This window comes from Mesorhizobium escarrei (genome assembly GCF_935825525.1).
GTDB lineage: Bacteria > Pseudomonadota > Alphaproteobacteria > Rhizobiales > Rhizobiaceae > Mesorhizobium > Mesorhizobium escarrei.
This window is the reverse complement of the sequence record NZ_CAKXZT010000115.1, coordinates 1-42,640: the sequence shown is the minus strand read 5'-3', so window position 1 is coordinate 42,640 and position 42,640 is coordinate 1. Positions and strand designations below refer to the sequence as shown.

Sequence of the window (42,640 nt, the reverse complement as noted above, 5' to 3'; positions counted from 1 at the left end):
TTGCTCCCTTAGTCCCCTACTCCCCTACTCCCCTACTCCCCTACTCCCCTACTCCCTACTGCCCTACTCCCTTCCGTAGGGGAACGTCTCCGGCGTCACGCCGTTGTTCGGGCGTTATGGAAATACGTGGGTTCCTGTTGTTCTGGTCCATCTTGGCCGCCGTTGTCGCGGCGCTCAGCCTTGGACCATCTTTCGCCCATGTCCTGGAATCCCCTCCTCGGCTGACGAAATGGTCGCCTTCTCTCTGGCGCGAGGCCACTGTCTTCAACGCCCAGTTCCAGCTGTTTGGCGTCATTGGCGCGCCACTGGACCTGGCCGCGATCGGCTGTCCGGGACTGCTCGCTTGGATGCTGCGCAATGACCGTCCGGCGTTCTGGTACGCGTTGGCCGCTGCCATGATCTATGCGGTGTCTCTCGCGATGTGGTTTTCTCTCGTCAAGGCGGCAAACGATATTCTGGCCACCTGGGTGCCTGGACCGATTCCGGAGAACTTCGAAGCGATCCGGCTGCGCTGGGAAACCGGGCATATGATCGTCGCCGGCTTCAAGTCCGTCGGTTTCGTATCTCTGGTTGTCGCCCTGCTTTTCATCAAGCGCGGCTGACCGTTCGAAAATGTCCAGCGCCCGCGTTTGTTGCGCCGGTGAATGTGCTGTGGCAGAAGCGGGCCACGTCGCCCCGGAGATGCCCTTCTTGAAACCTTTTCGCGACAAACGCCGCGACAGCCGCTCGCATCAGCTCGCAAAGGGCGGGGCGGAACTGCGCGGAACCGGTGCATCAGGCAATCGCACCGAGCCGAAAGCCGCGCCGCGCGTCCTTTCCCGCCGCGACGGCGCCCTGCCCGCCGAACACCTGCCGCTGATCCTCGAAGTGGCGCCCAACGCCGACTACGCGTTGCTCGACAGCGGTGCCGGACAGAAGCTCGAGCAGTACGGCCCCTATCGTATCGTTCGGCCCGAAGGCCAGGCGATCTGGCAAAAAGCGTTGCCGGCCAAAGACTGGGACCGCGCCGACGCCATTTTCACCGGCGACACCGACGAGGAAGGCATCGGCCGCTGGCGTTTCCCCAAGACGCCGCTCGGCGAAACCTGGCCGATGAAGCATGACGGCATCGATTATCTCGGCCGCTTCACCTCGTTTCGCCATGTCGGCGTGTTCCCCGAGCAGGCGTCGCACTGGGATCACATGGCCGGGCTGATCGCGGCGGCGAAGCGGCCGGTCAAAGTGCTGAATCTGTTCGGCTATACCGGCCTTGCCTCGCTGGTGGCGGCGCGCGCCGGCGCCGAGGTCACCCATGTCGATGCGTCCAAGAAGGCGATCGGCTGGGCCAGGGAGAACCAGGAGATGGCGGGCCTGTCACAAAAGCCGATCCGTTGGATCGTCGACGATGCCCTAAAATTCGCCGAGCGCGAGGAGCGCCGTGGCAGCCGCTACGACATCGTCCTGTTCGATCCGCCCGCCTATGGCCGTGGCCCCAGGGGCGAGGTCTGGCAATTGTTCGAGGATCTGCCTGATCTGACCGACCTCTGCCGCTCGATCCTGACGCCGAAGCCGCTCGCTGTCGTGCTGACCGCCTATTCGATCCGCGCTTCCTTCTTCGCCATGCATGCCTTGATGCGCGACACTTTTGCCGGCATGGGCGGCACGGTCGAATCCGGCGAACTGATTATCCGCGAGAAATCCGCCGGCCGGGCGCTGTCCACCTCGCTGTTCTCTCGCTGGGTGGCCTGAATGAGCGAGCGGCACGCCGGCGCGCCAGGGCAGGTGAAGGAAGTCACCAGCCTTGCCAATCCGTTGATCAAGGACATCAAGGCTCTCTCGCTGAAGAAATACCGCGACCAGCAGAACGCATTCATGGCCGAGGGGCTGAAGCTGGTCATCGACGCGCTCGACCTCGGCTGGTCGATCCGGACGCTGGTCTTCTCCAAAGCCGGACGCGGCAATGCGGCGGTCGAAAAGGTCGCGGCGCGCACAGTTGCCGCCGGCGGCACCGTGCTCGAAGTTTCGGAAAAAGTGCTCGTCGCCATCACCCGCCGCGACAACCCGCAAATGGTGGTCGGCGTCTTTTCGCAAAAGTTCCTGCCGCTGAAGGACATCCGCGCTCAAGACGGCGATGTCTGGGTGGCGCTCGACCGCGTGCGCGACCCCGGCAATCTCGGTACCGTCATCCGCACCGTCGATGCCGTTGGCGCCAAGGGCATCATCCTGGTCGGCGAGACCACCGATCCTTTTTCCGTCGAGACCGTGCGCGCCACGATGGGCTCGATCTTCGCCGTGCCGGTCGTCAAGGCGACGCCGGAGGCCTTCCTTGCGTGGCGAAAAAGCTTTCCTGGCCTCGTTGCCGGCACACATCTGAAGGGTGCGGTCGATTACCGTTCGGTCGACTTTTCCAAAGGCCCGGTGCTGCTGATGATGGGCAACGAACAGCAGGGCCTGCCCGAAAGCCTGGCCGAAAGCTGCGACAGATTGCTGCGGATTCCACAGTCCGGTCGGGCCGATTCGCTCAATCTCGCGGTGGCCACCGGCATCATGCTGTTCGAGATCCGGCGCGGCGCGCTGAAAGTTGCCCCGGAGGGCGCCTGACCGTGACATCCCGAATGGTGAAATCCGCAACGGCAAAATCCTGGTTGCCCTACGTCGTGCTGGTCGCCGCCGCGGTTACGCTCGACCAGTGGGTGAAATATCTGGTCGAGACCGGCCTCCCTTTTCAGGAAAAGGTCGATCTTGTCCCGTTCCTGGCATTGTATCGCACTTACAACACCGGCATTGCCTTCTCGATGTTTTCGTCCTTCGGCGACACCGGCCTGGTGGTCATCGCCGCTTTCGTCGTCGCTTTCGTGCTCTATCTCGCGGCCCGCACTCCGCCCGGCCACGTGCTTACCCGCATTGGCTTTGCGCTGATCGTCGGCGGCGCGCTCGGCAATCTGTTCGACCGCGTTACCTATGGTCACGTGATCGACTACATCCTGTTTCACACCCCAATATGGTCCTTCGCCATCTTCAACCTCGCCGACGCCTTCATCGCGGTCGGCGCGGTGGTGGTCGTCCTCGATGAGCTCATTGGTTGGCGGCGCGAGGCCAAGCCCTCAAGCGATTGACCCTGGGCGATTGCCCTGGCGATTGACCTGGCCTTCTGCCGCCATACAGTGACCCATTCAAGAAGCCCGAGGAGACGACATGCCCGAAACCTTCAAAGCCATCCTCGTTTCGCGCGACCCCGAGAAGAAGCAGTCGGTCGCGATCACCGACCTCACCGAAGCCGACCTGATGGAAGGCGATGTCACCGTCGCCGTCGAGGCGACGACGGTGAACTACAAGGACGGCCTCGCCATATCCGGCAAGGCGCCGGTGATCCGCCGCTGGCCGCTGGTGCCGGGCATTGATTTCGCCGGCACCGTCATCTCGTCTTCCCATGCCGACTGGCGCACGGGGGACAAGGTCATTTTGAACGGCTGGGGCGTCGGCGAGACGCATTTTGGCGCCTATGCCGAGCGCGCCCGTGTCAAGGGCGACTGGCTGGTGGCGCTGCCCCAGGGCATGAGCCCGCATGATGCGATGGCGGTCGGCACGGCAGGTTACACCGCCATGCTTTGCGTCATCGCGCTGGAACGGCACGGCATCGTGCCGGATCGCGGCCCCGTCGTGGTGACGGGCGCGGCCGGCGGCGTCGGCTCGGTCGCGGTTTCGATCCTGTCCAGCCTCGGCTATCACGTCATCGCCTCGACCGGCCGCAGCGCTGAAAGTCCATACCTGACCGACCTGGGTGCTTCAGAAGTGATTTCGCGCGACGAGCTTGCCCAGCCGGCAAAGCCGCTCGCCAAGGAACGCTGGGCCGGCGGCATCGACGCGGTCGGCAGTCACACGCTGGCCAACGTCCTTTCGATGACCTCCTATGGCGGCGCGGTCGCCGCCTGCGGCCTGGCCGGCGGCATGGATCTGCCGGCGAGCGTCGCCCCGTTCATCCTGCGCGGCGTTTGTCTGCTCGGCATCGATTCGGTGATGGCGCCAAAAGCGGTCCGCATGGAGGCGTGGCGCCGCATCGGCACGGACCTCGACCTCCAGAAGCTCGCCAGCCTGTCCAGGACCATTGGCTTCGATGGCATCATCGACGCCGCGCACGACATCGTCGAGGGCAAGATCCGCGGTCGCGTGGTGGTGGACATGTGAGCTCTTCCTTCTCGCATGTCGCGCAAAGCATGCCGTCGGGCCTGATCCAGGGCCTGACCCGAGGGGCGTGCAGCGGTTTTGCGATGACGACATGCGTAAAAACAACAACCGGAAGCGCGTCGCATGAGGCCGGCCAAACGCGACGCGCATTAGGAGCGGAGAGGCAAAAACCACGCGGACCGCTAAAATTCGAACAATCCGCCGCAGTTTTCCATAATCTCTGTCTGGCAAGGGTTTCCGCATGGTCACGGAATCCGGCATCAGAGAAACGGAGAGCGCCGAAAGCGTCGACGGGATCGGCCCGGAGGCGCCAAGCCGGCAGCATGTCGCGGCGCCGCCGCTGGCGCCTGAATTGCCCGCCGCCAATCGCGAAGGCCTGCCGTTCCTGATGCTCGTCGCCATCGTCGTGCTGGCAGGCCTGTCGCATCTGACCGGCGCGCCGATCTTCATCACCGTCGGCCTTTTGGCGACTGGCATGGCAGGCCTCGCCGTGCATCTGCGTGCCAGGCGCACGCAGCGTCGCACGGTTGCGCTCCTTGGCGAGACCGCAGCGCGCAGCCGCGCCGAGGTTGAGAGCCTGGCCGACCGCGTGTGGGAGATGCAGGAGAGCGAGGAACGCTTTCGCGGGCTGATCGACGCGCTTGGCGATCTCGTCGTCCATCGCGACCGTGACGGCCACATCGTCTATGCCAACAAGGTTTTCGCCGAGCTTGTCGGAGCCGACCAGCGCGACCTTGCCGGCAGGGCCCTGGCCGAACTCGGCATCGACGTCGGCATCGTTCCCGATGCCGCTTTTTCCGACCATGAATGCCTCAGCTCCACCGACGTCGCCATTAGCACACCGAGCGGCCCGCGCTGGTTCTCATGGATCGAACTGTCCGTGCGCGACAAGGAGAGCGGTGCTGTCTCGCATCGCGCCATCGCCCGCGACATTACCGCCCGCAAGCACGCAGAAACGTCGCTGATCACCGCCCGCGAGCGAGCCGAATATGCAAGCCAGGCCAAATCGCGCTTCCTCGCCACCGTCAGCCACGAGATCCGCACGCCGATGAACGGCATCATGGGCATGGCTAAGCTTCTGGCGGACACCGGGCTCTCGCCGCAACAACGGACCTATGTCGGCGCCATCTCGACCTCGGCCAGCGCGCTGCTGGCGCTGATCGAGGACCTGCTCGACTATTCCAAGATCGAGGCCGGCCGCTTCGATCCCGAACCGCAGCCAATGTCGGTGCGCGAGATCGCCGACAACATCGTAGAACTCCTGGCGGCGCGCGCCTTCGCCAAGAATATCGGCCTTGGCTGCCATGTCGAACCCGACGTGCCGCAGATGATATCAGCCGATCCTGGAAGAGTCAGGCAGGTGCTGCTAAACCTCATCGGCAACGCCATCAAGTTCACCGACAGCGGCGGCGTGTTGGTGAGCATCGCTCGTGTCCGCACCGAAACCACCGACCGCATATGCTTCACCGTCACCGACACCGGTCCCGGCCTGCACGAGGACGACATGGAGCGCATCTTCGAGGAATTCGAACAGGCTGACGGCACCTCGACCCGAGCGCATGGCGGCGCCGGGCTCGGCCTTGCCATCTCCAGGCGCCTGGTGATCGCCATGGGCGGCACAATCTCGGTGTCGAGCCGGCTTGGCCAGGGTTCGGAATTCGTCTTCGAAATCCCGGCAATATCGGCCACCGAGCCGCCGCAGAGCCGTCAGAATGCGCTGTCAGGGCGGCGCGCCGTGATCCTGTCGAAGAACGCCATCGAGGCCGACGCCATCGCCCGCACCATCCGCGCCAATGGTGGCAAGGTCGATCTGGCCGCGACCGCCGCCCAGGCAGCGTCCCTCGCCGAAGGCTGTGACGTACTTTTGGTCGATGCGGCCATGGAGGAAGGCGACGGCAGGTTGCTCAAGCGCCTTCGCCAGGGCGGCTTTGCCGATTGCGAGGCGATCACACTGATCGCGCCGACCGACCGCGGCATGCTGGGCGACTTCCGCGCCAGCGGCTACGCCACCTTTCTGGCAAGGCCGGTGCGTGGCGAAACGTTGCTTCGCGTGCTTTTGACCAGCAGCGTGCCTGCCCTCACCCCGCCGCAGCCGGAAAAGCGCGGCGCACCATCCGCCCGCGCCACTGGCAGCCGGCGGCGGGGCCTGTCCGTGCTGATCGCCGAGGATAACGACATCAACGCCATGCTTGCCCGTGCCACGCTGCTGAAGGCCGGGCATCGCGTGAAACTGGTCGGCAACGGCAAGGCCGCCGTCGAGGCCATCACCGGCACCGATCACAAGTACCGCTTCGACGTGGTGCTGATGGACCTGCACATGCCTGTCATGGATGGGCTGGACGCGATCGCCGCCATCCGCCGGCACGAGGAGGAAACCGCCGTGCCGCCGGTTCCGATCATGGTCCTATCGGCCGACAGCCAGGAAAAGACCCGCCACGCAGTGCTCGCCCATGGCGCCAGCGGCTTCGTCACCAAGCCGCTCGACCCCGACGCGCTTGTCCATGCGGTTGAGGGCCACATGGCCGCTTGACCCGCCTTCTGTCCTTCCCTGGCTTACCTGCAGAACATAGCCGGTTGAAGAGTTGCCCAGCCGACGAAGTATTGCCCGCAGCGCCTTATCACGGTACTGTCACAATCCTGTTGCACCTACACCGTATCCCCGTGCCAAGAGGGATGGCTCGAAGGAGAATCACTCGTGCATACAGTTATGCCGGAATGTGACGCTCGGCCGAACGCCAGCGGTGCTTTGCTCACCGGGCGCAACGTCGATGCCGTCATAAAAGGCGAAGCGCTCGGCCGTATCGGCAACCTCGAAGTGCGACTCGCGCGCAACGAGGCCGAGATCGCCGCCGCGCAGGAAGTGCGCTACCGGGTGTTCTATGACGAGCTCGGCGCCAGGAAAACCCTGTTTCAGGTGCAGGACCGCCGCGACGCCGACCATTTTGATCCGCTCTGTGATCATCTGCTCGTCTTCGACACCTCGCTGTCCGGTCCCGAGCATCGCCGCATTGTCGGCACCTACCGCCTGTTGCGGCAGGAAATCGCGGCAGCAGCCGGCGGCTTCTATTCCGAGGGCGAGTTTGAGCTGACCAATCTTATCGCCCGCCACCCCGGCCAGCGTTTCCTCGAGCTCGGCCGTTCCTGTGTCTTGCCGCAATACCGCTCGAAGCGCACCATCGAGGCGCTCTGGCAAGGTATTTGGGCCTATATCAACCATTATGGGATCGGCGTGATGACCGGTTGCGCCTCGTTCCCCGGCACCGTGCCGGCGGCGCACGCCGAAGCGCTAACCTATCTCGCCCATCACTGCCGGACGAATTCGGCCTGGGACGTGCGCGCGGTCGCCGGGCGCTACTGCTGCATGGATTTGATGCCAATCGAGGCGGTCAACGCCAAGGCCGCGATCGCGGCGATGCCGCCGCTGGTCAAGGGCTATCTGCGCGTCGGCGCGCGCATCGGCGACGGCTGCGTCATCGACCGCGAATTCTCGACGGTCGACGTGTTCGTGGTGATGCCGGTCAAGGAGATCGGCGCCCGCTATGTCAATTATTATGGCGGGGAAGCCCAGCGCTTCGCGGCCTGAGTAGGGCAGTAGGGGAGTAGGGGAAGAGAAGGCAACGGCCGGAGTAGGCAATTGCTCCTGCTCCACTTGCGTAGCGTTATTCCCTACTCCCGTACTGCCCTATTCCCCTACTCCCCTAACTTACGCATCCTTCTCAGCTTGCTCATTCACCGGCCCTGGCTCGACCGGCGCTTCACCAGCCACATGCTTGGGACCGCCCTTGGCAACGCCGACCATGGCCGGCCGCAGCACCCGCTCGCCTATCGAAAAGCCTGGCTGCACGACCTGGACCACCGTGTTGGCCGGCACCTCCGGATTGGGCACCTCGAACATCGCCTGGTGGAAATTCGGGTCGAATTTCTCGCCTTCCGGCTCGAGCTTCTTCACTCCGTGCCGCTCGAGCGCCGATAGCATGGCACGCTCGGTGAGTTCGACGCCCTCGATCAGCGCCTTGAAACCGGCATCGCCCGACGCCTTGGCCTCATCCGGGATCGCGTCCAGCGCCCGGCGCAGATTGTCGGATACCGACAGCATGTCACGGGCAAAATTGGCGACCGCATAAGCACGCGCATCGTGGACGTCACGGGCGGTACGGCGGCGCAGATTCTCCATCTCGGCTGCGACGCGAAGCGCGCGATCCTTCAACTCATCGTTTTCCTTCAGCAGACGCACAAGCGCTTCATAGTCGCCGTCGGTGCTGCCTTGCGTGTGGTCGGTGGCAGCCCCGGTCGTCTCGGCTTCATCGGGCGCGCGTTCGTCTTTTGCCTGGTCGCTCATCGCCATTTCCCGTCATTTCGAATGATGTGGATTTTGTGCCCGATATCGAGGTTTGGCGGCCAAAAATCAAGGGGCAAGCGATACTGAAGAGGCCGCCAGGGCTCTGACGGCGCATCATGAACACCTTTCGATATTAATTCAAATTTTACTGTAATCGTCGGCTTTGGTTGCCAAGATGCTGCGAAGCGGGAACCATTCGTCTGCTGGAAGAGTTTCGAAGCCGACATAGGATTTTGAAATGACAACCCGCAACAATGGCGACCGTGGCAAGAAGGGCGCGCGCAACGATGCCGAAAGACGTGAACGGCTCGCGGCCGGCCTCAGGCGCCAGTTCGGCACCGAGGCTACGATCCGCTTTCTGCGTGCGTTGCCGGCGTTCCGGACTGAGAATGACATTCCCGACCGTTTCAAGGAATTGCTCGACCGCCTGGACGGCATCGAAGGCAGCGTAGCCGCCAATCGCCGCCGGCGGTAGTCGAATACATTCGCCTGAGTTGCGTGCCGGCCCAGAAGCCAAGCATGCCATTCCACATTGCAGCACCTTACGCTTGCGCGTCGCGCGTCAATTACGCGCAGTAACTTTGCGTGATGCCTGCCTTGCGGCGACGGAATGGTCCGTCTATGCTTCCTGATGAACATGATTTCCCCCGAAGCTGTGGCGAACAGCAAGCGTGCCTGGTTGAAAATCCTGGCGCGCTACAAGAAACCTGACAGGCGGCGCAGCGCCGTCGAACTTGCCATCACTCTCATCCCCTTTGCCACCCTGTGGGCACTGTCCTCGGCTGCCTATGCCTATGGCCATTGGTGGGGTCTGATCCTGATCCTTCCAGCCGCCGGCTTTCTGGTGCGGATCTTCATGATCCAGCACGATTGCGGCCACGGTTCCTTCTTCGCCAACCGCACCGCCGACGACTGGATCGGCCGCGGCCTGGGCATCCTAACGTTGACGCCTTACGATTGCTGGCGACGTGCCCACGCAACCCATCACGCCAGCGCCGGCAATCTCGATGAACGCGGCACGGGCGACATCAAGACGCTGACTGTCGCGGAATATCGGCAAATGTCCTGGCGGGGCCGCCTTGCCTATCGCCTCTACCGCCATCCGCTCGTCATGTTCGGCCTCGGCCCCATTTGGCTTTTCATTTTTGAGCAGAGACTGCCGGTCGGCATGATGCGAGGTGGCCTCACGCCCTGGGTGTCGTCGATGGCCACCAACGCGGCCATCGCGGTCGCCGCCGCCGCCCTCGTCTGGTTCGTCGGTCTCGAAGCTTTCCTGGTCGTCCATTTGCCCATCGTCGTTCTGGCCGGTTCCGCCGGCATCTGGCTGTTCTATGTCCAGCACCAGTTCGAAGAGACAGAGTGGGCAAAGGACTCCGAATGGGAGTTCCAGCATGCGGCCCTGCACGGCTCGTCCTATTACGACCTGCCGCCGGTACTGAACTGGTTCACCGGCAATATCGGCGTCCATCACGTGCACCACCTCTCCGCCAAGGTGCCGTGCTATCGTCTGCAGGAGGTCCTGAGGGACTATCCGGAACTGCGCGAAATTGGCCGCGTCACGCTTCTCGACAGCCTGCGCTGCGTCAAGCTGGCGCTGTGGGATGAGAGCCGCAGCAAGCTGGTGTCGTTTCGCGAAGCGCGGATGACCGCGTAAAGCGCGTCCCCCAAAAGGACGCGCGGCGCTGTAAAGCCGCCGCACCACAGGTGCGGCGGCTTTCCAAGATCTAGCTCAAGCCGCCTTGCGTTCGTCGCGCATCAGGATCTCGCCGTGGCGGATCTCGGTGCCGAGCACTTTCAGGCATTCGCGCATGAAGGCGGCCAGCCCCGGCCAGCCCTTGGCCGAGACCAGATTGCCGTCGACATGGGCGCCGCTCGGCGCGACATCGATGTAGGTGCCGCCGGCGAGCGTGACTTCCGGCTCGCAATACTGCAGCGCCGCGACCTCCCTGCCACGCAGCACGCCGTCGACCGCCATCAGGATCTGGGCGCCGTGGCAGATGGTGAAGATCGGCTTGCCGGTCTCGTGGAAATGCCGCACCAGCGCCTGCACGCGTTTGTCGATGCGGATATATTCCGGGCCGCGCCCGCCTGCCGCATAGACGGCGTCGTATTCGGCCGGATTCACCTCGGCAAAGGTCTTGTTGAGGATGTAGTCGTGGCCGAGCTTTTCCGTATAAGTCTGGTGACCCTCGAAGTCGTGCAGCGACGTCTTCAGGATATCGCCCGCCTTCTTGTCGGGGCACACGACATGGACCGTGTGACCAACCGCATGCATGGCCTGTTCAAAGACGAAAATCTCGTATTCCTCGCTGAACTCGCCAACGAGCATCAATATCTTCTTACCAGCCATTCCCGGTTCCTCCCTTGGTGGCGTCATTTATTTCGGATCGCGAAATAATGGGGCCTATCCTAAGGTGCGGAAGCCGAAAATAAAAGACAGAATCTGCAATGTGGTCCGACCAGATGTGCCCCCCAAACGGAGGCGATCAGCTGGCGCGCACCCGCCGCCACGAATATTTGGGACCTTTGGCCTCCGGCTTCACGGTCGGCTGATAGGAGAGCGGCAGGCCGCCGGTGCGGCCTTCCTCGAGCCGTTTCAGCAACACTGGATTTGACACTTCGAACTCGTCGAAGCCGAGGCGCAGCATGTGCGGAAGCTGGTCGACCAGAACCTGTCCGGTGGCGCGGATCGCGCCCTCGAAACGGTAGCGGCTGCGCAGCAGTTCGCCCTTGGAGAAGGAGCGGCCGTCACTGAAAGCCGGGAAGGCCAGCGCGACCAGCGACATCTGGTCGAGCAGGTCCGCGATCTTTTCGAGCTGATCGCCGGGCTGAAGCAGGACGCCGAGGCGCTCCTTCGCCGACCGGCGCACCGCCGGATCGAGGTCGAGAAACGCCTGCAACGGCAGGATGAAGCGGCCATTGCCGGACAGTGCGTCGGCGCTCTCGGCATGGCTCCACTCGTCCTCGCTAAAACCTGTCGGGGTCCAGAGGCGGGTGGCGTTTTTCACTATCGATTCACTCATCGAGAAATTCCCAAGTCCACAAAATTCTAAAGTTCAAAACACTCGAGGGTGTGTTGAGATTCAGGTCAGGCCGAGCTGAGAATGGTGGCTTCCGAGAACCGGAGCGGAGCGTACTTTGGGTACGTGAGCACCGGAAGCGCAGGAAGCCGCCATTCGCAGGCCGGCCTCACCTGAATATCGACATACCCTAAAGCGATGCGTCGGTCAGCGACTTCTCCAGCCCCGACAAATGGATGCCGCACTCGGTCTTGGCGTGCCCCACCCAGCGGCCGCTGCGTGCATCCTCGCCCGGCTGCACCGGCTGCGTGCACGGGAAGCAGCCTATCGAGAGATAGCCATAGGCGACCAGCGGATTCTCACGCAGCGCATGCGCGCGCATATAGTTGGCCTGGTCTGATGTCGTCCAATGCGCCAGCGGATTGATGCGAATGCGCGAGCCGACCGCCTCGAACACCGGAAGCGATGCCCGCGTCGTCGCCTGAAAACGCTTGCGGCCGGTGAACCAGGCGCGGAACGGCTCGACGCCGCGCGCCAGCGGCTCGACCTTGCGGACGTCGCAGCAGGCGTCGGTGTCGGTTTCGTTCAGATTACCGGTCGGATCGATCCGTTCGAGCGCCGCTTCTTCGGGCGTGATCACCCTTATATCGGTCAGCCCGAAATCGGCAACGAGCGCGTCGCGATAGCCGAGCGTTTCCTCGAAGTGCTTGCCGGTGTCGAGGAAGATGACCGGCAGCGTCCGGTCGATCTTGGCGATCATGTGCAGCAGCACTGCCGAATCCGCCCCGAACGACGAAACCGCGGCGATTTCACCGTGAAACAATTCCCGGGCCGACCGCTCGATGATCTCCAGCGGCTTCAGATGACCATAGAGCGCATCGAGCCCCGCCGCCTCGGCGGCGATGCCGGCCTCGACGTCGACGATGCGATCAAGCGGTCTTGGCTTCGCCAGCATAGAGCGCCTCCTTGAACGGCGCGGGACCGACACGGCGGTAGGCGTCGATGAATTTTTCGTTTCTGTCGAGCCGGAGGCCGAGATAGGTCTCGACGATCTGCTCGATGGCGTCGGTGATCTCTGCCGAGCTGAAGCCGCGGCCGATGATCTCACCGACCGAGGTGTTCTCGTCGGCCGAGCCGCCGAGCGTGACCTGGTAGAGTTCGGCGCCCTTCTTCTCGACGCCGAGGATGCCGATATGGCCGACATGGTGATGGCCGCAGGCATTGATGCAGCCGGAAATCTTCAGCTTCAATTCGCCGATCTCGCGCTGCCGTTCAAGCGAAGCGAAGCGAAGCGAGATTTCCTGCGCCACCGGAATCGAACGCGCCGTGGCCAGCGCGCAATAGTCGAGGCCGGGGCACGAGATGATGTCTGATATCAGGTTGGAATTGGCCGTCGCCAGCCCGATGTCGACCAGCGCGTCATAGACCGCCTTGAGGTCGGCACGCGCGACATGCGGCAGGATCAGGTTCTGCTCATGGCTGACGCGCAGCTCATCGAAAGCATATTTTTCGGCAAGGTCGGCGACCGCTTCCATCTGGCTGTCGGAGGCGTCGCCCGGCGCTTCGCCGATGCCCTTGAGCGAGATGGTCACGGCGGCATAATCGGGGTGGCGGTGGGTCACCACGTTCTGGTCGAGCCATTCCGAAAAGCTCTTGGAATCGAGGCGGGCGAGCTTGACCGCCTCGTCGCCTTCCGGCCGGTCGGCCAGCGCCGGCGGCGCGAAATAGGCATCGATGGCGCGGATGTCGGCTTCCGGCAGTTTTAGATCCGCATCCTTCAGCTCCTGCCATTCGGCCTCGATCTGGCGGGTGATCTCCTCGACGCCGGTCTCGTGGACGAGGATCTTGATGCGCGCCTTGTATTTGTTGTCGCGGCGGCCGTAGAGGTTGTAAACGCGCAGGATCGCCGTGCAATAGGACAGAAGGTCGGCCTCGGGCAGGAAGTCGCGGATCTTCTTGGCGATCATCGGCGTACGGCCCTGGCCGCCGCCGACATAGACGGCGAAACCGAGTTCGCCAGCAGCGTTCTTCTTCAAATGCAGGCCGATATCATGCGTCTGGATGGCGGCGCGGTCGCGCTCGGCGCCGGTCACCGCGATCTTGAATTTTCTCGGCAGGAACGAGAACTCGGGATGCACCGACGACCATTGGCGCAGGATTTCCGCATAAGGACGCGGATCGGCCACCTCGTCGGCGGCGGCGCCGGCAAAGTGGTCGGCGGTGACGTTGCGGATGCAGTTGCCGCTGGTCTGGATGGCGTGCATCTCGACGCTCGCCAGATCGGCCAGGATCGCCGGAATATCCGACAGCGCCGGCCAGTTGAACTGGATGTTCTGGCGCGTCGTGAAATGGCCGTAGCCCTTGTCGTATTTGCGGGCGATGTGGCCGAGCATACGCAGCTGCTTGCTGTTGAGCGTGCCGTAAGGTACCGCGATGCGCAGCATGTAGGCGTGCAACTGCAGGTAGACGCCGTTCATCAGCCTCAGCGGCCGGAATTGATCCTCGGTGATCTCGCCGGCAAGCCGCCGCGCGACCTGATCGCTGAACTCGGCGACGCGGGCCTGGACGAAATTGTGATCGAACTCATCGTAACGGTACATGTCTGGTCTTTCCGGGCGCGTCCGCCCGTTGTCTTCGATGTGGTCGTTTACGCCGCCCGGGCGGCTACCGGGCGGGCCTGCTTGCCCAGGCCGTTGCGGTTGGTCGGGCCGGCGGCGCGGATCCTTTCGCGCAGCCGGACCGGCTCGACGACACCATTGGCGACGGTCACGTCGATCAGATTGACGTCGACCACTTCATTGTTGGCAGAGGCCGTGGCGCCGATCGCCTCCAGCCGGTCTTCAGCCGCCTTGTCATAGGCGACATCGGCATTGTCGACGGTCTCGGCCCAGCCGCCATTGGCGTACCAGACGGCTTCGCCGTCGGCGAGGCGGTTTGCAGTCAGAACTTTCATCGTTCAACTCCTTCGGCGGCTGTTTGGGCCGCGCCTTCATACCTGTGTGCCGCCAGCGGCTCGGAACGTTCAAAATTGGCGCCGGCGACCGCATCGCCGATGATCGTCATCACCGGGCCGGTAAGGTCGGCGCGGACCTCCAGCGACGGCAGGTCGGCGAGCGTGCCGTGGAAACGGCGGCGGTCGGCAAGGCTGGCATTCTCGACCACGGCGACCGCCGTATCCGGCGACAGGCCAGCCTCGATCAGCCGGCCGGCAACCTCGGCCGCGACCGAGCGGCCCATATAGACGGCGACCGTGGCGCCGGAAATGGCGAGCTTGGCCCAGTCGGGCAGCGAATTTCCCTTGAGGTCGTGGCCGGTGGTGAACACCATCGACGACGACACGCCGCGCAGCGTCAACGGCAACTCGAAATCGGCGGCGGCGGCAAAGGCCGCGGTGACGCCCGGCACCACCTCATAGGCGATGCCGGCATCACGCAGTGCTGCCATTTCCTCGCCCGCCCGCCCGAACACCAGCGGATCGCCGGATTTCAGCCGCACGACGCGCTTGCCGTCGCGCCCGAGCTCGATCAGCAGCGCGTTGATTTCGGCCTGGCTCTTGGTGTGGCAGCCCTTGCGTTTGCCCACTGGCAGACGCTCGGCGTCGCGGCGGCCCATGGCGACGATCGCCTCCGGCACCAGCGCATCATGGACGATGACATCGGCTTCCATCAGCAGGCGGTGGGCGCGCAATGTCAGCAGGTCTTCGGCGCCCGGGCCAGCTCCTACCAAGGCAACATGGCCCGATGCCGGCGCATTCGAAAGCAACAGGTCGACGGCGGCATCATGCGCCTGCGAAAGCTGGCCGACTTCCATGGCGCGAGCCGGCGCGCCGCCGAAAAAGCCGCTCCAGAAGCGGCGGCGGGCATTGCCTTTCGGCAGCAATCTCTCGGCGGTGCCGCGCAACGAGGCGGCAAGCGAAGCAAGCGGCCCGAGCGACGGCGACAGCATGCGGTCGATGCGGCTGCGCAGCATCTGGGCGAGCACCGGGCCGGCCCCTTCCGTGCCGATGGCAATGGCGACCGGAGCGCGGTTGACCAGCGCCGGGGTGAAGAAATCGCACAGCTCCGGCCGGTCGACGGCATTGACCGGAATGCCCAGCCGACGCGCATCCTCGGCAACGCGGCGGTCAAGCGCCTCGTTGCCGCTGGCAGCAAACACCATCACCGCGCCTTCGAGATGCGCGGCCTCGTAGGCGGCAACGATGTGGACGGCGCCATTCGCGGCGATGAAGGCCAGCAACTCGTGCTCCGGGGCATCGGCTATGATGCGCAAGACGGCGCTCGACTGGCCGATCAGCCGCGCCTTGGCCAGAGCCTCCTCGCCGCCGCCGACGATGGCCACGGTTTCGCCCGCGACCCGCATGAAGACGGGGAAGGCGTTGAGCTTGGCGGGGGACTGCGGCATAGCGAGCGGAATCCTGAATACACTGGCAGTTCTACGCGCGAGCGCGAACAAGCAGAAGGAACGCACTCGCGCATCGCTTCGTGCGAAGCAATCGCTTTTCCGCAAGCACCAGAGGTAGGAGAAAAAAATTCCACGCCCACGAGTGGAGCGGATCCAAGCCGCTGTTGCGCCCTGATCTGCGGCCGTTCTAGCGACAAGCGAAGTATATTACAAAACACTTTTTTCTAAATTCTACCAATCTGGTAGATTAAAGCCGACATGCGCTGAACACCGTCATCCCCGTTGGTTGGCTCGCTCGCCGTGCTTGTCGCCACCGGAACATTCCTGCCTCGGCGCGCGTTTGCCTCTGCGAATCCGAGCCTGGCTGTTCAGCTACGGCAATGGCTCCAGAGACGGGCCTGGAAAACCATGAAAAACAGAAAAAGGAGCGCTCCGGTGAATAACCTCAAGCTGAAACGCGGACTGTGGGTCGTGGTGGCCGACGGCGAGAAGGCACTGTTCCTTGAGAACCGTGGCGACACCCAATATCCCGACCTTCAGGTCGTGCAGGAGATGGAACAGGCAAATCCGGCGACGCGAGAGCAAGGTTCGGACCGCCCCGGCCGCTACAGCGACGGCCCGTCCGTCCACCGCAGCGCAGTCGAGGACACTGACTGGCATCGCCTCGGCAAGGAGCGTTTCGCCGACGAAGTTGCCGAGCGCCTGTACAAGCTCGCGCATCGCGGCGCCTTCAAGGAGATGGTGCTGATCGCACCGCCGCAGGTACTGGGTGACATGCGTCGAAAACTGCACAAGGAAGTTGCCGAGAAAATCACAGTGGAAATTCCCAAGACGCTGACCAACCACACCATCGTCGACATCGAAAACCTGCTGCAGGCCGCCTGATCGGGCATCAGGCCAATGCCGAGGGGGTCGCCAGCGTTGCGGTCAAGCCCCTTCTCCCGTCGCTCACGGGGAGAAGGTCCCGGCAGGGGAATGAGGGCAGCGTCAACGATCGATCGAAAGCTCACACGTGCTGGCCGCCATTGATGTGAATTTCCGAGCCCGTCACATAGGACGCCTGCTGCGAGCACAGGAAGAAGATGATGTCGGCGACTTCCGCCGTGGTGCCCAGCCGCCGCAGCGGGATCGTCTCGACGATCTTTTCCGTGCCCGGCGACAGGATCGCGGTGTCGATCTCGCCAGGTGCGATGGCGTTGACGCGGATGCCGTGCGGGCCGAAATCATGTGCCATTTCGCGCGTCAGCGAGCCGAGCGCCGCCTTCGACGTCGCATAGGCGGTGCCGGCGAAGGGATGCACGCGAGTGCCGGCGATCGAGGTGACGTTGACGATCGAGCCCTTGGCCGACTCCAATTCCCTGAACAATCCCCGCGCCAGCATGATCGGCGCGAAGAAATTGACCTGGAACACGTCGCGCCAGACATGCATCGGCGTGTCGATCGAATTCATGCGGCTGTTGCCGTCCTTGAGCTTCGGCGAGATACCGGCATTGTTGACCAGCGCATGGAGCTGGCCGCCATGCGCCTCCAGCCGATGGCGGATCTCCGAGATTGCGATGCCGACATCCTCCTGGTCGGCGAGATCGACCTTGATATGGTCCTCCGGACCGGCCGGCCACGGGCAGTCGTCGGCAAAGGCCTGGCGCGAGCAGGTGATGACGCGCCAGCCTTCGCGCGAAAAGCGCTTGACCGTGGCATGGCCGATGCCGCGGCTGGCGCCGGTCAGTACGATGGTCTTTCTGGTGTCGGTCTCGGCCATTCACGATCTCTCTTTAAACCCGCAGATGTAGCGGAACACGGCAGCGATGACGAGGGGGTCAGCCGCCGGTGAGAATGTCGAGGATCGAGGTCTGCCGCTTCTTGACCGGGCCGCCGACATCGGCAGGCGGCACCGGGCGCTTGATCGATGCAGTGGTGCTGTCACCGCCCGGCATGCCGAAGCCTCCGCCATCGACAGTTTCGGCGGGACGCACGGCGCGAGGCGGCGACGCTTTTTGGGCGGACGGCGCCGAGTGGCCAACCGAAGCGGACGGCACCGGTTGCGCCGTGTTGGGCGGTAATTCGTCCTGCACGATCGTATCGGCAGGCGTCGACCTCCATGTTCCAGGCAGCGGCCGCACCGGCACGCCTTCGTGCGCGGCGACCATGAACTCATGCCAGGCCTGGGCCGGCAGCGCGCCGCCGGTGACCTTCTTCATCGGACCGCCATCGTCATTGCCGAACCAGACTCCGGTGGTGAGATTGGCGGTATAGCCGATGAACCAGGCGTCGCGCGAATTCTGGCTGGTGCCGGTCTTGCCGGCGGCCGGCCAGGCAAAGGCCGCCTTTCTGGCAGTGCCGATTTCAACCGTGCCGGTCATCATCGAGTTCATCATGCCGACGATCTCGGGCTTGACGACGCGCGGGGCGCCGCCGCCATTGTTGTCGTAGAGCACCTTGCCGCCGGCTGTCGTCACGCGACGGATGAAATGGATTTCTGGCCGGTAACCGCCATTGGCGAAGGGGACATAGGCCGACGTCAGTTCCAGCGGTGTCACTTCAGAGGTGCCGAGCGCGATCGAGGTATTGGCGGTGAGATCGGACTGGACACCCATGCGATGCGCCGCCTCGACGACCGCGTCAGGCCCGACTTCCATGGTCAGCTGGGCGGCCACCGAATTCAGCGATTTCGCCAGCGCCGTCGCCAGCGTCACCTTGCCGAAATACTTGCCGCCGTAATTGGTTGGCGTCCATTTGCCAATTTTGATTGGCGCGTCATTGCGTACGCTGTCGGGCGTGCGGCCGGCTTCCAGCGCCGCCATGTAGACAAAGGGCTTGAACGCCGAGCCCGGCTGGCGGCGCGCCTCCGAGGCGCGGTCGAACTGGCTGGTCGAATAATCATAGCCGCCGACCATGGCGCGTACCGCGCCGGAATTATCGATCGACACCAGCACGCCCTGGCTGGCATTGAGCTTTTTGCCGCTGCCGTCGATCAGCCGGCGGATCGATTGTTCGGCGAGCTTCTGCAGCGTCAGGTCGACGGTGGTGTCGACGATGATGTCGCCGCGCACGTCGCCGATCAGGTCGGGAAGTTCTTCCACGATGGCGTCGGCGACATAGTTTTCCGAGCCCGTCCAGTAGGATGCCACCCGCGACGCCGGCGCGCTCATCGCCGTGGTCAGTTCCTTGGCGCTGATTTTGCCTTCGTCGCGCATGGCGGCGAGAACAAGCTGCGAGCGCCGCTCGGCGGCCTGCGGGTCACGCGCCGGAGACAGTCGCGACGGCGCTTTCAACAGGCCGGCGAGCAGAGCGGCTTCGGGCAGCGTGACGTCGCGCGCGCTCTTGCCGAAATAGCGGCGCGACGCCGCTTCGACACCATAGGCGCCGGAGCCGAAATAGACCCGGTTGAGATACATTTCGAGGATCTGGTCCTTGGTGTGCTTGTGCTCGAGCCACAGCGCCAGAAGCACTTCCTGCACCTTGCGTTCCAGCGTGCGGTCGGGCGTCAGGAACAGGTTTTTCGCCAATTGCTGGGTCAGTGTCGAGCCGCCCTGCGAAAAACGCCCGCCGACAACGTTGGCCACCATGGCTCTGGACAGACCGATCGGGTCGATGCCCAAATGCGAATAGAAGCGGCGATCTTCGATGGCGATGACGGCCTCGGGAATATAGGTCGACATTTCATGCAGGCCGACGGCTTCGCCGCCGCTCATGCCGCGATTGGCGAGCAGTTTTCCGTCGACCGAGACGATCCTGATATTGGGAGCGCGGTCGGGGATGGCCCAGGTGGTGGCCGCCGGCATTTTCGCGCCGTAATAGACGACGATGCCGGCGGCGGCGATGCCGCCCCAGATGGCCAGCACGAAGCACCAGTAGGCCAACCGGCCGAGCACGCCGAACAGGCCGTGCCGGCTTTTGCCGCGCCCGCGACGCGACGATTTTGTCCTGGCCGATTGGCGTTTTGCAGAGGTTTTGCGGTTGCTCGGCACGACGCGATCCTCCTCGCTCACCGAAAAACCGGCCGAGGATTTCGCCCGTGGCGGTCCCTCGAAGCTCGGTTCGATGCGGCTGTCTCTGCGGTTCGCCATGCGCTGTGCTGTCTGTCCCGATGCCTGTCGCATCGGCCCGAAAATCGGAATCGATTTTCGGAAAAGCCGATGCGAAGCTTCAAAGTCTTAGAGCGTGCGTCCGAACGGACGCACGTCGCTCCATGGCGTTCGGGGTGAAGAGTAGATGCGGCGATTTAAGGGCGGGTTAAATGGTTCAAAGTTAATTCAAGGCGTTACGGCACGTCACCGCTCCGTTCCTTGCTCCTGGCGGTCGGCAACAATGGCGTCCATCGCGAGACGGCGAAGCGTTCTCGCATTTCGGCATCAACTGCCCAGCCGTAGTCGTTCGGCGCGGACCGCCCATAGCAAGGTAGCCGCAATCTATGCTCGTCATTAGAGCGCGATCGGTAAAGTGCGTTCGATCGCGCTCTAAACCATTGAATCTGCGCATGACCTTGTCGCCAAAGTCACGCGCACTGGGGGATCGTTCGTTAGCCAATCGCAGCACGAACGGAAAGCGCTGCCCAGGATGATTGCATCGTCTCGCCCACATGGCAGTAGCAGACAATTTCGTGGAGTTCATTGTCGGTCAATTCGAAGAAACGCTTTGCTTCGCCATAAGTATCGTCTTTCAGCCCCTCATCGCGCAGGATCGAATCCTCGAAGGCAACCGATATTGGCGAGCCTTCGCCACGCATAATTTCGCGCTCGGGTGACGAACGATATTCCGTCCCGATAAGTGCGGTGAGGAGTCGGTTGGGCTGCCGTTCAAGAAGTCTTGACCAACGTTCGAGACGCTGGGTTCGGTCCATTGCAGGAGGTGTTGGGTCTCTGTGTACCTTAGCCACCGTATGCAGTTGGTCCAGTGTTTGGTGCCTCATGGCAACCTCCTAATAGTAGGTGGGTTGGCCCCAAACTCCCTGTGCCAAGATCATACCGCGAATGTGCCGATACGTCACACTCATTCCATATCCAGCTTGGCTTCTCTCCGGGTGCATCGAAGGATCGAGCGGCCCTGCCCTATCGTCAATTTTTCGGCCTGATGTGGGTAGGTCATCGGCACCTTTGCCGCGCCAACCCAACACCCGCTCAATTCTGCTGGATCGATATACCCTTGTCGTCGATCTTGAGTTCCACGCCCTCCGGCCTGGTTTGCTCGCGATAGACATAGATGCCGAGCGCGATGACCACGACGACGAGCCCGCCGATGATGAGATAGAGCATGTTCTGTTTCATGGCGCGCCCTTGATGTGCTTCGAGGATCAGGCCTGCTTCACCAGCTTGATCAGCACGAGCAGGATCACTGCGCCGATCGTGGCATGGATAATGGCGGCGAGTATGCCACCGCCTATGGCGAATCCCAGCCTTGGGAAGAGCCAGCCGGCGATGAAGGCGCCGACGATGCCGACGGCGATATTGCCGACCAGGCCGAGGCCGAAACCCTTGACCATCAAGCCGGCGAGCCAGCCGGCAATGGCGCCGATGATGATGAAGACAAGCAGGCTCTCAGTACCCATTGCAGATCCCTCCCAAGCGAATGGTCGCGGAGCAGAAAGCTCCGAATCGACCTCCGATTGCAACAAGTCCAACCTATTGGATAGAAGCCGGCGCCGCCAGCGGCGTCATTCGCCCTCGTCATCCCCGGAAGCCGGCCGCCAGCTGATCGGATCGATCTTTCTTTGCGTATGACCGTCCGTATAAGCCCACCAGCCTGTGTCGTTCTCGTCCCAGTCGCCGCCGGCCGCTTTCAACCGGTCGAGCGCCCTGTACTGCGCGATGGATTCGTTCATCACCCCGTCGCTGTCCTTCCAGTAGACGGTGACCTTCGAGCCATCCCTGGGTGCTGTTTCGATCGGTTTTCTGGCAGCCATCTCATCCCCTCCATCGCCCGATAGAACGTCGCGGCGAACACCTGGTTCCACTTAGCTGTGGGCGAAGATGTCTGCCTCATCCCAGCCCATCAGGTCGAGTTTCGCACGCGTCGGCAGGAAGCGGAAGCAGGCCTCAGCCTCCTTGGTCCGGTTGTCGCGCGCCAGCCGCATCGTCAGCACATCGCGCAGCTGGTGCAGGTAGAGCACGTCGGAGGCGGCGTATTCGAGTTGTTCGGGCGTCAGCGTCTCCGCCGCCCAGTCCGACGATTGCTGCGCCTTCGACAGATTGACGCCGAGAAGCTCAAAGCAGATGTCCTTCAGCCCGTGCCGGTCGGTGTAGGTTCGGGTCAGCCGCGAGGCGATCTTGGTGCAGAACACCGGTTCCGGCATGACGCCGAAGGCGCGGTAGAGCACGGCGAGATCGAAGCGGCCGAAATGAAACAGCTTGGTTATGCTGCGGTTCCTGAGCAGGCTGACGAGGTTTGGCGCCTTCTTCTGGCCGGGCGCGATCTGGATGACATCGGCGGAACCGTCGCCCGGCGAGATCTGCACCACGCAAAGCCGGTCGCGATGCGGGTTCAGCCCCAGCGTCTCCGTGTCGATGGCGACCGCCCCGACGTCGTAGTGCAGGAGGCCCGGCAGGTCGTTCTTGTGGAAGCGGATATCGCTCATCGTCTTCTCCGGTCGCGACCCATGCGTACTTCGTGCGTCCAACTGGACGCACGTCGCTCTAGCCCGTCCTCGCCGCGATCCGCTTAAAAATCAACAGAAAGTTGCAGTCTCGCCCTCTCAGCGTGTCAGCGCGTCGAGAATGCGGGCCCACGAGCGCTGGCCCTTGTGGAAGGAACTCATCTCGTATTTCTCGTTCGGCGAATGGATGCGGTCATCGTCGAGCCCGAAACCGACCAGCAGGGATTCGATGCCGAGATAAGTCTGGAAATCACCGACCACGGGGATCGAGCCGCCGCTTCCCGTGGTCACCGCCGGCTTCGGCCACTCGTCGGACAGCGCGTCCTTGGCCTTGGCGAGAAACGGCGAGTCGTAGGAAAGCTGGATCGCCGGCGAGCCGCCATGCGGGTGGAAATCGACTGAGCAATCGGCCGGGATGCGCTCCCTGACGAAGGCCTGGAAAGCGGTGCGGATCTTTTCCGGATTCTGCTTGTGGACGAGGCGGAAAGACACTTTTGCCGAGGCTTCCGCCGCGATCACCGTCTTGAACCCTTTGCCGGTATAGCCACCTGTAATGCCGTTGAACTCGCCAGTCGGCCGCGCCCAGGTGAGTTCGAGCACCGAGCGGCCGTGTTCGCCGGAAGGGATCGACAGGCCAACTGGCCCAAGGAACGTCTCAGCGGTCTCGCCGAGCGCCTCCCACGATTTCAGGATCTGCGAAGGCGTCTCCTCGACACCGTCATAGAAACCGGGAATGGTGACGCGGCCGTCCTTGTCGTGGATGTCGGCCAGGATCCTGGACAGGATGCGAATTGGATTGGCGGCAGCACCGCCATAGAGACCGGAATGCAGGTCGCGGTCGGCGGCTTTCACCGTGATCTCCTCGCCGACCAACCCGCGCAGCGCGACGCAGATGGACGGCGTATCGCGGTCCCACATGCCGGTGTCGCAGACAAGCGCGAAGTCGGCCTTGAGTTCGGCCGCATTTGCCTCAAGGAACGGCTTCAGCGATGGCGAGCCGGACTCCTCCTCGCCCTCGAACAGAATTGTGATGCGGCACGGCAGCCTACCATGCACCTGCTTCCAGGCGCGGCAAGCCTCGACGAAGGTCATCAACTGCCCCTTGTCGTCGGCCGAACCACGTCCCGCGATCACCTGACGGCCGGGCTCGATCTCCTTTACCGAGGGCGCGAACGGATCGCTTTCCCAGAGCTCGATCGGGTCGACCGGCTGCACGTCGTAATGGCCATAGAACAGGACATGCGGCGCGCCCGCCGGCCCGTCATGGTGCGCCACCACCATCGGATGGCCTGGCGTGTCGCGCACGCTGGCGTCGAAGCCGATCAGCTTGAGCTCCGCAACCAGCCATTCCGCCGCCTTGCGGCAGTCTGCGGCATAGGTCGGGTCGGTCGAGATCGACTTGATCCTGAGCAGGCCGAACAGGCGCTCCAGGCTCTCGTCGAGGTTGTTGTCGAGGCGGTCGAGGACGGGAGAAATTCTGGACATTTTTATCAGGCCTTTCGATTCTGAGCGGCAACCCTAAAGCTGCGAGGCAGAAACGAAAAGCCGGCGGTCGTTGGACCACGGGCTTCAAAGAGCAAAAAAATGCCGCCGTGGTGGAGGGGGAACCACGGCGGCCTTTACTCGAAACGATGCGGCAGCCCGGAGAGGGGGGATAGGCTGCCGCAAGTGTCCGGGATAGGCGGGGGACGGGCCTTGCTCCGGACCTCGGCGAAAAATGCCGATGGGGTCTATCTGTGTCTCCGAACGTGGCGATTCAAGGGCACGAAGATTACACTTTCGTAACATACCCGTGATCGGATCGACGTGTCAGGGATGTTGCCGGAACCGGTGGTTGAGGCCGCCTTTGGCATGGACCACGACGCCGCGCCGCGCTATCCCTTCGTCCCATGAAAAAAGGCGATCATCTGTTCCTTGTCGACGGCTCCGGCTATATCTTCCGTGCCTATCACGCGTTACCGCCACTGACCCGCAAATCCGACGGGCTGCCGACCAGTGCCGTCCTCGGCTTCTGCAACATGGTGTGGAAGCTGACGCAGGACGCCCGCAACACCGATGTCGGCATCGTGCCGACGCATTTCGCCGTCATCTTCGACTATTCGTCGAAAACCTTCCGCAACGACCTCTATCCCGGATACAAGGCCAATCGCTCGGCACCGCCGGAAGATCTGATCCCGCAGTTCGGCCTGATCCGCCAGGCGACCAGAGCCTTCAACCTGCCCTGCCTCGAGACGGAAGGCTACGAGGCCGACGACCTGATCGCCACCTATTGCCGGCTTGCCTGCGAAGCCGGCGCCGACACCACCATCATCTCCTCCGACAAGGATCTGATGCAGCTGGTCGGCCCTTCGGTCGCCATGTACGACCCGATGAAGGACCGCCAGATCGGCGTTCCCGAGGTGGTCGAGAAATGGGGCGTGCCGCCGGAAAAAATGATCGACCTGCAGGCGCTGACCGGCGATTCGGTCGACAATGTGCCGGGCGTGCCCGGCATCGGGCCGAAGACGGCGGCGCAATTGCTGGAACAGTTCGGCGATCTCGATACGCTGCTCGCCCGCGCCACCGAGATCAAGCAGGACAAGCGCCGCGAATCGATCATCGCCAATGCCGACAAGGCGCGCATCTCGCGTGACCTGGTGACGCTGAAGAACGACGTGCCGGTGAACGGCGGGCTCGACGATTTCGTGTTGCACCCGCCCGACGGACCAAGGCTAATCGGCTTCCTCAAGACGATGGAATTCTCCTCGCTGACCCGCCGCGTGGCGGAAGCGACCGGAACGGACGCGGCTGGCGTCAAATCCGTTCCCGTCATTATCGAGCGCGCCGACACCGCGCATGGTCCCGATATGGGGTTTGGCGTGCCCGCCGCTGCCGAAGGCGCGGCAGGCACAGTGACAGACGAAGCCGGGGAAGCGGTGCCGGCCACCGTCAAGGTGGAACCCAAGCAAGGCGACACCCCTTCGCTTCTTTCGGCGCTTCGCTTCGAGGACGCCACTGCCAGCAAGATCGATACCAGCGCCTACGTCTCCATCCGCGACACTGAAGTGCTGAAGGCATGGGTGGCCGAGGCGATGGAGACCGGCATCGTCGCCCTCGACACCGAGACCACTTCGGCCGATCCGATGCAGGCCGAGCTGATCGGCCTGTCCATAGCCACCGCGCCCGGTCGCGCCGCCTATGTGCCGCTCGCCCACAAAAGCGGCAACGGCGACCTGCTCGGCGGTGGAGTGGTCGAAAACCAGATTCCGATCCGTGAGGCGCTTGGCATCCTGAAGCCGTTGCTGGAGGACAGGTCGGTTCTCAAGATCGTTCAGGAGCTGAAATACGACCTCGTCGTGATGAGCCGCCACGGCATCGATATCGCCCCCTTCGACGACACCATGCTGATTTCCTACGTGCTCGACGCAGGCACGTCCGGCGGCCACAGTATGGCGGCTCTGTCGGAAAAGTGGCTCGGCCACTCGACCATTGCCCTCAAGGAACTGGCCGGCTCTGGAAGAAGCTTCGTCGGCTTCGACCAGGTCGACATCGACAAGGCAACGGCCTATGCCGCGGAGCACGCCGATGTGACGCTCAGGCTCTGGCGGGTGCTGAAGCCGCGGCTTGCCGCCAAGGGCCTGGTCTCGGTCTACGAGCGGCTGGAACGGCCGCTGGTGCCGGTTCTGGCAAGGATGGAGCAGCGCGGCATCTCCGTCGACCGGCAGATCCTGTCGCGGCTGTCCGGCGAGTTGGCACAGGGCGCCGCGCGCCTGGAGGACGAGATCTACCAGCTCGTCGGTGAGCGCATCAATATCGGCTCGCCAAAACAGCTCGGCGATATCCTGTTCGGCAGGATGGGCCTGCCTGGCGGCTCCAAGACCAAGACCGGCCAATGGTCGACCTCGGCGCAGCTCCTGGAAGATCTCGCCGCCGAAGGCCACGAGCTGCCGCGCAAGATCGTCGACTGGCGCCAGCTGACCAAATTGAAATCGACCTATACCGATGCGCTGCCCGGTTTCGTCCATCCCGACACCAAGCGCGTCCACACCTCATACGCGCTTGCCGCAACGACGACGGGCCGGCTGTCGTCCTCCGATCCCAATCTGCAGAACATTCCGGTACGCACGGTCGAGGGGCGAAAGATCCGGACGGCCTTCATCGCCGACAAGGGCAACAAGCTGGTTTCCGCCGACTACAGCCAGATCGAGCTGCGCGTGCTCGCCCATGTCGCCGAGATCCCGCAGCTCAAGCAGGCGTTTGCCGACGGCGCCGACATTCACGCCATCACCGCCTCCGAAATGTTCAACGTGCCGGTCGAGGGCATGCCCTCGGAGATACGCCGCCGCGCCAAGGCGATCAATTTTGGCATCATCTACGGCATTTCCGCCTTTGGCCTCGCCAACCAGCTGTCGATCCCGCGCGAAGAGGCCGGCGCCTATATCAAGAAATACTTCGAACGGTTCCCCGGCATCCGCGATTATATCGACGCGACCAAGGCCTATGCCCGCGAATACGGCTATGTCGAAACGATCTTCGGCCGCCGCATCCACTATCCGGAGATACGGTCGTCAAACCCGTCAGTCCGTGCCTTCAACGAGCGCGCCTCGATCAACGCCCGGCTGCAGGGCACCGCGGCCGACATCATCCGCCGCGCCATGATACGCATGGACGAAGCGCTGGAAAAGGCGAAGCTTTCCGCCCGCATGCTGCTGCAAGTGCATGACGAACTGGTCTTCGAGACGGCCGAAGCCGAGGTCGAGGCGACGATTCCCGTCGTGCGCCATGTGATGGAGAACGCCGCGATGCCGGCGGTGTCGATGTCAGTGCCGCTGCATGTCGACGCCCGCGCCGCCGACAATTGGGAAGAGGCGCATTAGTTCGGGGCCGCTATCGACTTCCCGTTTTAAGAAGGCAGTATCTGGTGACTCCCTTCCCTCAGCTTGTGTGCGATTTTTCGGTTTCAAGGTTCACGACAAGCAGGCGTGTGTTATGTTGCCCCCATGATCACCAAGACACTCGAGAACCTGGTAAAGCACGCGGAAGCTTGGCCTCGCGAAGACCAAGAGGAGCTTGCCGACTATGCCCGCGTCATCGAAGCGCGCCGAACCGGTCTGTATGCCACGTCGGAAACAGAGCGCCGCGGAGTGACAGCAGGACTCGCAGAGGCCGATCAAGGCACCTTCGTAGATGAGGATACGGTTCGCGCTGCCGACACTCGTCGCAGGCTATGAAGGTCCGATTCACGCGGCAAGCCTTTGCCGAACGCGAAGCGATTTTCAACTACCTCGAAGAGCGATCACCTCAGGGCGCCTATTCAGTCACTTCCCGGATCCAAGCTGGGATTTCGCGTCTTGCCGAATTTCCGGAAAGTGGCCACGCGACCGACATCCCTGATGTTCGCGTTCTCTTCATAGGTCACTATCCCTACAAAGTTTTCTACCGCGCCCGTGCCGATGCAATCGAGATCCTGCACATCCGGCATACCTCAAGAAGGCCCGTTTCCTAGGTGCCGTCATTGGCACCCAGCGAGGCTTCGAACCCGCCGACAATTGGGAAGAGGCGCATTGAACATTCATCGCCTTCGTCATCCCAGGGCGAAGCAAGGAGCGAAGCGACGCGGCGCAGACCCTGGGATCCATGCCGTGACGCCAAAGCGCAGCGGCGGCGGAGATTTTTTCTGCGGCGCTGCAAGTCCGGAAACGTAACGGAATGGATCCTAGGGTCTTCGCTCCGCTTTGCGTCGCTCCGCCCTAGGATGACGAAGAGCTAAGCCGCCTCGGCCAGGCATTTCGCACACGTCCCGCGAAATTCTATCACCGCCTTCTTGGCGGCGAAGCCGGTCGAGCGCACCCATTCGTCGAGCCGGTGTCCGAGATCATGGTCGGAAAATTCGGTCACCTGCCCGCATGTGTCGCAGATGGCAAAGGCGGTCATCGAATGGCTGTGGTCGTGCGGTTCGGCGCAGGCTACAAAGGAGTTGAGGCTTTCGAGCCGGTGCACGAAGCCGGACTTCACCAGCGTATCAAGCGCGCGATAGACCTGCAGCGGTGCGCGAAAACCCCGCTCGCGAAGCTGGTCGAGCAACGTATAGGCACTGAGCGGACCACTGGCGGCCTCGAGTTTCTCGAGCACGCACAACTGGTTTTTCGTCAGCCCATCCCTTGCCGCCATGATCCTGTTTCCAACCCGTTTTGCGCCGGCTGCACGTCATTTCCGCATGCAAGCGGCTCCAGTTCTCTCCAGATAGCGACGAAGCGGCCTCTTTGCTACTGTTTCTGTGTCGGCATGGCCCAGAAGCCGGCCAACTCCGAGACATTGTTTGGCTATGCCAATTTTCGATGTCTACGCTGAAGTGATGCCCTGAGTCACTTCCGTGGCGGACCCTTGCGCTCGGCAGAGGCGGCCCACAGATTGATGTCGGCTTCGCGCGCGTAGGTGTCGATTTCGGCGAGTTCGGCATCACTGAAGTCGAGCGCCTTCAGCGCGCCGACGCAATCCTCGACCTGTTCCGGCCGGCTGGCGCCGATCAGCGCCGAGGTCACCCGGCCCTTGCGCAGCACCCAGGCCAGCGCCATCTGCGCCAGGGTCTGCCCGCGGCGTCCAGCGATAGCGTTCAGCGCCTTGATGTTGGCGATGGTCTTGTCGTTGATGAAGGCCGGCCGCAGCGACTTGCCCTGGCTGGCGCGGCTGCCCTCAGGGATGCCGCCGAGATATTTGTCGGTCAGCATACCTTGCGCCAGCGGCGTGAACACGATCGAGCCGACGCCGAGCCCCTCCAGCGTGTCGAGCAGACCATCGTCCTCGACCCAGCGGTTGAGCATCGAATAGCTCGGCTGATGGATGACGCAAGGCGTGCCAAGTTGCTTCAATATATCGGCGGCCTCGCGCGTGCGCTGCGAATTATAGGAGGAGATGCCGGCATAAAGCGCCTTGCCGGAGCGCACCGCCTGATCGAGCGCGCCCATCGTTTCTTCCAGCGGAGTATCAGGGTCGAAGCGGTGCGAATAGAAGATGTCGACATAGTCGAGCCCCATACGCTTCAGGCTCTGGTCGAGGCTGGCCAGCACATATTTACGCCCGCCCCATTCGCCATAGGGTCCGGCCCACATCTCATAACCGGCCTTGGTCGAGATGATCAGCTCGTCGCGATAGGATGAGAAATCCGTCCGCAGGATTTCGCCAAAAGCCGTCTCCGCCGAACCGGGCGGCGGGCCGTAATTGTTGGCGAGGTCAAAATGTGTGATGCCGAGATCGAAGGCCTTGCGCGCTATCGCCTGCTTGGTCCGGTGCGGCGTGTCGTCACCGAAATTGTGCCAGAGCCCGAGCGCGATCGCCGGCAATTTCAGGCCGGATCGCCCGCAGCGATTGTAGACCATGTTCTCGTAGCGGTTTTCAGCGGGCACATAAGGCATGGGGATCCTCAAATCATAAGCGAGCAGGCAGCTGCCATCGCGAAAAAAAGGTGAGTCGGCTCTGCCTCTCACCCTTAGCCTCTCGCCGTTCCAATGGGGAGAGGGTCGACATGTCGCAACCACTGAAGCGCTTAGAGGCTGTTAGGAAAGTCGCTCCGGCGAGTCATATGGTGGTGGTTTCGAGAACCGGAGCGGAGCGGACATTAGAGCGCCGCGCGTCCAATTGGACGCGCAAAGGACGCTCTAACACTTTGCATTTGCGCATGATCCTTTCCGGAAACCGAAATCGGTTTCCGGGGTCATGCGCTGGTCCGTGGGCCCGCATGATCCCTTCCGAAAATCGGAAAGATTTTCGGAAGGGATCATGCGCAAAATCAAAAGTGCTACAGCGTCCTTTGCGCGTCCAAAGGACGCGCGGCGCTGTAGGTAAGCGCAGAAACCGCCATCAGATGGCCGCCGGAGTAGAGTTTCCAAACAGTCTCCTGCACCTATTTCTTCTTCGCCGAAGGTCCTTTCTTCTTCGCCAACAGCCCTTCCGCATCCTTGACGCCCAGTGCCGCAGGCCGTTCGCAGGTGGTCTGCATGGCAACGAACTTTCCGCTCGCACCCGACCGCAACATGCCGGTCATCACATCGACGGCATGCAGCGCCAGTTCCATCGAGCAGCGATGCGGCCGGCCTTCCGCAATCGCCAGCGCCATGTCGGCGAGACCGGCGGTGCGGTAATTGGCCATCATGCCGTGCGAATGCATCTGGTTGGCCACGCCGAACGGATGCTTCCACTTTGGCAGCTTCTTGACCGGCTTGGCGGCGTCAGTGAAGCGAACGTCGCCGCCGAAGAAATTCGGATCCGGCAAAAACACCGTGCCCAATTCGCCGTAGAGTTCCATCGGCGCATGGCCATGGCTCCACACGTCCCAGCTGCTATTGAGCGTCACCACGGCGCCATTTTCGAACTCCATCACGCCGTGGATCGTCGTCGGCGTGGCGACCAGGATTCTTTCGCCCGCGCGCGGGTTCGAACTGATGGTGCGTTCTGTCGACGGGATCGAAGCGAAGGCCGCCACCTGCTTTACCGGTCCGATCAGCTGGATCAGATTGGTGATGTAATAGGGTCCGATATCGAGCACCGGACCAGCGCCGGGTTGGAAGAAGAAGTCCGGATTGGGGTGCCAGTGTTCCATTCCATGGCTCATCACGTGGCATGTGCCGCTGGTGATCTTGCCAAGTCTGCCTGTGTCGATCAGGTTTCGGACAAGCTGGTGCGCGCCACCGAGGAAAGTGTCCGGCGCCGAGCCGATGCGCAGTCCGTCTCTCTCCGCCAGTTTCTTCAGGTCCAGCCCTTCCTTGACCGACAGCACGAACGGCTTTTCCGAATAGACGTGCTTGCCGGCATCGAGGATCTGTTTCGACACCTCGTAATGCACCGCCGGAATGGTGAGGTTGACGATGATGTCGATGTCGCCGGCCTTGAGCAGCCCTTCGACTGTCTCGGCGCGCAGCTTGAACTCCTTCGCCCGCGCCTTGGCCGCATCCATGTCGATATCCGCGCAGGCGCGCATCTCGATGCCGCGAAATAGCGGCGCCAGTGAAAAATACGCTTTCGAGATATTGCCGCAGCCAATGACGCCGACCCCAAGTTTTTTTGCCATGCTGGTTTGCTCCTAATAGGTCTTGGCGGCTGCGATCGAGCGGCGGGCGAAGCGCTCGATATCGTTGGGATTGTCCTGTTCCATGACGTAGTATTTGGCGGCGCTGTTGGCGCGCAGCGCCTGGATCAGACCGGCCCAGTCGATCGTGCCGTGTCCGACATCGGACCAGCCGTCCTCGTCGAGGCCCTCGCCGGGCTTGGCGATGTCCTTGACATGGACGGCGGCGATACGTTTGCCATACTTCTCGATCCAGGGCAGCGGATCGCCGCCGCCGCGCACCACCCAGGCGACGTCCATCTCCCAGCCGATGTCGGGCGCTGCCGCCAGGATGTGGTCCTGCGGCACCGAGCCGTCGGCAAGCTGCTTGAACTCAAAATCATGGTTGTGCCAGGCAAAGCCGTAGCCGGCTTTGTCAACCGTCTCGCCGACCTTGGCCAGGCGTGCACCGAAGCTGCGCCAGCCGGCCGCGTCGGTCGGCCTGTTCTCGGCGACCAGATAGGGGCAGATGAGCAGCGTGATGCCGAGCGCGTCGGCGATTTTGCGCACGCCGTCAAAATCGTTCTCGAGCGCATTGATCGAGAAATGGCCGGTCGGCATGGCGAGCCCGTTCTTGTCGAGTTCGGCACGAATTGCCGTGGGATCGTCATAGACGCCGCCGAACCCCTCGACTTGCGCGTAGCCGAGCTCGCCCAGCATCTTGAGCACCCCTGCCCAAGGTTGGAAGTTGCGCGCGCTGTAAAGTTGGAATGACCAATTCATCGTCTCTGTCCGTTCTCTGGGGATGGATGTTTTTGAGGGTGAAATTCTCGGGGTGTTACAGGCGGGTGTTACAGGCGGTTGCCGGTTGCAGCGTCGAACAGTGAAGCACGCATCGGGTCAAAACCGATGCTCACGGTATCGGCGTTGTTTGGCGTGCGCTCAGATGTCACCCGCACGGTGAAATTCTGATTTCCGAGCTTCAGCCAGACCAGTGTGTCGGAACCCATGGGCTCGACGACCACGACATTTGCCGTGGCTGTGAACGGCCATCCGGAGCCGCTGTTGAACGCGACATGCTCGGGCCGGATACCGAACACCGCCGCTCCCGGCACCGGCTCCTTTTCAAAAGCGTAGGTGGCAAGCGGGATCCGCACATCCTCGACGGCGAAGTGCCAGTTGCCATCATTTTTCTCCAGCCGGCCATCGAGGAAATTCATCGCCGGCGAGCCGAGGAAGCCGGCGACGAAACGGTTGACCGGGCGATTGTAGATCTTCTGCGGTGCATCGAGCTGCTGGATGACGCCGCCCTTCATCACCGCGATGCGGTCGGCCAGCGTCATCGCCTCGATCTGGTCGTGGGTGACATAGATCATGGTGTTCTGCAATTTGCTGTGCAGCAGTTTTATCTCGACGCGCAATTCGGCGCGCAGCTTGGCGTCGAGATTGGAAAGCGGCTCGTCGAACAGGAAGACGTCGACATCGCGCACCAGCGCCCGCCCGATCGCCACACGCTGGCGCTGGCCGCCCGAAAGCGCCGACGGCTTGCGTTGCAGCAGCGGCTCGATCTGCAGGATCTCGGCGGCCCGCGCGATGCGCTTGGCGATCTCGTCCTTCGGAATGCCGGCAACGCGCAGCCCGAAGGACAGGTTCTTCTCCACCGTCATCTGCGGGTAGAGCGCATAGGACTGGAACACCATGCCGATGCCACGGTCCTTGGGCTCCTCCCAGGTAACGTTCTTGCCCTTGATGAAGATGCGGCCGTCCGAAACGTCGAGCAGGCCGGCGATGCAGTTGAGCAAGGTCGACTTGCCGCAGCCGGACGGCCCGAGCAGCACGATGAACTCGCCCTCGGCGACATCGATGTTGAGCGTTTCCAGCACCGAAATTGCGCCGAAATTGAGCGACAGGTCCTGGATCGAGACACTGGGATTTTCTAACCTTGTCATCATCATCCTTTCACCGCGCCGGCGGCGATGCCACGCACGAAAAGCTTGCCGGAAACGAAGTAGACGACGAGCGGTACGAGGCCGGTCAGGATGGTGGCGGCCATGTTGACGTTGTATTCCTTCACGCCTTGCACCGAGTTGACGATGTTGTTGAGCTGCACCGTCATCGGATAGGTGTCGGGGCGGGTGTAGACGACCCCGAACAGGAAGTCGTTCCAGATGCCGGTCACCTGCAGGATGATGGCGACGACGAAGATCGGCAGCGACATCGGCAGCATGATGCGGAAATAGATGCCCCAGAAGCCGGCGCCGTCGACGCGCGCCGCCCGGAACAGTTCCTCCGGCATGGAAGTGAAATAGTTGCGGAACAACAATGTCAGGATCGGCATGCCGAAAATGGAATGGACGATCACCAGGCCGCTCAGGCTGCCATAGAGGCCGATCTCGCGCAGGATGATGACAATCGGATAGATCATCACCTGATAGGGGATGAAGGCGCCGACGATCAGGATCACGAAGAAAGTATCGGCTCCCTTGAAGCGCCAGTTGGCAAGCGCGTAGCCGTTCACCGAAGCGATCGCGATCGACAGGATGACCGACGGGACGGTGATGCGCACCGAATTCCAGAAGCCGCGCGAGAGCCCGTCGCAATTGAGGCCGGTGCAGGCGCTGGACCAGGCCTTTACCCAAGGCTCAAAGGTGATCTCGAGCGGCGGCGAGAAGATGTTGCCGAGGCGGATCTCCGGCATGCCCTTGAGCGATGTCACCACCATCACATAGAGCGGCAGCAGATAATACAGCGCCACCACGATGAGCGTGCCATAGAGGAAGATGTTGCGGCGCGAGAACACATGCCGCGGCTTTGGCCCTCGCGGCCCGGATGCCTCAAGCCCGATAGAGCCCGTATCGGCAGGCAGGGGAACGGCAAGGTCAGCCACGCTTCTTGCCTCCGAATTCGAGATAGGCCCAGGGAACGATGACGACCACCACCGACAGCAGCATCATGGTCGAGGCGGCAAAGCCCTGGCCGAGGTTCTGGGCGAAGAACATGTAGTCATAGACATATTTGGCCGGCACTTCGGAGGCGATGCCGGGACCGCCGCTGGTCTGGGCGACAACCAGGTCATAGACCTTGACGATGCCGGCGGCGATGATGACCAGCGCGGTGATGAAGACCGGTCGCATCATCGGGATGATGATGAACAGGTAGGTTTTTAGGGTGGGTATCCCATCCACCCGCGCGGCCTTCCAGATATCCTCGTCGATGCCGCGCAGGCCTGCCAGCATCAGGCACATGATCAGCCCGGTGCCTTGCCAGAGCGCGGCGATCAAGATGCCGTAGATGACGATGTCGGAATTGTAGAGCGGATCGAAGCTGAAGCTTTCCCAGCCGAGGCCGCGCACCACCCCCTGGATTCCGAACTCCGGGTTGAGCAGCCACTGCCAGACAAGGCCGGTGACGATGAAGGACAGCGCGAAGGGGTAGAGGAAGATGGTGCGGAACGTGTCCTCGAAGCGGATCTTCTGGTCGAGCAGCGCCGCCAGTATGAAGCCGATGACCAGAGAGAACACCAGCGACAGCACGCCGTAGACCAGCAGGTTCTCGATCGAGACCAGCCAACGCGGCGTCGACCACAGTCGATAATACTGGTCGAGCCCGACGAAGTTCAGCCGCGGCAGCAGTTTTGAATTGGTGAAGGAATAGAGCACCGTCCACGCGCTGCCGCCGACGAAGATCACCACTGCGGTGAGGACCATCGGAACAGAGGCGACCTTGGCGTTAAGGTTGCGGAAGAGTTGGTTGGGGCGTTCGCTCTTGCTCATCTGCACAGCCGGGCTGGATCGGGTAAGGCCGAAGGGTCAGGGCCGAAGGGTCAAGACTTGACCCGGAGCTCCCGGCCCCGCGGTCGCAGGCCGGGAGCGAGCGGTTCGTCGATCGTCAGTCCGCTGAGGCGACGATGTCGGCGAAGCGCTTTTGCGCCTCTTCCACGGTCATGTCCGGCTTGGCGAAGAACTCGGAGAAAAGGTCCTCCTTCTGCTTTTGGGTGTCCTGCGACAGCAGCTGGTCCGTCCAGGGCATGACACTGCCCTTGGCCAGGATGTCGAGCCCTTTCTTCATGCAGTCGTTCGCCGCCTTGAGGTCGATATCGCCGCGCACCGGCAGCGAGCCCTTCTTGAGGTTGAAGGCGACCTGCGTCTTGGGATCGAGCAGCGTTTCGGCCAGCGCTTCCTGCGCCTTGGACTTTTCAGCGTCCTGCAGCAGCGGGAAGTAGAAGGCATCGCCGCCGGTGGCGATGACCTCGTTCAGGCCAAGGCCGGGAAGGCACGTATAGTCCTTGCCGGCAGTCTGCCCGGCAACCTGGAACTCGCCCTGCGCCCAGTCGCCCATGATCTGGCCGCCGGCTTTGCCGGAGATGACGAGATTGGTGGCCTGGTTCCAGTCCTGCACATTGGTGTTCTTCGCCATCTTGCGGGCATCGTCCGCGGCCTTGAACACCTTCGCGAGCTCAGGCCCGGCGGCGAATTCGGCATCCTTGTCGCGATAGACCTTCAAGAAAGCGTCCGTGCCGCCGACCGCCGTAAGCAGCACGTCGAAGGCGCCCGAGGATTGCCAAGGCTGCCCGCCGACCGCCAGCGGTATGATGCCTGCCTTCTCCAGCGCAGGGGCGGCCGCGACATATTCATTCCAATTCTTCGGCACCGGCACACCGGCCTTTTCGAAGGCCGCGTTCGACAGCCACAGCCACTGCCAGGAATGAATGTTGACCGGCACGCAATAGATCTTGCCGTCGATGGTACAGCCGTCGAGCAGGCTCTTCGGCTGCACGATTTCCGCCCACTTGTCCCTGGTGGCGAGCTCGGTCAAATCGCGCATCAGACCGGCCTGCACCAATTCTTCCGCTTGCCTTCCGTGGTTGAACTGGGTGGCGCCCATAGGGTCGCCGCCAGTGATGCGGCTGATCATGATCGGTCGCGCCGTGCCGCCGGAGCCGGCGATGGCGCCGTCGACCCAATGATTGCCTGTCGCGTCGAACGCCTTGGCGAATTCGGCGACCGCCGCCGCCTCGCCGCCTGAAGTCCACCAATGGGTGACTTCCAGATCCGTCGCTGCCGCCGGGCCGGCGAATGGCAGCGCGGTTGTCACTGCCAACGCAGCGGACATGATTTGGTATCGCATTTCGGCTCCTCCCAGAATCTGAAACGTTACAGATTTTCGATACGGCAATTGTTGAAGGCGCGCAACCCCCGTACAGGAACAGTTCGGCATTTTTTCGAACTGCGAACAAACTCGCCATGCAATGTCCGTCCACTGCACAGCCGCAAGACAGGTTGCATTGCAAAAATGATGCCACCATGCGTGAAATTCGGCAAAACCTTGTTCCGCGGGCAAGTCCTTGCCGACGCACACCGACTTTGCGTCGAACGGAGCGTCGGCTCATCCAAGTTAGCTTTACTGGCCGCTGCGCGATGGCAAGTGACAATCTGTAACGTTTCAGTGTATAGGGTGTTCATCAGGCGGGCGACCCGCCGATTGCCGACCTGCACGGCAACTGCTATGCGCCTGACGGGCGGGATGAATGGACAGAGATCAGACGGAAAAGGACGACGAGGCGTCGGGACTGGGCCGGCCGACATTGAAGACGCTTGCCTTCATGACTGGCCTCGGCGTCACCACCGTGTCGCGGGCGCTGAAGGACGCGCCCGAGATCGGCGCCGAAACAAGACGGCGCGTCCAGCTCGTCGCCAAGCAGATCGGTTACCGCCCCAACCGTGCCGGCGTGCGCCTGCGGACCGGCAAGACCAGCGTCATCAGCCTCGTGCTCAACACCGAGCGCGAGATCATGAGCTTTGTCTCGGATATCATCTACGGCGTCTCGGAAGTCATCGCCGACACACCCTACCACCTGATCGTCACGCCCTATTCACGCACTCAGGATCCCCTGGATCCGATCCGTTATCTGGTGGAAACCGGCTCCGCCGACGGCGTCATCATTTCGCGCACCCAGCCGAATGACCCCAGGGCCCGTTACATGCTGGAGCGTGGTATCCCCTTCGCCACGCATGGCCGCACCGATATGGGGCTGATCCACCCTTATCATGATTTCGACAATTACGCGTTCGCGACCGAGGCTGTGCGCCACCTGGCCGGCATCGGCCGCCGCCGGCTGGCTCTGCTGGCGCCTCCCGTCGAGTTGACCTACCACGGTCACACGCTGGACGGTTTCACCGATGCGCTGAGCGAGGTCGGCGCCAGCGAAATCCCGTTCAACACCGTTTCGATCGACCATTCGATCGAGCAGATCAGGATGAGGACGGCGCAACTGATGCGCCGGGACGTCAGGCCGGACGGTTTCGTCAGCAGCGCCGCTGCCGCGACACTCGCGATCGTCGCCGGCATCGAGGACGCCGGCCTCAAGCTCGGCCGGGACGTCGACGTGGTGTCCAAGCAGTCGTCCGACCTGCTGCACCTGTTCCGCAGGGAATTGCTGGTGGTCAACGAGAACTTCCGGCTGGCCGGCGCCGAGCTCGCCCGCTCGGTGCTGGGCTGGATCGGCGGCGCAACACCTGGCTCCTTGCAGAGCCTGAGCAAGCCGACCGGGGTTCTGGCCTATTGCCGTCCCGACTAGAGCGAATACGTCCAATTGAACCGGGCATCCCGCTTCATCTATTTGTCTTAGCCGCATTTCTGCGACGCCAACTGAGTCCACTTGGCTGCAAAATGCGCGCTGCTGACTGGCAGCCTTGGTGAAGGTTTTTCGATGCGGGCCGCGGCACGACGGTTGGGGCTGGATCGACATCGCCCCGCGTTGAAAAACCTTCACCTAGTCGGTCATCTGATGGGGGCCCCAGAGCCACCAAAGGCGGACGATCGACAGCTTTTTGAGGTGAGCGTGACGAGATTTCGTCAACGGGGGGATCCCGAAAGACGGCACCGACCCGAGAACAGTAGCTTTATCATTTTTTTGAATCCTGCGCGGTAAGGTTCCGCGCATGTGGTTGAAGACTTACTTGATCATCACCGGCGTCGGCGCGTTCGTGGCGCTGACAATGCCATGGCTGGTCATCATCGGCAGTTTCCTGATCATCCCGGGGCTCATCCTCGCGTCGATGCCAACGGCCTTCATGTATGGCGTCGCCTTCGCGCTGTTCCGCTTGCTGCTCGGACGTTTCCTTTCAGGGGTTCCTCTGAACGTCATGTCGGGCGCCGCGACGCTGGCACTGTTCTGGACCATCCCCCAGCCAGGCCTCACCTGGGCGAAGGGCATGCTGGCCAGCCTGAAGGAGCCGGACATTCAGTCGAGCGCACCGATTGCGCTCAAGGGCGACATTCTCCTCGCCCGCCCGTTCGAGGGCCGTTGCGATGCATTGTGCGCGGCCTTGCTCAAGACCCCGGGCGTCACTTCGGTCCGCGTCCAGACCCTTCGCGGTCATTCCAACATCTATCGCGTCGTGCCGGACTCGACGCCCGGCAAACGAAGCACCGTCATCGGGCATGGCCTGCTGGAAGAGCGGCGCTACGATGCCTCCGATCCGCTCGCCCCTCAGCGCGCGCTGGAAGCCGAATGGAACCTGATGTTGTCAGAGGGCAAGGCGCTGCTACAAAGCGACGACGCCCCCGAACCCGACTTCACCATCGCGATCGAGAACGGCCCCGCCGTGCCCGATGCCAAGCCCCGATCGGGACGGGTGGATTGGTCGCTCGAACCCTCCGCACCCCACCGCAAGGCGCTCACCATCACCGACGCCGGTGAACAGGTGCTGCTGCGGCAGTCGATCCTGTCAATCTTCGCCCCGGCGACGCCGTTGCTGATCGGGCCCTCTTGCGGGATCGAGAACTTCCGGTTCGGCTGGGCGCGTCGGCGGCTCGGTGACGGAAGGATGTACGCCGAGGTTCCGGTCAACCGGCTGCTACTCGACCACACCAGTGTTTCGCGCGGCGTGAATATGGAAGCGGCGAAAACGAGAACGCGCGAGGAACTGGCCAAAGCGCTCGACGATCCGCGTAAGCCGGTGAACGATCCCGCGTTCGCGCTCGCCAATCAGTGGATGGACTCGTTCCGCGCGAACGACCAGCCGCTCGGCGAGAGCGACCGGCGTCTGCTGGTTCGCATCTTGGAGGACCCGCGGGTGCGATCCTCAGACGGGCTGTGGGCGATCATCAAAGAGGTCGATGGCGACTCCGCCGATCTGCGGCGGCTCGCCGCCCGCCGCTACCTCGCGGCCACGACAAGAAGGAGGCGCGCAACTGGATCAATGTCCTGGCCGGCCTTCCCTTAGATGCATACGCCGATCCGCTGCCGGAAGAGCGCGCGATTCTCGCCGACCCGGCGGTCAGCCGCTTTGCCACCGGCCTGATCAAGCGCCATGGCGACCGCGGCGTCGATGCCGTGCCCGACCTGTTGCGACTGCTGCGCGAGTACTCCGTCTACGATCCGGGCAAGTATGGCTTCAGCGACCTGACCGCGGCTACCGATGCCGTGCGAAGCGGATTTCGCCGCATTGGCCCTGCGGCCTCTGTCGCGCGGCCTGAGATCGAGCAGCTCCTGGCTTCGCCGGGTCTGGAGTACCGCTACAAGACGCTCGGCCAGGAAGAATGGGACACGCTGCTGGTCGTACTCGGGAAGCCTGTCGAAACGCTTACCAAGCCGGAAAACCGAAGTGGAACCGACGCGAGGTACCGTGAGCGCGTCGCTCAACGGGCCGCCAAGCCTTGCGATCCGCGCCGGGATTGATCGCCGAAACGGGAAGAAGAATCTTCGGGGACAGAGCCGGCGACAGGATGGATGATGGGCTGGCCCGTCCGGGTGTCGCGCGGTCTGAGTGTCCGGATCGTTTTCTGTGTCGATCAATAGCTGCCATTCCGCTTTCCTCCAAAGTCGGATCGAGGCAGAGACCTGCTCCGGCTGGAAGCGGTCATTCAGCACTGCCGAACGACCGCCCCTAACGTCAGATCTCAGTCCGCTCGGCAAGCACGTCCTCGATATCGACACCAAGATAACGAACAGTGTTCTCGATCTTGGCGTGTCCCAGAATCTGCACAGCGCGCAGGTTGCCGGTGGCCGAGAGTTCGGAGGGATGATGATCCCCTTACTTCGGCGTACGGTGCAGAATTCTAGCAAGTGCAAGATATCGCTCTGAAGGGGACAGCGAACTTTCATGTTTCCCTGCGTCTTCGTGTTATTGTTGATACGAGGAGATTGCCCCGTGAGCGAGCACCGCAAGCTAGCCGCGATCCTTGCCGCTGATGTGGTCGGGTACAGCCGGCTGGCGAGCGCGGATGAAGATCGTACCTTGGCCCGGTTGCGGGCACTTCGTAGCGACCTGATTGACCCGACCATCGCCGTGTATAACGGACGTGTGGTCAAGCGCACAGGCGATGGTGCGCTGGTTGAATTCCGCAGTGTGGTAGATGCCGTGCGCTGCGCCGTTGAGGTGCAGAATGGCATGGTCGAGCGCAACGCCGGCGTGCCCGAGGACCGCCGCATCGAGTTTCGTATTGGGATACATTTGGGCGACGTGGTCGAAGAAAGCGACGGCGACCTGATGGGCGACGGCGTCAACATCGCCTCCCGTTTGGAGGGTGTCGCTGCCCCGGGCACCATCTGCCTATCCGAAGACGCCTATAGGCAAGTCAAGACGAGACTAGACGTTTCGGTCAGTGATCTCGGCGACACCCAGCTCAAGAATATTGCCGAGCCGATCCGGGTTTATTCACTCCGAATCGGCAACGCGGCTCACGCAAAGGCGTCGCCAACCCCCCAACCTTCGGAAGCTCTACTTTCGGCAGCGGCACCGCCTCGGTTATCGATCGCCGTGCTGCCCTTCGCCAACATGAGCGGTGATGCCGAGCAGGAATATTTCGCCGACGGAATCTCCGAAGACATCATCACAGCTCTCTCAAAGCTGTCGCAGCTGTTCGTGATCGCTCGCAATTCGTCCTTCACTTTCAAGGGCAGGAACGTGAACGTTCAGGAGGTGGGCCGGAACCTCGGCGTGCATTACGTGCTGGAGGGCAGCGTCCGCAAATCCGGCAACAGGGTGCGTATCACCGCACAGCTTATTGACGCGACCACAGGCGGACATCTGTGGGCGGAGCGTTTTGATCGCAACCTGACCGATATCTTTGCCGTACAGGACGACGTTACGCAGCAAATTATCGACGCGCTGGCGCTCAACCTGACAAAGGGCGACCAGCAGCGGGTCGCGACCGAGCAAACCGGCAACGCAGACGCGTATGACTGCTTTCTTCATGGTCGAGAGCAGCTATGGCGGTTCACGAAAGCGGAAAACATCAAGGGCCGGGAGCTGTTGCAGCGCGCCGTCGAATTCGACCCGAAATTCGCTCCCGCCTACGCGTTCCTCGCGTTCGCGAGCATACTGGACTATGCAAACCAGTGGAGCTCGTCGTGGTCGGCCGCAATGGCGCAAGCGGAAATGTTCGCGGCACGCGCTGTGACGCTCGACGATCGATATCCCTACGCGCATTGGGCGCTGGGCATCGTCGAATTGTATTCGCGACGGCATGAGGCGGCCATCTGTTCAGCCAAACGCTTGATCGGTCTTGCGCCAAATCTTGCCGAGGGGCACGAAAACCTCGGTTATGCACTCCATTATTCCGGCAACTCCGAGGACGCACTCCGGTGTTTCGACACGGCAATGGCCTTGAACCCGTATTATCCGGACGTGTACCTTCACTTCCAGGCGCAAGCGATGTTCCAGCTGCGCAGGTATGAAGAGGCAATTGGGATCCTGAGACGGCGACTTGTTCGTAACCCTTCCACCGACGTCTCACGCGTGCTCCTGGCGGCGAGCTACGGCCATCTGGGTCGGTTCGAAGAAGCCCGTCGCGAGTGGCAGGAAGCGTTTCGCGTCAACCCCCAATATTCTCTGGAACATCGCCGCAAAGTGCTGCCCTACAAGGATCCCAGTGATTTCGAGCTGATCGTGGAGGGCCTTCGCAAAGCCGGCCTCGTATGACAACCTCCGGTATTGCCTGCAGACTGCTTCGAAGGAACAGCAACGACCGCTGTGCGGCGCGTTGATCACTGGAGCGGACCGTTAGCGGTCGGTCGGCTTGCGGTGCAGGGGATAACGATAGCGGACATTCAACCTGCAAGGCCCGATGTCGTGGCCTGACCCGAGGACGAAGCCGCTCGC

Annotated in this window: 39 protein-coding genes and 1 pseudogene; 16 read left to right on the top strand and 24 right to left on the bottom strand. The window is 62.6% G+C overall.

Annotated features, from left to right (window positions below; all coding sequences use genetic code 11):
• Positions 1-116 precede the first annotated feature (116 nt).
• The 7 genes from NMG80_RS08760 (at position 117) to olsB (ending at position 7,747) form a co-directional block, all read left to right on the top strand.
• Positions 117-602: a DUF1772 domain-containing protein gene (locus NMG80_RS08760; RefSeq protein ID WP_254017753.1), complete on the top strand. Its 486-nt coding sequence runs from the start codon at positions 117-119 to the stop codon at positions 600-602.
• An 88-nt stretch (positions 603-690) separates the two neighbouring features.
• Entirely contained in the window at positions 691-1,728 is a 1,038-nt protein-coding gene (locus NMG80_RS08755) for an RsmD family RNA methyltransferase (RefSeq protein WP_254017752.1), read from the top strand.
• Complete coding sequence (locus tag NMG80_RS08750; RefSeq protein WP_254017751.1) at positions 1,729-2,580, top strand: TrmH family RNA methyltransferase; 852 nt, start codon at positions 1,729-1,731, stop codon at positions 2,578-2,580.
• Positions 2,581-2,594: 14 nt separating this feature from the next.
• Positions 2,595-3,095 carry a signal peptidase II gene (lspA, locus tag NMG80_RS08745; RefSeq protein WP_254017750.1) on the top strand — a complete coding sequence of 167 codons (501 nt, stop codon included), beginning with the start codon at positions 2,595-2,597 and terminating at the stop codon, positions 3,093-3,095.
• 79 nt (positions 3,096-3,174) lie between these two features.
• The gene (gene acuI, locus NMG80_RS08740; RefSeq protein WP_254017749.1) at positions 3,175-4,164 is read left to right on the top strand and encodes an acrylyl-CoA reductase (NADPH); all 990 of its coding nucleotides are present in this window, start codon (positions 3,175-3,177) and stop codon (positions 4,162-4,164) included.
• A 241-nt stretch (positions 4,165-4,405) separates the two neighbouring features.
• Entirely contained in the window at positions 4,406-6,694 is a 2,289-nt protein-coding gene (locus tag NMG80_RS08735) for a response regulator (RefSeq protein ID WP_254017748.1), read from the top strand.
• Between the two features lie 177 nt (positions 6,695-6,871).
• The gene (olsB, locus tag NMG80_RS08730) at positions 6,872-7,747 is read left to right on the top strand and encodes a l-ornithine N(alpha)-acyltransferase (RefSeq protein ID WP_254017803.1); all 876 of its coding nucleotides are present in this window, start codon (positions 6,872-6,874) and stop codon (positions 7,745-7,747) included.
• A 120-nt stretch (positions 7,748-7,867) separates the two neighbouring features.
• Here the strand turns inward: olsB and grpE are convergent, their stop codons facing one another.
• Positions 7,868-8,503, bottom strand: a complete 636-nt coding sequence (gene grpE / locus NMG80_RS08725) for a nucleotide exchange factor GrpE (protein WP_254017747.1) — start codon at positions 8,501-8,503, stop codon at positions 7,868-7,870.
• 238 nt (positions 8,504-8,741) lie between these two features.
• Here grpE and NMG80_RS08720 point away from each other — a divergent pair, with 238 nt between their 5' ends.
• Both NMG80_RS08720 and NMG80_RS08715 read left to right on the top strand, forming a co-directional pair.
• Complete coding sequence (locus NMG80_RS08720; protein WP_254017746.1) at positions 8,742-8,978, top strand: hypothetical protein; 237 nt, start codon at positions 8,742-8,744, stop codon at positions 8,976-8,978.
• A gap of 156 nt (positions 8,979-9,134) precedes the next feature.
• The gene (locus tag NMG80_RS08715) at positions 9,135-10,157 is read left to right on the top strand and encodes a fatty acid desaturase (protein ID WP_077381075.1); all 1,023 of its coding nucleotides are present in this window, start codon (positions 9,135-9,137) and stop codon (positions 10,155-10,157) included.
• A 75-nt stretch (positions 10,158-10,232) separates the two neighbouring features.
• On the opposite strand, the gene NMG80_RS08710 is transcribed toward NMG80_RS08715, so the two are convergent.
• The 6 genes from NMG80_RS08710 to cysG all read right to left on the bottom strand — a co-directional run bounded on the left by NMG80_RS08710 (position 10,233) and on the right by cysG (position 15,924).
• Positions 10,233-10,853 (bottom strand): DJ-1/PfpI family protein, encoded by a 621-nt coding sequence (locus tag NMG80_RS08710; protein ID WP_254017745.1) that lies wholly within the window; start codon positions 10,851-10,853, stop codon positions 10,233-10,235.
• A 136-nt stretch (positions 10,854-10,989) separates the two neighbouring features.
• Complete coding sequence (locus tag NMG80_RS08705; protein ID WP_254017744.1) at positions 10,990-11,526, bottom strand: DUF934 domain-containing protein; 537 nt, start codon at positions 11,524-11,526, stop codon at positions 10,990-10,992.
• Between the two features lie 187 nt (positions 11,527-11,713).
• On the bottom strand, positions 11,714-12,478 hold the full coding sequence (locus NMG80_RS08700; protein ID WP_254017743.1) for a phosphoadenylyl-sulfate reductase: 765 nt from the start codon (positions 12,476-12,478) through the stop codon (positions 11,714-11,716).
• Positions 12,453-14,123 (bottom strand): nitrite/sulfite reductase, encoded by a 1,671-nt coding sequence (locus NMG80_RS08695; RefSeq protein WP_254017742.1) that lies wholly within the window; start codon positions 14,121-14,123, stop codon positions 12,453-12,455. The genes NMG80_RS08700 and NMG80_RS08695 overlap by 26 nt, the downstream gene beginning before the upstream one ends.
• Positions 14,124-14,170: 47 nt before the next feature.
• On the bottom strand, positions 14,171-14,476 hold the full coding sequence (locus NMG80_RS08690; RefSeq protein ID WP_254017741.1) for a DUF2849 domain-containing protein: 306 nt from the start codon (positions 14,474-14,476) through the stop codon (positions 14,171-14,173).
• A complete protein-coding gene (cysG, locus tag NMG80_RS08685; protein ID WP_254017740.1) occupies positions 14,473-15,924 on the bottom strand; it encodes a siroheme synthase CysG in 1,452 nt (483 codons plus the stop codon). Before cysG ends, NMG80_RS08690 begins: the two co-directional genes overlap by 4 nt.
• Positions 15,925-16,359: 435 nt before the next feature.
• On the opposite strand from cysG, the gene NMG80_RS08680 reads away from it, so the two are divergent.
• Positions 16,360-16,809: a baeRF12 domain-containing protein gene (locus tag NMG80_RS08680; protein WP_254017802.1), complete on the top strand. Its 450-nt coding sequence runs from the start codon at positions 16,360-16,362 to the stop codon at positions 16,807-16,809.
• Positions 16,810-16,930: 121 nt separating this feature from the next.
• On the opposite strand, the gene NMG80_RS08675 is transcribed toward NMG80_RS08680, so the two are convergent.
• From NMG80_RS08675 to NMG80_RS08640, 8 genes are all read right to left on the bottom strand, one after another.
• Entirely contained in the window at positions 16,931-17,683 is a 753-nt protein-coding gene (locus NMG80_RS08675; RefSeq protein WP_254017739.1) for an SDR family NAD(P)-dependent oxidoreductase, read from the bottom strand.
• A gap of 58 nt (positions 17,684-17,741) precedes the next feature.
• Positions 17,742-19,991, bottom strand: coding sequence for a transglycosylase domain-containing protein (locus tag NMG80_RS08670; RefSeq protein WP_254017738.1), 2,250 nt, complete (start codon positions 19,989-19,991; stop codon positions 17,742-17,744).
• A 452-nt stretch (positions 19,992-20,443) separates the two neighbouring features.
• Complete coding sequence (locus NMG80_RS08665) at positions 20,444-20,833, bottom strand: hypothetical protein (protein WP_254017737.1); 390 nt, start codon at positions 20,831-20,833, stop codon at positions 20,444-20,446.
• 208 nt (positions 20,834-21,041) lie between these two features.
• Positions 21,042-21,188, bottom strand: a complete 147-nt coding sequence (locus NMG80_RS08660) for a hypothetical protein (protein WP_254017736.1) — start codon at positions 21,186-21,188, stop codon at positions 21,042-21,044.
• Positions 21,189-21,214: 26 nt separating this feature from the next.
• A complete protein-coding gene (locus tag NMG80_RS08655; protein WP_254017735.1) occupies positions 21,215-21,469 on the bottom strand; it encodes a GlsB/YeaQ/YmgE family stress response membrane protein in 255 nt (84 codons plus the stop codon).
• Between the two features lie 105 nt (positions 21,470-21,574).
• Complete coding sequence (locus NMG80_RS08650; protein WP_254017734.1) at positions 21,575-21,823, bottom strand: hypothetical protein; 249 nt, start codon at positions 21,821-21,823, stop codon at positions 21,575-21,577.
• A gap of 51 nt (positions 21,824-21,874) precedes the next feature.
• A complete protein-coding gene (locus NMG80_RS08645; RefSeq protein WP_254017733.1) occupies positions 21,875-22,495 on the bottom strand; it encodes a ribonuclease D in 621 nt (206 codons plus the stop codon).
• Positions 22,496-22,612: 117 nt separating this feature from the next.
• Complete coding sequence (locus NMG80_RS08640) at positions 22,613-23,998, bottom strand: M20/M25/M40 family metallo-hydrolase (protein ID WP_254017732.1); 1,386 nt, start codon at positions 23,996-23,998, stop codon at positions 22,613-22,615.
• 404 nt (positions 23,999-24,402) lie between these two features.
• Between NMG80_RS08640 and polA the strand changes: the two genes are divergently transcribed.
• Entirely contained in the window at positions 24,403-27,369 is a 2,967-nt protein-coding gene (polA, locus tag NMG80_RS08635) for a DNA polymerase I (protein ID WP_254017731.1), read from the top strand.
• 350 nt (positions 27,370-27,719) lie between these two features.
• On the top strand, positions 27,720-27,998 hold the full coding sequence (locus tag NMG80_RS08630) for a type II toxin-antitoxin system RelE/ParE family toxin (RefSeq protein WP_254017730.1): 279 nt from the start codon (positions 27,720-27,722) through the stop codon (positions 27,996-27,998).
• 260 nt (positions 27,999-28,258) lie between these two features.
• On the opposite strand, the gene NMG80_RS08625 is transcribed toward NMG80_RS08630, so the two are convergent.
• The 8 genes from NMG80_RS08625 to NMG80_RS08590 all read right to left on the bottom strand — a co-directional run bounded on the left by NMG80_RS08625 (position 28,259) and on the right by NMG80_RS08590 (position 36,659).
• Positions 28,259-28,663 carry a Fur family transcriptional regulator gene (locus tag NMG80_RS08625; protein ID WP_254017729.1) on the bottom strand — a complete coding sequence of 135 codons (405 nt, stop codon included), beginning with the start codon at positions 28,661-28,663 and terminating at the stop codon, positions 28,259-28,261.
• Positions 28,664-28,857: 194 nt separating this feature from the next.
• Positions 28,858-29,904, bottom strand: coding sequence for an L-glyceraldehyde 3-phosphate reductase (mgrA, locus tag NMG80_RS08620; RefSeq protein WP_254017728.1), 1,047 nt, complete (start codon positions 29,902-29,904; stop codon positions 28,858-28,860).
• 488 nt (positions 29,905-30,392) lie between these two features.
• Entirely contained in the window at positions 30,393-31,556 is a 1,164-nt protein-coding gene (locus NMG80_RS08615; protein ID WP_254017727.1) for a Gfo/Idh/MocA family protein, read from the bottom strand.
• 12 nt (positions 31,557-31,568) lie between these two features.
• Positions 31,569-32,315, bottom strand: coding sequence for a sugar phosphate isomerase/epimerase family protein (locus NMG80_RS08610; RefSeq protein WP_254017726.1), 747 nt, complete (start codon positions 32,313-32,315; stop codon positions 31,569-31,571).
• A gap of 68 nt (positions 32,316-32,383) precedes the next feature.
• On the bottom strand, positions 32,384-33,481 hold the full coding sequence (locus NMG80_RS08605; RefSeq protein ID WP_254017725.1) for an ABC transporter ATP-binding protein: 1,098 nt from the start codon (positions 33,479-33,481) through the stop codon (positions 32,384-32,386).
• A gap of 2 nt (positions 33,482-33,483) precedes the next feature.
• Positions 33,484-34,419 (bottom strand): carbohydrate ABC transporter permease, encoded by a 936-nt coding sequence (locus tag NMG80_RS08600; RefSeq protein WP_254017724.1) that lies wholly within the window; start codon positions 34,417-34,419, stop codon positions 33,484-33,486.
• On the bottom strand, positions 34,412-35,305 hold the full coding sequence (locus NMG80_RS08595; RefSeq protein ID WP_254017723.1) for a carbohydrate ABC transporter permease: 894 nt from the start codon (positions 35,303-35,305) through the stop codon (positions 34,412-34,414). The genes NMG80_RS08600 and NMG80_RS08595 overlap by 8 nt, the downstream gene beginning before the upstream one ends.
• 115 nt (positions 35,306-35,420) lie before the next feature.
• Positions 35,421-36,659 (bottom strand): ABC transporter substrate-binding protein, encoded by a 1,239-nt coding sequence (locus tag NMG80_RS08590; RefSeq protein WP_254017722.1) that lies wholly within the window; start codon positions 36,657-36,659, stop codon positions 35,421-35,423.
• Between the two features lie 400 nt (positions 36,660-37,059).
• Between NMG80_RS08590 and NMG80_RS08585 the strand changes: the two genes are divergently transcribed.
• The 3 genes from NMG80_RS08585 to NMG80_RS37780 all read left to right on the top strand — a co-directional run bounded on the left by NMG80_RS08585 (position 37,060) and on the right by NMG80_RS37780 (position 40,215).
• Positions 37,060-38,109: a LacI family DNA-binding transcriptional regulator gene (locus NMG80_RS08585; protein ID WP_254017721.1), complete on the top strand. Its 1,050-nt coding sequence runs from the start codon at positions 37,060-37,062 to the stop codon at positions 38,107-38,109.
• A 382-nt stretch (positions 38,110-38,491) separates the two neighbouring features.
• Positions 38,492-39,760 (top strand): hypothetical protein, encoded by a 1,269-nt coding sequence (locus NMG80_RS08580; RefSeq protein WP_254017720.1) that lies wholly within the window; start codon positions 38,492-38,494, stop codon positions 39,758-39,760.
• 110 nt (positions 39,761-39,870) lie between these two features.
• Positions 39,871-40,215, top strand: coding sequence for a hypothetical protein (locus tag NMG80_RS37780; RefSeq protein WP_436798568.1), 345 nt, complete (start codon positions 39,871-39,873; stop codon positions 40,213-40,215).
• A gap of 214 nt (positions 40,216-40,429) precedes the next feature.
• Here the strand turns inward: NMG80_RS37780 and NMG80_RS08570 are convergent.
• Positions 40,430-40,540, bottom strand: a pseudogene (locus NMG80_RS08570) (integrase); the annotation flags it as partial.
• Between the two features lie 147 nt (positions 40,541-40,687).
• Here NMG80_RS08570 and NMG80_RS08565 point away from each other — a divergent pair.
• Complete coding sequence (locus NMG80_RS08565) at positions 40,688-42,460, top strand: adenylate/guanylate cyclase domain-containing protein (RefSeq protein WP_254017718.1); 1,773 nt, start codon at positions 40,688-40,690, stop codon at positions 42,458-42,460.
• Positions 42,461-42,640: the final 180 nt, after the last annotated feature.

What these genes read in the sequence shown, in the direction of transcription:
- grpE (WP_254017747.1), bottom strand. Translation starts at nt 8,503, where the DNA reads ATGAGCGACCAGGCAAAAGACGAACGCGCGCCCGATGAAGCCGAGACG.
- NMG80_RS08695 (WP_254017742.1), bottom strand. Translation starts at nt 14,123, where the DNA reads ATGTACCGTTACGATGAGTTCGATCACAATTTCGTCCAGGCCCGCGTC.
- NMG80_RS08670 (WP_254017738.1), bottom strand. Translation starts at nt 19,991, where the DNA reads ATGGCGAACCGCAGAGACAGCCGCATCGAACCGAGCTTCGAGGGACCG.
- mgrA (WP_254017728.1), bottom strand. Translation starts at nt 29,904, where the DNA reads ATGCCTTATGTGCCCGCTGAAAACCGCTACGAGAACATGGTCTACAAT.
- acuI (WP_254017749.1), top strand. Translation starts at nt 3,175, where the DNA reads ATGCCCGAAACCTTCAAAGCCATCCTCGTTTCGCGCGACCCCGAGAAG.
- cysG (WP_254017740.1), bottom strand. Translation starts at nt 15,924, where the DNA reads ATGCCGCAGTCCCCCGCCAAGCTCAACGCCTTCCCCGTCTTCATGCGG.
- NMG80_RS08595 (WP_254017723.1), bottom strand. Translation starts at nt 35,305, where the DNA reads ATGAGCAAGAGCGAACGCCCCAACCAACTCTTCCGCAACCTTAACGCC.
- olsB (WP_254017803.1), top strand. Translation starts at nt 6,872, where the DNA reads ATGCCGGAATGTGACGCTCGGCCGAACGCCAGCGGTGCTTTGCTCACC.
- polA (WP_254017731.1), top strand. Translation starts at nt 24,403, where the DNA reads ATGAAAAAAGGCGATCATCTGTTCCTTGTCGACGGCTCCGGCTATATC.
- NMG80_RS08585 (WP_254017721.1), top strand. Translation starts at nt 37,060, where the DNA reads ATGGACAGAGATCAGACGGAAAAGGACGACGAGGCGTCGGGACTGGGC.
- NMG80_RS08665 (WP_254017737.1), bottom strand. Translation starts at nt 20,833, where the DNA reads ATGAGGCACCAAACACTGGACCAACTGCATACGGTGGCTAAGGTACAC.
- NMG80_RS08605 (WP_254017725.1), bottom strand. Translation starts at nt 33,481, where the DNA reads ATGACAAGGTTAGAAAATCCCAGTGTCTCGATCCAGGACCTGTCGCTC.
- NMG80_RS08615 (WP_254017727.1), bottom strand. Translation starts at nt 31,556, where the DNA reads ATGGCAAAAAAACTTGGGGTCGGCGTCATTGGCTGCGGCAATATCTCG.
- NMG80_RS08675 (WP_254017739.1), bottom strand. Translation starts at nt 17,683, where the DNA reads ATGGCCGAGACCGACACCAGAAAGACCATCGTACTGACCGGCGCCAGC.
- NMG80_RS08645 (WP_254017733.1), bottom strand. Translation starts at nt 22,495, where the DNA reads ATGAGCGATATCCGCTTCCACAAGAACGACCTGCCGGGCCTCCTGCAC.
- NMG80_RS08735 (WP_254017748.1), top strand. Translation starts at nt 4,406, where the DNA reads ATGGTCACGGAATCCGGCATCAGAGAAACGGAGAGCGCCGAAAGCGTC.
- NMG80_RS08630 (WP_254017730.1), top strand. Translation starts at nt 27,720, where the DNA reads ATGAAGGTCCGATTCACGCGGCAAGCCTTTGCCGAACGCGAAGCGATT.
- NMG80_RS08710 (WP_254017745.1), bottom strand. Translation starts at nt 10,853, where the DNA reads ATGGCTGGTAAGAAGATATTGATGCTCGTTGGCGAGTTCAGCGAGGAA.
- NMG80_RS08760 (WP_254017753.1), top strand. Translation starts at nt 117, where the DNA reads ATGGAAATACGTGGGTTCCTGTTGTTCTGGTCCATCTTGGCCGCCGTT.
- NMG80_RS08625 (WP_254017729.1), bottom strand. Translation starts at nt 28,663, where the DNA reads ATGGCGGCAAGGGATGGGCTGACGAAAAACCAGTTGTGCGTGCTCGAG.
- NMG80_RS08640 (WP_254017732.1), bottom strand. Translation starts at nt 23,998, where the DNA reads ATGTCCAGAATTTCTCCCGTCCTCGACCGCCTCGACAACAACCTCGAC.
- NMG80_RS08660 (WP_254017736.1), bottom strand. Translation starts at nt 21,188, where the DNA reads ATGAAACAGAACATGCTCTATCTCATCATCGGCGGGCTCGTCGTCGTG.
- NMG80_RS08705 (WP_254017744.1), bottom strand. Translation starts at nt 11,526, where the DNA reads ATGAGTGAATCGATAGTGAAAAACGCCACCCGCCTCTGGACCCCGACA.
- NMG80_RS08650 (WP_254017734.1), bottom strand. Translation starts at nt 21,823, where the DNA reads ATGGCTGCCAGAAAACCGATCGAAACAGCACCCAGGGATGGCTCGAAG.
- NMG80_RS08590 (WP_254017722.1), bottom strand. Translation starts at nt 36,659, where the DNA reads ATGCGATACCAAATCATGTCCGCTGCGTTGGCAGTGACAACCGCGCTG.
- NMG80_RS08720 (WP_254017746.1), top strand. Translation starts at nt 8,742, where the DNA reads ATGACAACCCGCAACAATGGCGACCGTGGCAAGAAGGGCGCGCGCAAC.
- NMG80_RS08700 (WP_254017743.1), bottom strand. Translation starts at nt 12,478, where the DNA reads ATGCTGGCGAAGCCAAGACCGCTTGATCGCATCGTCGACGTCGAGGCC.
- NMG80_RS08750 (WP_254017751.1), top strand. Translation starts at nt 1,729, where the DNA reads ATGAGCGAGCGGCACGCCGGCGCGCCAGGGCAGGTGAAGGAAGTCACC.
- NMG80_RS08715 (WP_077381075.1), top strand. Translation starts at nt 9,135, where the DNA reads ATGAACATGATTTCCCCCGAAGCTGTGGCGAACAGCAAGCGTGCCTGG.
- NMG80_RS08690 (WP_254017741.1), bottom strand. Translation starts at nt 14,476, where the DNA reads ATGAAAGTTCTGACTGCAAACCGCCTCGCCGACGGCGAAGCCGTCTGG.
- NMG80_RS08655 (WP_254017735.1), bottom strand. Translation starts at nt 21,469, where the DNA reads ATGGGTACTGAGAGCCTGCTTGTCTTCATCATCATCGGCGCCATTGCC.
- lspA (WP_254017750.1), top strand. Translation starts at nt 2,595, where the DNA reads ATGGTGAAATCCGCAACGGCAAAATCCTGGTTGCCCTACGTCGTGCTG.
- NMG80_RS08610 (WP_254017726.1), bottom strand. Translation starts at nt 32,315, where the DNA reads ATGAATTGGTCATTCCAACTTTACAGCGCGCGCAACTTCCAACCTTGG.